A 40,537-nucleotide genomic window follows, 5' to 3' on the forward strand; every position below is an offset into this window, starting at 1 on the left:
TGATCGCCTACAACCTGATCCGCATCCCCAAACTGGCTGCAGCCTAGCCAACAGACCTCAAACTCCCCAATACGCCATCCCAACAACCGAACCCCAACAGAAAAAACGCCTCATTCTTTACGTTTTTCAGCGGACTGTTAGAGCGTTTTCGAGCGAAAGCCTGTCCCGCACTTGATGCGGGATGGTCACCGGTTCGCGTGAAGAGAACGCGTCAAAACAAGAATCTAGAGCCCCGTTTCGATTCCATCGAAACGGAAAAGGCTCCAGGCAGGCTGAGCGGCGATCCGGTTTTCGCGCTTGTGGATGTTAAGCCGTTATAAACATCGAATGGCAGGCGGTCGCCTGGCCTCGCCTGGCCGGTAATAGCCTCTTAAGCAAAGCTGCCTAGTCTGCCGACCCGACGCACGCTCGGCCCTCCTTGAAAGCTTAGGTCACGAGCAATCTCGTGATGTTTCACGGGGCCGACGCGGGAGCGCACCGTTTCTCCAACGCTCCCGGTCCGTTTCATGATCAATTCCGCCCACAATCCCAATCGCAGCCTGGTTCGCATCTTCTGCCTGTCGCTGAGCGGGCTTTTGTCGGTCTATACCGCGATTGCGGTCTACGGCATGTTCCAACTGGAGACGGTGACGGCGATGCAATTGGCCACCGGCCTGTTGCGGATCGCGCTCGGGCTCGCCGCGGTGGCCGTCCTGTTCCGCTGGGGATGGCTCGACGAGCCGCTCGACAGCCAGATCAGGTTGATGGCTGCAAGCTTCGAAATCGACTACGCGAATATGAGTACGCAAAAGAAGATCAGATTGATCGTTCTGGTGACGATGCTCAGCCTGCTGTTGGAACTGGTGATGATCCGCTGGCTGGCCTCGGTCTTCCCGGTCTATTCGTTCTACAAGAATTTCACCATGCTGGCCTGCTTCCTTGGCCTCGGCGCAGGCTACGCGGTCGCGGAAAAGCAGCCCTGCGCGCCGGCGCTGGTGCTGCCGATGCTGGCGCTGTTCGTCGGCGTCATCACGCTGCTGCGCTACGACACCGGCACCACCTATCTGATTTTCTCGATCGGCTGGCTCTCGACCTTCGACATGCCGGTCTATTTCCTGCTCGGCGCAAGTTTTATTATCTGCGCCTGCATCTGCTACCCGGTCGGCCAGCTCTGCGGCAAGCTGCTGCATTCCTCCAACTCGCTGAATGCCTACAGCCTCAACCTCACCGGCAGCATTTTGGGCGTGATCGCGCTGTTCGTGATGAGCCTGTACTGGACGCCGCCGGTGATCTGGTTCGCGGCGACCGGCGGCATCCTCTTGCTGTTCGTGCTGTCGCGCGACGAATTCCTGAGCGTCGGGATCGCGAGCTTCTGCGTGCTGCTGGCGATCCTGGCCTGGCCGGTGCAGCCGGAGACCCAGCGGATCTATTCGCCGTACCAGTTGCTGGAGCGCACCGCCAAGGCCGACGGATTGATGCAGATCCTCTCGGGCGGCAGCTACTACCAGAAGGTCTATAATTTCGCCGACAACAGGCGGGCCGTAGAAGACGACGCCGACCGCTTCGTCCGCGCCTATTACGAATTCCCGTACAACTTCAAGAAAGCGCCGGAGCGGGTGGCCATCGTCGGCGCCGGCAGCGGCAATGACGTGGCGACCGCGCTGCGGATGGGTGCAGCGCACGTCGACGCCATTGAGATCGATCCGGCGATCGCTTTCCTTGGCAAGAAATATCATCCCGAGCGGCCCTATGACGATCCGCGCGTCAACCTGGAAATCAACGACGCGCGCAACTTCTTCCGCACCGCCAATCAGCAATACGATCTGATCGTCTATGGCGTCTTGGACTCGCACACCGCGCTCAGCCATGCCTCCAATTTGCGGGTGGATTCCTACGTCTATACCCGCGAGGGCATTGCGGAAGCCTACCGGCTGCTAAAGCCGGGCGGGGTGATGTCGATCTCGTTCACGCTGGTCAACGACGCGCTGGGATTCAAGCTGTCAAAAATCCTCAGCGAGCTGCCGGGCGCGGCCAAGCCGCTCGCCGTGCGGGTGCGCTATGACTACATCCGCACCACCGCCTTCATCGCCAGGAAGGGCGGCGCGGTGACGATGCCGGACAAGAACGCCTTCGCCTCGATGGGATTTACCGACGTCTCCGATTATTTCTCGCAACCCTATCCGGAATCCGCCGTGCCGACCGACGACTGGCCGTTCTTCTACATGGTCGAGCGCTCTTTCCCCGTCACCTACATGATCGCGCTCGGCATGGTGCTGCTGCTCAGCTATTATTTCGTGCGCAAGACCATCGGCTTCACCGACCCGATCGACCGCAGCTACGTGCCGTTCTTCTTTCTGGGGTCGGGCTTCATGCTGGTGGAGACCAAGGCCATCACCGAGCTTGGGCTACATCTCGGCGGCACTTGGTTCGTGATCGCGGCCGCGATCCTCTTGGTGCTGATCATGGCGTTCCTCGCCAATCTGATCGTAACCCGGACGGCGCGAAACTGGGCCGGGCCGGCCTATGTCGGATTGGCCGTGAGCCTTTTGGTCGGCTACATGATCGCGACCAGCCACGGTGAGTGGACGTTCGGGCCGCCCTGGATGCAGCTCGTGCTGAGCTGTCTGGTGCTGACGATCCCGCTGTTCTTTGCCGGCATCATCTTCTCCAGCCTGATCGGCGAGGCCAGGATCAACATCTCGACCGCGTTCGCCTACAATCTGATGGGCGCGCTGTTCGGGGGCGTGATGGAATACAATTCGATGTATTTCGGGTTCGCCTTCCTCTATCTGCTCGCGCTCGGCTTCTACGCGTTGGCCTGGGCATTCTCGTGGAAGCCCGGTCTGGCGCTGCAGCCGGCGGAGTGAGTGCCGCCGTCGCGCATCGAGGCCCTAGCTGTTCGTACCGAGCAGGTGATCCAGGTCGACATCGACCTGGCCGGGTGCGCGGACGTTGCGCACCTCGAAGCTGTCGGGTGCAAATCGATATTCCACCAATCCGACCTGTTTGATCCCGATCACCTCCTGCCGCTTGTCCGAGATGACAAAGCCGGCCGACGGCGCCCAGACGTGCCGGACATGGCCGTAGGTAAAATCCCTGCGCTGGTGGACGTGGCCGCTGGCGATGACCCGCAAATCGACGCCGCCGAGCATCTCGAGCAGGCGGCTGCGCGCCGGCATCGGGACGTAGCGGATCGCGGTTGCCGCCAGTTCGGGATCGTCGGGCGCGTTGAGAAAAAGCGGCTTGTGAATGAACAGCGCCACCGGCTTGCCGCCGGCCGCGGCAAGCGCTGAGGCCAGCCAATCGAACTGCTCGGGCTCGCTCGCAAGTCCGCTGTTCATGATGAGGGAATTGAGCCCGATAAAGCACCAGCCTGCGGCCTCGAAGCGCCAGTAATCGTCGCCAAAGGCGATGCGAAAATTCTGCCGGGCCGCTTCGGTCGCGGGATGCGGCGGGACGGGTCCGACGGCGGTCGGGTTGTCGCCGATGTCGTGATTGCCGGGCAGAAAGCGGCAGGCCACGGGGAGGCCGGCGTGCAAGTCCCGCGCAAATTCGAGATCGTCGCCATTGGTCGGCGCGTCGAAGGCGAGGTCGCCGGAGTTGACGACGAGATCGGGTCGGCTGGTGTCGATGTACTCGCTGACCCGGTGAAAATTGTCGGTCAGCGCCTGATGGCGGCGGGCGAGGTGGGTATCGGAAATTTGCGTCAGGCGAAATTCGGGCATGCGATGTTCCTTCCGGCCCGAGGATAGCCCGGCCGGAAGTCGGAATCATGAAATTCGGCTGGCCGCCTACAGCACCCGATAGCGGATCGCGAACGCGTCGTTCTGCTCGGCGCGGGTCTCTTCGCCCTTGCTGGGGGAGGCGACGCGGTCGGCCAGGTGCCAGGGGCCGAACGCGTCGGAATGGGAGGGGTTGGCTGCGAGCCGCAGCTTGAACTCGCAGCTACCCTGGCCCGGCAAATTCAGGATCACGACGCGGTCGCTGGTGCGATAGTCCAGCGGCACCGAACCCCTGATGATGCCGAGGCCGCTGCCATCGGCGGGAAGTTCGCCCTGCACCTGGGCGAGCGTCTGGTTGCGGTCGGTGTGCAGCTCGATCTGGGTGTCGGCGATCGCGGTCATCGCGGCTTTCGGCAGCCGGATTTCGAATTCCACCGCGGGTTTCGTGGCGTTGATGCCGAGATAGGCGAGCGCGGCATGCCGCATGTCGTAGGCGACGAACGCCAGCAGCCCGAGCGCCAGCGCGGTGGCGAGGCCATGCCTGAGGACATCGCGCGCGCTGCGATAGCGGCTGCGGAAATAAACCGACAGCACGATGGCGACCGCCAGCGCCGCGGCGACGCCTGAGAGGGCCGACATCACCATGCCGAGCGCGCCGTCCGGGCCGTCGTCGGCGAACAGGCCGGTGATGTCGCCGACCATTTTCAACAGCGACGTCACGGAATCGCCGGGGATTTCGACCACCTGGGCCACGCCGTGCATGATCGGGGAGGTGATGTTCATCGCGGCATCTCTAACGGTCGCGTGGCGGGCTGTCTGGAATGAAATTGCTGCAATTATCACCGATTGGTCACGCCGGCGGCGATTGTGGTTCAAAGTGCCGGCGCCTTGTTGTCAGGGGGCGGCATGGCCGCTATAGCCGGCTTTCCAGCGTTCAACCGCCTCGCGGAGGATTTGCGATGTCACTTCAAATGGTTTTGCTGCCGGTCTTTGTCCTGATCGGGCTCACCTTTGCGCTGCTGCTGGGGATGGTGGGCACGCGCCGGCAGGCGCTGGTCGCAGGCGGCACCAGGATCCCCGACATTGCGCTGGGGCAGCCGAACTGGCCGGCGCGGGCCACCCAAATTGCCAATTGCTATGCCAACCAGTTCGAGCTGCCGCTGTTGTTCTACATCCTGATCGCGATCGCGCTGCCGATCCGTCACGCCGATCTGTTCATCGTGCTGATGTCCTGGGTGTTCGTGGTCACGCGCTTCGCCCATGCCGGGATTTTCGTCAGCTCGAACGACCTCGGGCAGCGCTCGATGGCGTGGCTCGCCGGTGTCCTGGTGCTGTTCGCGATGTGGATCTACTTCGCGTTGAAGATTCTCCTGTTGATCTAAGCTATTCCATAACCGAAAGTTTTCATGACCCCCGCCGCGCGGCTCTCCGCCGCCATCGAACTGATCGGCACCATCGACAGCGAGCGCATTCCGGCTGCGAAAGCGCTGAAGGAATGGGGCACGGCGCATCGCTATGCCGGTTCCGGCGACCGCGCCGCGATCTCCGGTCTCGTCTGGGACGTGCTGCGCCGGCGCGCCTCCAGCGCCTGGTTGATGGAGGAGGATACCCCGCGTGGGCGGCTGCTCGGGATGCTGAAGCTCGAGCGCGGCATGGACGTCGAGACCATCGCCGCGCTGTGCGACGGCGGCCGTTTCGCGCCCGAGCCATTGACCGAGCGCGAGCGCGCAGCGCTCACCACGCGGACGCTCGACGATGCGCCGGCGCCGATCGCCGGCGACTATCCCGAATGGCTCGACGGCTACCTGGCGCAGATGTTCGGCGAGGATCGTGTCGCGGAGGCGGTAGCGATGGCGAGCCGGGCGCCGCTCGATTTGCGCGTCAACACCCTGAAGGCCAAGCGCGAGAAGATCCTCTCGTCGCTCGCCCATCTCGGCGCAAGACCTGCGCCGTGGTCGCCGATGGGCTTGCGCATCGAGCTTTCCGCCGACGCGCGCAATCCCGGCATCCATGCCGAGGAAGCTTTCATCAAGGGCGCGGTTGAAGTGCAGGATGAAGGTTCGCAAGTAGCGGCCTTGTTATCGGCGGCAAAACCCGGCGAGCAGGTGATCGACCTCTGCGCCGGCGCCGGCGGCAAGACCCTGGCGCTGGCGGCGATGATGCAGGGCAAGGGCAGGCTGATCGCCACCGACCACGACAAGCGCCAGCTCGCGCCGATCCATGAACGGCTGTCGCGCGCCGGCATCCACAATGCCGATGTGCGGTCGCCCAAGGGCGATGCCGATCCGCTTGCCGATATCCGCAGCACCGCTGATCTGGTGCTGATCGACGCGCCCTGCACGGGAACCGGCACCTGGCGCCGCAACCCCGACGCCAAATGGCGCATGCGCCCCGGTGCGCTGGAGGTGCGGCTGAAGGATCAGGCGACGGTGCTCGATCGTGCCGCGGCGCTGGTCAAACCGGGCGGCCGGATCGCCTACATCACCTGCTCGGTGCTGCCGCCGGAAAACGGCGAGCAGGTCCGCGCCTTTATCGGCCGCCATCCGGAATTCGCGGTGGTGCCGTCGGAGCAGACCGTGACGGTGCTGTGGGACAAGGCGGAGGAATTCTTGGCCGCGACGCTGCAATCGCCGGAAGGGCTGCTGATGACCCCGCGCCGCACCGGCACGGACGGGTTTTTCGTGTCGGTGCTGAAGCGACAGTAGGGTGGGCAAAGGCGCTCTTCGCGCCGTGCCCACCATCCCCGGCGCCGGTCTGAGAATGGTGGGCATGCTCCGCTTTGCCCACCCTACGGACTGGGTCGTCATTGCGAGGAGCCCTCTTGTCCGCCGAAGGCCGCCTTCGGGCGAAGGCGGATGCGACGAAGCAATCCATTTTTTGGCACAAAAAGGCGTGGATTGCTTCGCTACGCTCGCAATGACGGGTGTTGGACGGCCCTCCCGGGGTTGCAGCCCCGCCCCCCGTCGCGTATCTGCTTGCCATGACAGCCCCACAGCCCGCCCGCGAGTCGGCCGCCCCCGTGGCGCCGGCGCATGACAAGATTCTGATCGTCGATTTCGGCAGCCAGGTGACGCAGCTGATCGCGCGGAGGGTGCGGGAAGAGGGCGTCTATTCCGAAATCGTGCCGTTCCAGAAGGCGGAAGCCGCCTTTCTGGCCATGAAGCCAAAGGCCGTGATCCTCTCCGGCGGCCCGGAATCCGTGCACGAGGAAGGCTCGCCGCGCGCGCCGCAGGCGATCTTCGATTCCGGCGTGCCCGTGCTCGGCATCTGCTACGGCCAGATGGTGATGGCGGAACAACTTGGCGGCCATGTCGAAGGCGGCCATCACCGCGAATACGGCCGTGCCGACGTCGAGGTCACCGGCGCGAGCAAGCTGTTCGATTCCGCCTGGGACATGGGCGAAAAACATCCGGTCTGGATGAGCCATGGCGACCGCATCACCCGGATGCCGCCGGGCTTTGCCGTGGCCGGCACCAGCACGAATGCGCCCTTTGCCGTGATCCAGGACGAGAAGCGGAAGTATTACGGCCTGATGTTCCATCCCGAGGTGGTGCACACGCCCGACGGCGCCAAGCTGATCCGCAATTTCGTCCGCAAGGTCGCAGGGCTTGCCGGCGACTGGACCATGCGCGCCTTCCGCGAGGAGGCGATCGAGAAGATTCGCGCCCAGGTCGGCCGGGCCAGGGTGATCTGCGGCCTCTCCGGCGGCGTCGATTCGGCCGTCGCCGCCGTGCTGATCCACGAGGCGATTGGCGACCAGCTCACCTGCGTGTTCGTCGACCATGGCCTGTTGCGGCTCAACGAGGCCGAGACCGTGGTCGAGCTGTTCCGGCATCACTACAACATTCCGCTGGTTCACGTTGATGCCTCCAAGATTTTCCTCGGCGAACTCGCAGGGGTCACCGACCCCGAACACAAGCGCAAGACCATCGGCCGGCTCTTCATCGACGTGTTCGATGCGGAAGCCAAGAAGATCGGCGGCGCCGAATTTCTGGCGCAAGGCACACTCTATCCCGACGTGATCGAGAGCGTCTCCTTCACCGGCGGCCCCTCGGTGACAATCAAATCGCACCACAATGTCGGCGGCCTGCCGGCGCGCATGAACATGAAGCTGGTCGAACCCTTGCGCGAACTGTTCAAGGACGAGGTGCGCGTGTTGGGGCGCGAACTCGGCCTGCCCGAAATCTTCGTCGGCCGCCACCCGTTCCCCGGCCCCGGTCTCGCCATCCGCTGCCCCGGCGAGATCACGCGAGAAAAACTCGACATCCTGCGCAATGCGGACGCCGTCTACATCGACCAGATTCGAAAGGCCGGCCTCTACGACCAGATCTGGCAGGCTTTTGCGGTGCTGCTGCCGGTGAAAACCGTCGGCGTGATGGGCGACGGCCGCACCTACGAATACGTCGTCGGCCTGCGCGCCGTGACCTCGACCGACGGCATGACCGCGGACTTCTATCCCTTCGAGATGAAATTTCTGGGCGAGACCGCGACGCGGATCATCAATGAGGTGAAGGGCGTCAACCGGGTGGTGTATGACGTGACGAGCAAGCCGCCGGGGACGATCGAGTGGGAGTAGGGGGCGTGGATGGTCTAGGATACTGTAGAGGGCAGCTGTGAAGAGGCATGTCCGATAGGAAAAAAGAGACGCCGAAGGCGACGTCGGGCGGCAGCGCAACGACCGGCGGAATCAACTTTCAGGCTGTAGTCACCGCAATTGCGGCCGTGCATCTCGCGCGCGGTATCGCCCTCAACTGGTTGCCCGGACTTATGCTGGACGTCCCGGTATCGCTCCTGGCGGAGACCGGAGGTTCGGGCGACGACATTCGTCTAGTCTTAAAAGGCGGCCAGTTTGTCGAAGCGCAAGTGAAGCGCGGCCTTGCGGCCGGTGCGCGCCTTTGGGAGCCTATGGAATCGATGGCCAAGGCCATCGTGAACGGGGATATCGCTTACGGTATTCTGGTCGTATCCCCTGATAGCAGCAATACCGTACGCACGCATCTCGCGCATGACCTGACGCGGATCGGCGACGGTCGGGACGACGACCTCAAGGATCTGGCGGTCGAATTCAAGGCCCGATTGAAGCCGCTCGGCCTCAACGCGCAGCAGGTCTGTTCGCGGCTGCGGGTCGTCGTCTGCCGATGCGACGACGGGGACGACGCCGACGTGAAGGCGGCTTGTGCCGAACTCACCCATCTAGTCGAGAAACAATCCGAGGTGCGCCCGGCTTGGAACGAACTCTATCGAGATGCTGAGCGACTGATGCGCTTGCGCGGTCAGCGCGAAGCCTCTGCCGTGCTGAATGTCCTTGCTGGTGCCAATATCGCGCTGAGGAAAGGCAGCCAGTCTCCCTCGGCCCTGATTGCGCAGCTCTCCGAATGGGTGCTCGCTGTGAACGAGCGCTACAGTGTGTTCGGTATCGACCAGCCCTTCCCGATAGACGAGGGGTGGATACCGATCAATATCGTCAAGCGCGGCACTGATGAGAAGGTGCCCAAAGCGCTCGCGGAGGCGATCCAATTCTATCACGATTGGGATAAGCGAACGCCGAGCCCGACGGGCGAGGGGATGGCGCCCGAAGCGCTCGGGCGGTTCTATCGCAAAGGCGTCGTCGTTGCCGGCCCTGGCATGGGCAAAAGCACGCTCATGAGGAAGCTTGCGCGAATCTACGCTAGCGAGAATCGGCCTGTTCTTAAGGTGCGCCTGCCATTGATTGCGGCACGTATGAAGCATGGAGCTGGATTCGAGGAAGCGCTCTTTACCCATGGCCTCGATGGCTCCGACCTGAACACGCAATCCCTTATTGATGCCGCGATCTCGAACTGGGTTCTGCTTTGCGACGGCCTCGACGAGTGTGGCCACTCCCAGGAAGAACTTGCGCAAAGTTTGGTCGCTTTCGCGTCGGGTCATCCACAATGTTCCATCGTCGTAGCTACCCGGCCTATCGGCTACACCACAGCGCTCCTGCACGACTGGCGCCACTACGAACTTCTGCCGCTCGCTGTGGATAGGGAGCGCGAGCATATGGGTATCATGCTTAAGAGCATCTACCCGGACGACGAGCGGAAGTGTGAGGCGATCCTTAGTTTCGCGCTTGAGGAAATCCACGCCAGCGAATCTGGCAAGGCCGTCGCACGAAGCCCGCTCCTTCTCGGGCTGGTCCTTTATCTGGCGATGCGGAACGTGTGCTTCGGCAAGAGTAAGGAGCAACTCTACGAGAAGATATTCGATATCATCGACAATATCCCGAATAGCCGAGACAAATCGCAACCACCGTCCAAGGCTGTACTACTTCGTTTCCTGGAGATACTTGCATGGGATAGCGTGCAGCACCCCATCAGTGGCATCGAACAGACGCTCGATCGCTGCGCCAAAATCCTCGCGAGCGAACTTAATCAGCCGCTGCTCAGTGCCAAGGGAACGGCGCAAGATTGCTCGGAATATTGGCAGAGGGTCGGCCTGCTCGAACGCGTCAGTCATGCGGGCGACGAGACGCTAACCTTCATCCATAAGACGTTCGGCGAGTACGCAGCGGCCCGCTTCCTTGCGCGCGCGGATAAGACCCTCCAGGCTGAAGTCATCCCGAAGTTCCTCGGAACGGATGCGGTGGATGAGATATTGAGCTTTGCCGGCGCTCTCGGCGCGGCCGATGTTCTGTGCCGGGAGTTGTTAGATAAAAAGGCCGGCGAGTTGCAGCACGCGATGAACGTCGGGAGAGCCTTGACGCTTATCGCTGAGGCCAATCCAGCCCCCGTGCAGCCTCTACGCCGCGAAATCTACGCCGCTGCTATCGCGTGTGCACTGTCTGAGCATGAGCTGGTGGCCTATGCGGTGGCGTCGCCATTACGAGAATGCGCGAAGCGCTTCCCCGATGAAGTGGCCCCGCCGGTAGAAGAGCTGCTCGTTTGCCCGCAGCCATGGGCGCTGCTGACGGCCTGGGCGGTGAAATTGGCCGCCGGACCGGTCTATTATGCTCTGCCGGAGCTAGAGGTCGCGTTCGCCACGGTACCGCCGGCGAATAAACCGCGGTTGAGCAGCTCGTTGGGCGGTGGGATGATCTTGGGGGCGACACGCGATGCCGATCTACTTGAAAGCTTCGTGCTTGACGCGATGAGCGTGCTTTTAGCGCAAGGGGACGCGGAGCGGATCGATGCTCTCATCCGATCCACATTCGAACTTAAAGTATTGCAGGGATGGCAACTGGTCACCCGGGCGCAACGGCTGCTTACGAAGTTCGGCAGGGACTACTCCGTGCTCGATCTATCGGAGGCCGTATCGAAGCTAGCCACCACCGGACTTAACCCTGAAGGTTATAAGGCAGCGAGCGACCATGCGTTCACGAAAATGATCGAACCTCTGACTGAGGCGCTCGACCAGGTACCCCCGCGCAAGGCCGGTCGGTTGGTCTGGCTAAGCGCCTTCTTCGAGCTGACCGATATCTGGGAAATGGGTGCTAGCGACATCTGGGGCTGGAGGAATGACAAATATGGAGAAGAGGCTGAAACGGTCGTCAGGTATGTCGGACAGTTGGTGGATATCGATAGGAGCCGTCTCGCCGCTGAGGCTCTGGAGGCCATCACCTATGTCTCCGAGACCGCTGAGAACCAACTGCACGGCTTCTTCGAGCGTGTCGCGCACGTCGATACGCCGCCCATCGATTGGAGCAGGGCACGGGGGCGGGGTTTCGACCTTACCGTTCTTGAGAAAGCTCTCTATCACCAAAGCGACTGGTTGATGCAGCTCGCGGCACGATTGCTGGACGGCGCCGCGACGTCGACCGAATTGGAGCCCATCGTCGAGCGTGTTCTCGCTATTGGGCGCCATACGGCACTTTGGGCGGCTGCATCGCTGGCGGCAACATTGGCCGACGAAGTCTGCGAGAGATTATTGCGGGCAGCATTGAAGCAGGAGAGCCGCAACGGCTTCGAATATCTGTTCGATCAGCTATCGAAGATGAATCCGAGGGTTGACGAAGACCTGCTGAGCATTGTTCGCAGTGGCCTGAACGCCAAGCATCCACTGACGGCGAAGGCTGCGGCCAAACTCGCGGTATTGATCGCGCAACCTGCAATGGAAGAGCTCAGTGACATGCTGCGGCGCGCTTACGCGCATTGGCGGGTCCATGAGGAGCCCTATCCTCGCGAGGGCGGCGTAGTTCCTCACAGCCCCCGCGACGAGATCGTCAAGGCTCTGCTGAAGTCATCGGTCCTTACCGATGACGAACTGTTCCAGATGGCGGCCGACCCTCGTTGGGACGTGCAAGGCGTCGTCAAGGCAGAGATACTGGAGCGGCTCAAGACGAACGACAGCTTCCGTAAGGACGTTCTCGCGCGCACCGTCGATGATTCGATCCCGAATCGTCTCCTCATCGAGGCGCTCCGGGAAAAGCAGCCTTTTCCGGCGGAAGATGTCCAAACGATACTGGCGATGACAGGCGCAGCCTCGCCCAAAGCCCGGTACGCGTCCCTTGGCGTCCTGGATAGCGCGTATCTTGGGGCGGATGTCATTTCGGAGCATCTCGCCAAGCTCGCGCAGGACAGCCATGCTGAAATCCGCGAGCGCGCGGCGTCCATTCGGCGAGGAAAGCCAACCTGATCCAGTCGGAGCAAGCGTAGCCCGGGTGAGCGCAGCGATACCCGGGACTTGACTATGAAATGATGACCGCGGGTATCGCTGCTCACCCGGGCTACTAGCTAAATTGAAAGTGCGAAGCCGCGCAGCGACCGCCACTAATTGATGCAGCGTCACTATCCAGCCGGGCCTTCGCCGCGATGATTGATGTCGGTTCTGGCGAAGTCATCCCCCTTGAACAGCAGCGGCTCCCCGCGGATCAGCGCCAGCGCATAGGCAAAGCAATCGCCGTAATTCAACGCAGCGGGATGGCGCCCCTTGCCATATCGGCGCCAGGCGCGCCGCGCGGCGTCCGTCTGTTCGGCATCGACAGCGACGACCTCCGCTCCAACCTTGAGCAGCCAAAGATCGAACTCACGTCCGCCCGCGTCCCCCAGTCGTGTTTCGATCACGATGGTGGCTTCGAGCACGGTCGCCGTCGAGACCAGCCGGATCGGATCATCGGCAATCCGTTCCTCGAACTCCGCCGCATCCGCCTCGTTCAGTGCGATCGCCACGATGGCGGATGTGTCGATCACCATCAGCGTGGCAACCCATGCTCGTCATAGCCGAGAATTTCTTCGGACGTCCGCTCGTCCAGCACCGGCAAAGCGCTCCAGCGCCGGCGGATATCCGCGAGATCCTCCAGCAGCGCGGCTTTGCGGGAATGACCACGAAGGCGGCGCAGCCGCTCCTCGAGGGCGCGTTTGGTCGCCGTCGTGATGTTCTCTCCGGTGAGTTGCGCGAGATTCCGTGCCAATTGCTCGGTTTCAGGGTCCTTGATGCTCAATGCCATTGGTGAGGCTCCTTGGTTCCTTGGAAGGTATCTTCTACCTGGCGAGTCTTCAAGAACCATAGCGCGTAGGGCGGGTTGTAGACGACTTATCCGCCGTAGCTCAAAGAGCGAAGGCGGAAGCCGTAACCCGCCTTTTTTAATCGACGGCGAACGGAGGATTACGCCGGAGCCTGTCAGCGGCCCGCGCCTCTGCCTCACACCCAATCCTCGACCCTCACCTCCGGCATCCGGCTGAACTCGCGCAGATTGTTGATGACGACGATCAGTCCGCCGCTGCGGGCATGGCCGGCGACCTGCATGTCGTGTGGGCCGCAGGGCGTGCCCGCGCGCTCGAGTTCTGCGCGAAGCTGGCCGTAATGCGCGGCCGCCCTGGCGTCGAACGGCAAGACGTCGAGGCGCGCAACGCGGCGGAAGGATGCTGATAAGTCAGCTTCTTCCGATGGGGACAGATCCCCTTCATCAAGCCAAGCATGCATTACCTGCGTCGCTTTAGTTCGGCGACCTTGAACTTGCGGCCGGCGGACAGGCTAGTGCAATACCACCAGGCTCTATTTCGATCCCAGCCCGTGAACATTTTGGTCCCGATGCACCCCGTATAATTCGAGTGGGTGAGGGTGTCTGTGCACGTTGCCGAGAAGGTTGAAGAATACCCCGCCGACTCGCTACATCCAATCCAAGGCTCCTTGCCGGTTGGCATGCTCGTTTGGCAACCACCGTTGCAATTGCTGGAGATACTCTCAAGCTTGGCAAGCTTCTCCAATGTTGAACTTGGCCCCGCTATGATTGCTTCTGCTGGCGAAGCCGATGATGTTTGAGCGGTTCGCGTGTGAGCGGTCGACGATGCCGGCCGAGATGCCACCCGTGCCGGCCTATGTGGCCTTACCACCTGCTTCGGCGCTTCGACCGTGACGGTGGGAAGCGTCGTCGACGAGCCTCCGGTCTGCGACATGGCCGTGCCGCCGGGAGCGCACAGCAACACGATTGACAGGATAGCGACAGCTGAGGGCGCGATGAGGCTTGATGACACTCTCATGACGCGTTCTCCCAATCCGGACATAAATGCCGTCCCGGTGCGGACACCCGCGTATCTAAGCCAATACATCAGCCATATGCAAGACGCGGGGAATAAGCGCGTAGGGTGGGTTGCAGGCGAAGCCGTAACCCGCTTCTTCAACGTCAGCGATGGCGGATTACGCCGGAGCTGTCATCGGGCCGCGCTTTGCGCGGACCCGTTGGGTTCGAATCCGCTTGGGGACTTGCCGTAATGTCGTTTTCGGGGTATAACCTGGTACAGGTTATATCCTGCTTCAAGACGCTTTCTTTGGGTGACCTGCCATGAATTTCAACCTCTATCTCGACGACAAAACCGGCAAGGAATTGGATAAAACTGCCAGAAAGCTGGGGGAGACGCGCAGCGGATTGATCCGCAAGGCGCTGCGCGAATGGCTGGACAAGAAAAACCTTGGCAGCCCGGGCTGGCCGACGTCGATCCTGGAATGGCAGGGCGTTCCCGACATGCCGTCGTTTGAGTCCTATCGCGGTGAATTGCTGCCGCCACGTGAAGATGCATTTTCGTGAAGTATCTTCTCGATACCAACGTACTGAGCGATTTCGCGCGCGGCGAGCAGAGCGTGATGGCGCGGCTCCGTCAGGAAGCGCCCCCGCAGGTGGCGGTTTCGGTGGTCACGGAGATGGAAGTCGAGTATGGGCTGGCGCGCAATCCCAAGCTTGCCCCGCGTGTGCGGGAAGCCATGCGGATGCTTCTGAACACGATCTCGGTCTTGCCATTCGAACGCGAAGATGCCCGTGTGGCGGCGCAATTGCGCGCGAGTCTGAACACTCAGGGGACGCCCATCGGCGCCTATGATGTGTTGCTCGCAGCCTGTGCCTTGCGGCGAGGGCTCAAGATCGTAACCCACAATGCGCGCGAATTTGCGCGCGTCGGAGGACTCGGACTCGAGGATTGGCACAGCCGGTAAACGCGATTCCCTCAGGTCCAATGGCCGGGTATTGGCCGCGCATTTTGGGCTGGAGGATTGCCATGGCCAACACAGCTTGGAAATCAACGCACGGTCGCGCCGGTGCGCAACGCCTCGCTGGGCTTCAATCCGCCCCACGAGCTTAATCATCGGGATTTGCTTCACGGCATTATCTCCGATCCTGCGCCGTCAATGCGTTCCAGGCCGCAAGAGAGTCCATGTAGTCTCGCCAGTGCGCGATTTTCCGGTCTTCGATTCTGATGATCGAGCAGAACCGGTTGTTGTATTCCGCACCTGTCGCGAGGATCCTCCCGTGGACCTCGTATTCGAGGACGACGGAACGACCGTCGTCTGTCTTGTGGGTGATCAGCTTGTCGGCGGACTGGATCGCGATGTTGCCGACATAGCCCCTGAATTGGGCCATCAGGCCGGCCCGACCCTGGATCACGCGCGGCCAACCGGGAAAATCGTAGAGCACCTCGTAGCTGACGTCGTCGGTGACGATGTCGAAGAAGTGTTCGCCATCGACAAGGTCGCCCAGCGCCCCTCGAACCAGGCTGAAGTAGGGGGCGGCGCCCTCGTAGGCAGCGTATTTCGGATTCGGCATTCTGGACTCTCCGGCCCGTTTCGCGGCACATGAACTGATGCGGCTGGCCCGTCGGGCAAACCGCCGCCCCGACGGGCAAATCACCCCTGACAGCAACGTGCCTGCCGGCGGCTTGTCAAGCCCCGCCCGCAAAAATATTCTGTTTGTCAGAATATTCGGAATATCCTATATTCGCATCCGTCCCGCCCCACCGAAAGGGGCGTATCATGATCGTCGCGAAATGCGGGGCGGGATGTGGTGGACGCTGGAGGCGCCAAAGACGAGGGCGTTTTTCAGCGGACGGCAAAACCGTGTGGTCCTGTCACCCCGACGCTGGTGTCAAGTCTGCGTGAAGGCGCGCAGGCGACGGTGGCCAACAAGCCCGGAGCACCGGGGAGAGCGCGGTATAAGCCGTAAACCATTGCGTGGGGAATGCCGGGTGATTCCGGTGTGACCTGCTAACACGTGTGCATTCTACCCACTACGTCAGCACACGTGGCTATTGGGCGCATCGAGCGCCCGGCATTCCCTGCTCCCTCGGGTTTCCGGAGGGGCAAAAGTCAGGCATGCCTCGGGCGCACGACGCCGCGAGAACGCCGACGCATGTTTGGATTGGAATTTGCCCCACACCGATGTCTGGCATAACAATGCCGTTCCAAAAAAACGTCAACAGGGAGGGAGCAATTTCATGCGCGCGATCGTGATCGCAATGACAACGGCCATGATGACGGCGACGCCGGCTGCGGCCGACTATCTCGTCAAGGAGGTCGGCAGCTTCCATATCGGCGGGCATACGGAGACGCTAAGCGGACTTGCTTCGAAGGAAATCGTGTTCTCGCCGGGCGCGCCGGCGATCAAGGTCGATCCGAACGGCGAGTTCGAGGTCGAGCAGATGTATGTCCAGTTCGTGAAACTGGCGCAACCGAAGTCGAAACTGCCGCTGCTGCTGTGGCATGGCGGCGGCCTGTCGGGCGTCACCTGGGAGACCAAGCCCGACGGCAAGCCGGGCTGGCAGCAATTCTTCCTCAATGCAGGGTATGACGTGTACGTCTCGGATGCGGTCGAACGCGGCCGTGCGTCCTGGGCGCGCTATCCGGAGATCTTCAAGAGCGAGCCGTTCTTCCGGCCGAAGAAGGAAGCCTGGGAGTTGTTCCGGATCGGGCCTGCTTACGAGGTCGGCGGCAAACGCGAGGCGTTCGAAGGCGAGCAATTCCCGGTCGAGGCGTTCGACCAGTTCGCCAAGCAGGGTATCCCGCGCTGGGCCACCAACGACGCCGCCACGCAAAAAGCCTATGACGCGCTGGTGCAGAAAGTCTGCCCGTGCATCATCGTGGTGCATAGCCAGGGCGGTAATTTCGGCTTCACGGCCGCGCTCAATGCGCCCGACAAGGTGAAGGCGCTGATCGCGCTCGAGCCGTCGGGTGCGCCGGATCCCGCCAAAGCCGACGCCGCCAGATTGAAGGGCGTGCCGCATCTGATCGTGTGGGGCGATTTCCTCGATAAGGTTCCGGTGTGGTCGAAGCTCGTGGTCAATCCGACCAAATGGAGCCAGGCGATCGCGGCCGCGGGCGGCAAGATCGATACGTTCGATCTGCCCAAGATGGGGATCAAGGGCAACACCCACATGATGATGATGGACCGCAACTCGGACGACATCGCCAAACTGGTCAACGACTGGATTGAAAAGCAGGGGTTGGCGAATTGAGCGCGTAGCAGATCGCATCAGGAAACGGCGCGCGCGATGAAATTGCGCACCACCGGCGACGTCTCTCCCCGCCGGTAGACAAGCGCAAGGCGGGTCGTCGGCGACTGGCCGGCAATTGGCCGGTAGGCGATGCCCGTTACGCGGACTTGCATCATCGATGCCGGAACGATCGATACGCCGAGTTCAGCGGCCACGAAATTCACGATCGTGGAAAAGTGTGGCGCGAGCTGGCTGATGACCGGCTCGAAGCCGGCCTTTCGACAGGCGCCGACAACCGTGTCGTAGACCGTCGGAGCGATTTCCCGCGGGACCAGCAGAAACGTATCGTCCTTTAACATTGCCAGATCGATTTTTTTGAGAGCGGCAGCAGGGTGACGCTGGGGAAGGGCGACCACCATCGGTTCCTCCAGGAGCAGCCGCAGCTGCAGCTCTTCGGTACCGGGCGTGCCTGGCCGCAGGAACACGGCATCGAGCCTTCCCTCCTGCAAGCCGATAACGAGCTGCGTCGTATTGGCCTCCTCAAGCGTGAGATGGATTTCGGGGTAGGCGCGGCGAAAGGCGCGGATGGTGGACGGTGCCACGACGTTGAACGTCGCCGATGGGGTGAAGCCGACACGCAGCGATCCCGTCTCGCCGCGCGCCGCGCGTCGCGCCGCCATGGTCGCTCTCGCGGCCATCGACGGCATCTCCTTCACCCCGGCCAGGAACGCCTTGCCGGCCTCGGTTAGCTCCGCGCCGTGGGCCAGGCGACGGAACAACGTCGCACCAACCTCGCCTTCCAGATCCTTGATCTGCTGGCTGAGCGGCGGCTGGCCGATGCCGACCTTGGCCGCGGCCCGCGTGAAATGCCGCTCCTCGGCGACAGCCAGGAAATATCGGATGTGACGCAGCTCCATGGTCCATCTCCAAAACAGATCAGATGAGCCTGCAGCATATATTGGACCAATGAGATGCGCACCCCTAGGTTTTGGGGCAAGGACAATCCGTCCGAGGCAAGGTCGAGCAACAGGTTGCTCGCATATATGCAGGAGGCGCTTATGATTACCGAAGACTACGTCCAAGGGGTTTTCAAGGGTCTTGAGCAAGGCGACGGCGCGAGCTTTTTCAAGCATGTCAACGACAAGGTCGACTGGATCGTCGAAGGCACGCATCCGCTGGCCGGCCACTACAAGTCGAAGTCTGATTTCCTGGCCGGGACCTTCGCGAAGCTCGGCAAGGTTCTGCCCAACGGGGCTCAACTCGTCGTCGAGCATCTGCTCGTGAAGGATGACCAGGCGGTCGTGGAGCTTCACTCCCTGGCGACGGCGAAGAACGGAATGAGGTTCGACAACAGATACTGCTGGGTGGTCCACTTCGCCGACGGCGTCATCGACAGAGTGAGGGCATATCTCGACTCGGCGATGGTCGCGCGTCTCTTCGAGGAAAACCCGATCTAGCGATCGGCGCAGGGCGCGTGCGCCGCGCGACTATGGATAAACGGACGTGGTCCGTCGTTCGCGTCCATCTTTCCGCGGTTGACGAAGATGACCAATGAGGCGGCGTAACTGAACGCTCCAACGATAAAGAGGATTGCATCATGACCCAGATTGAAGTTGTTAAGCCGGAGCCGGTCATTTCGGGCCCCAGCCAGGCCGACGGCATCGCACGTTTTGCCTTGCGCGCGAAGTACGACGACCTGACTGCCGAGCGGCGCGAGCGACTCAAGGTGAGCATCCTCGACGCAGTGGCCTGCGCCATCAACGCGCTCGGCGCGCCACCGATCGAGGCGTGCCGCGAGCTAGCTGATGAACTCGGTGGTCCAGGGGGCCGTTGCACGCTGGTCGGCGGTGGCCGCGCCAACCCCGTCTATGCGGCGTTCTACAATACGGCGCTGATCCGATACGTCGACTTCATGGACAGCTATCTCGCCCGCGGCGGGCTGTGCCACCCCTCGGACAATACAGCGGCGATCCTCGCCGCCGGCGAGTACGCCGATCTATCGGGCAAGGACTTCCTGACCGCATTGGCGGTGGCCTATCAAGTCGAAGCGCAACTCACCGCATCGGTGCCGTTCATGGTCCACGGGTTCGACCTCACCACGCAACTTTCGTATTCGCTCGCAGCCGGTCTGTCCAAAGCGCTCGGCCTCGACGAGCAAAACACGGCGGCGGCCATCGGGATCTGTGGCGACTTCATTCCACTGCTGGTCGCGCGAACGACGCCGATCTCGCAATGGAAGGGTCTCTCGTCTTCCCAGCTGGCACTGGGATGTTTCCATGGAGTCTTGTTGGCGTCGCGTGGCGTGACGGGCCCGAGATACGTCGTCGAAGGAACGCATGGCCTGGCTCAGGCACTCGGGGAGCAGATCCGAATCGATTGGGACCGCGTGAAGCTCGACGCCTTCGACCGGCTCGCCCTGAAGAGCTACAACACTGCGGTCCCTGGCCAGGCGTCGATCCATTGCATGCTCGAGTTGCGTAAGGCCCACGCCATCGATCCGGCGCAGGTCGAGAGCATCGAGAATGACGCCTTCCAAGACGCCTATGATTTCATGGGCGGCGGAAGATTCGGTCCGAAGACCGACGTTCACACCAAGGAGGAGGGGGACCACAGCCTCCCGTACCTTCTGGCCGTCGCGCTGCTCGACGGGAACGTCCAGCCGGCGCAACTCGCACCCGAGCGCATCGCGAAACCGGACGTCCAGGAGCTGCTCCGAAAGGTCAAAGTCAGACCGGACGAGAGTTTCACCACTCGCTACCCGGGCGAGACGCCGAGCAGGGTCACCGTCCGGCTCATGAATGGCCAGTCGTACACCCATGAGGTGAACGACTATCCTGGGTTCGCGACGCGGCCGTTCACGTGGGACGAAATCATGGCGAAGCTCGATAATCTGGCGGCAGACCGCGCTGACGAAGCACTGCGCAAGGAAATCGCGGCTGCGGTACGCTCGCTGGAGAGCATTCGCGTGAAGGAACTGATGGGCCTGCTCGCCCGTGTCGACGGACGCCCGCGTCAAGCGTCAAGTTGACGCCGCGCTGCACGACTTCCGCCAGATATGCCTCAACCCCGCAGCCCCTTCTCAAACCTCTTGATCAGCCGCTGCCGCCTCAGCCGCGACAGCCGCATGATCCAGAACATCCCGTTCAGCTGATCGATCTCGTGCTGGTGGCACACGGCGCGCAGGCCGTCCGATTCCTCGGTCTGCGGGTTGCCGTCGAGGTCGCAATAGCCGATCCGGACGCGGGCGTGACGCTGGACGTCGTCATTGACGCCGGGCATCGAGACGCTGCCTTCCTGATGCATGATCATCTCGGGTGACGCCCATGTGATCTCCGGATTGACAAAGGTCCGCGCGCCATTGACGGGATCGAGGTCGAGCACCACGACCCGGAGCGAGATGCCGATATGCGGCGCGGTGATCCCGATTCCGGGCGCGGCGTGCATCGTGTCGAGCAGGTCTTGCGCCAGGTCGCGCAGCGCGCCGTCGAACACGGTGACGGGCTGCGCCGGGAGCGCAAGCCGCGGGTCGGGATAGCGGATGATGGTGCGGATGGGCATGATCTCAGTCGCCCTACGGGCTCTCAACCGTTCGACCGGGCATGCAAACCGCGAGCGCTGCGATCATCGCGACGCGTACCGCGACGTTGAGGCCAACGACGGCGCCGGCTCCTTCGGTCACCGCGGCAGTGCCCGCCACCGCCGATCCGGCATGGAAGACGATGAGGACGCCGACCGCTATTCTCTGCACTTCCGTGCTTGGCGAGCGCATGGCGAGCGCCGCCAGTGCCGCAATCGCCAACTCCGCGGCCGCGAGCAGCCAGGGTATCAGATTTTGTGATGGATCGATCGCAATGCCCGCCAGCGATGGAATCGCACCGGGCGCCACCGCCAATACGATCGCCGCGGCGGCAGCGGCTACCGCGTTGATCACATAAAGCGCAACAAGCGCGCGTCGCGCGACATCAGCTGAAAGCACGCTCATGGTCGGCGATCTCCGAAGCCGTTCTGCGAGTCGAGATTTAGAAGATAGCTCGTAGATGGGGGCTGGGAGTGCCGTCGTTCCTGCGACTCACTGCCATTTCCGTGCGCGAGGCGATGGACCCTCAGGGCTGCTGCTCGTTCCAGGCGGTACCACGCACCTCGGCGCCACAAAACGTGCCGACGGCTTTGGCGATGCCCTCATAATTGTCGCCCACGCCCAATAATGGCGGCAGGGTGAACGCCTGGTCGTCCATCAGCGACGTCACCGTGAACGAGGCCTCGAATGAGGGTATCTCGAGTTTGAATTCCAGGAAGAACGTCCCGCCGGAATTGGGGGCGGGCCATGTACGCCCCACGGGCGTGAGGGTGCAGTTGCCGTCGAAATAGGTCGTTCCGTCGGGAAACTGAATCGTCGCTCCGCTCTTCACCGGAGTATTCAGCTGAGGCGGCGCGTTGGGGAACGTAACGGAGTTCGAGATATGAACGCCATTGTCCAGCTGGAGGTCTTGCAGGAACCATTTCACGGGGTGGCCGGATGTTCCGAACAGGCCATATTCGTGGTCCATCCAGGTCAAGCCCTCGACGGGAATGACTTCGCTGCCGATAGTGATTTCGCCGGAAGTATGTATCCGCGTCAGGGAATAATAATAGTTGTTGGTCTTCACGCCCCCTGGGTTAGGGGGCGTCGGGGCCACCCCCGAGCCCCACACGATGAAGGCGGGTCCCTGCTGGGACATCCTGAGGTCGAAGGCAATGAGTGCACCGGTGACCGTATCCTGCATCGCGGCCTTCACGGCCATGTCCTTGGTCGGATCGCTTTGCGGCGCGTTCATCGTAATCCAGTCGGGCCCCAGATTGGGTCCACCGAGTTTCACGTACCAATTTTTCGACGGATCGGCTTCCGCCCAGCCGTCACCCCCGGCTGAAGCGCCGTCTTTTGATAGTGGATCTTCTTGTGAACGTCCGTCAGCATGACCTGACTGAATGCAACCGCGGTAAAATTGGCCGCATTGATTTCGAAACCGAACACCCGGTCACGCGCCACACCACCACTCGGTCGGAGCGCCAACGTGGCGGTATTGGTCGGCGGGCAGTCGGATCACCGAATCTGCTGGTGGAACTGGCTTGAGCTTGGATACCGACATAATGTCCTCCGAGACGCTGAATCAAGTCATGACGCTTTTCGAATGAGATTGCCAGCGTTAGTTGCCACCTCTGCGGGAGTCCAAGAACGCGCCGGGAGATCGACTACTGAGGGCGGAGACGGGCGATAATTCGCGAATTGCCCGTCAGGCAAACGACGGCCCGACCCACCGCCCTCCGGGTCTGCCGAACTGACCAGGGCGGCCGAACCAAGAATCGCGCCACACTTGTCACTCCCACCTTTCGACGTCTTTCGGCAAAGCTGCCGCATGACCAACAGCGGGCGATCGGTAGGGCACGCTGTCGCGCTCCACCCCGTTAAAGACGGGAGATTGCCCCGAGTCAGGAGGTTGCGATGAAACAAGGACAACACGCCATGAAAACCCCGCCGATCGTATCGCCGCAGCAATGGGAAGCCGCGCGCGAAAAACTTCTCGTCAAGGAAAAGGCCGTGATGCGCGCCCGCGATGCGCTCTCCGCCGAGCGGCGGCGGATGCCGTGGATGGCGGTAGAGAAGACCTATGCGTTCGACGGGCCCGCCGGCAAGGCGAGCCTGCTCGATTTGTTCGCGGGCCGCCGTCAGCTGATCGTCTACCGCGCCTTCTTCGAGCCGGGCGTGCACGGCTGGCCTGAGCATGCCTGCATCGGCTGTTCGCTCGGAGCCGACCAGGTCTCCCATCTCGCGCACCTGAACGCGCGCGACACGACGCTGGTCTATGCCTCGCGCGCGCCGCAGGCCGACATCGCGCGCCTGAAGGCGCAGATGGGCTGGGAAATCCCGTGGGTCACCATCACCGACAGTTTTGATGCCGACTTCGGCGTGGATGAATGGCACGGCCACAACGCGTTCATCCGCGACGGCAGCAAAGTGTTCCGCACCTACCTCATCAATAGCCGCGGTGACGAGGCGATGGGCACCGTCTGGAGCTACCTCGACATGACCGCGCTCGGCCGGCAGGAGGCGTGGGAGGATTCGCCGGAAGGCTATCCCCAGAGCCGGCCCTACAAATGGTGGAACTGGCACGAGCTTTACGTCCCCGATGCCGCGCCCGATCCGAAATGGATCGAGGTGTCGGACGCCGGCGAGGCCGCCTTCAAGCGCAACGCAGAGAACCCAAGGCCCCTGTAGCAAGGGAGAGAACGATGACGGAAATCATGAGCGATAAATTGGCGGCGCCCAAGCTTGTCGATCGGGCGACGTTTCAAGCCGAACTCGACGCCTTGCGCGTCAGCGAAAAAGCCCACATGAAACAAAGCGACGCCATTGCCGCCGCCCGCCGGCGGCTGCCCATGGTCGAGGTCGATGCTACGACACGGCTGATCGGCGAGGGCGGGGCGGTGACGCTGCTGGACGCGTTCGAGGGCCGCCGGATGCTGATCGCCTATTACTTCATGTGGCACGCCGGCCAGCCAGCGCCGGAGCAATGCGAGGGCTGCACTTTCTATACGTCGCAGGTCCGCGAGCTCTCCTTCATTCATTCCCGCGATGTCTGCCAGGGCCCGTATGAAGAGGGCGCGCGCTACCGCGACTTCATGGGCTGGGAGATGCCCTGGTATTCGGCCCCGCGTGAATCGCTCGAGACCCTGCTGGTCGGGCGCCGGGTCGGCATGATGCACATCGTTTGCTACCTGCGGCGGGGATCAAAAGTCTTCGAGACCTACTGGACGACGCGGCGCGGCGTCGAGGCGATGGACAACAGCTACCGGCTGCTCGACCTGACCGTCTATGGCCGGCAGGAGAGGTGGGAGGATTCGCCACCCGGCTGGCCGCGACGGCCGAAAGGCGAGCACAGTTACCGCATCGATGGACGACCGATCCCCCAGTGGCCCCGCCTGGGGGCCGGGTATTCGGACGATTTGGGTACCGGCAAGCGCTGAGATGATGGCGGTCGATTTCTCGACCTTCGTTTGTGAGCGGACGCTGCCCTTCTTGCCGCCTCGTTCAATCGTAGAACGGGTTGACGATGCGGAGTCGACCGTCGATCACCATCCCGTGCTGCATGTCCTCCGACCAAAGCGTATCGCAACCGGCTTGAAGCGCTGATGCTGCGATCATCGAATCATAGATCGAGAGTTGGTAGCGCTCGGCGAGGGCCAGTCCCGTCTCGTGTGTTTCGACCGACACCGGATGGACGTTCAACAGACCGCGCAGCAACGAAAGAAACGCGTGCGTGTCCTGCCATGACATCCCAATCTTGCGGCGCGCGACATTGGCCAGCTCGTTGAGGTTCTGCACGCTGATGCCACCGCCGCCAGCGATCATCGCTTCCGCGCGGTCGGCTTTCGCTGGATCGCCCGAGGCAAGGTAGACGAGAACATTGGTATCGAAAAAACTACCGGGCATTCGCCTCGTCCCGTTCGAACTTGAAATCGGCGGGAAGACGTCCGCGGAAAGCACGCAGCCGCTTCAACAGCTCGGAGCGGCCGGGTTTGCGCGCGACGGCGAATTGTCGTTCGCCAGCGATCTGGATTTCGATCTCGTCGCCTTCCTTGAGCTTGAGGGCCGCGACCACCGCGGCGGGAAGACGGATGGCGAGACTGTTGCCCCATCTGGCGACCTGCATGGCGCACCTCCGATAGATATACAATTTTTATAATGTATATCCAACGACTCGAAAAACGCAAATGAGGCGCCTGTGTCTTCCGTCTTGACTCGTATATCTGGTTGGTTATATGTCTGTCCTATAACCAATGAGTTATCGATCAAAATGTCGAGCGGCCACGATATCCTCCTCAGAACGCTAGCTGATCCGACGCGCCGGGCTCTGTTCGAACGGCTGTGCCGCGACGGAGAGCAGACGGTCGGCGCGCTGACGGCGCAGTCCGGGGTCTCGCAACCGGCCGTCTCGAAGCATCTGGGAGTGCTACGGCGGGCCGGGCTGGTGCGCGACCGCCACGAGGGCCGACAGACGCATTATAGCGCGCAAGCAGGCGCGCTGGCTCCGCTGATCGACTGGACCAGCCGGATGAGCGGCTTTTGGCAGGGCCGGTTCGATCACCTCGAAGATCTCCTCAAAAGGATGGACCAATGAGCGAACCCGCGACCGAAACGCTTTCCGTCATCGTCGAACGCGAGATGCCCCATCCGCCGGAAAAGATCTGGCGCGCGCTCACCCAACCGCACCTGATCGAGGAGTGGCTGATGAAGAACGATTTCGAGCCCGCGGTGGACCATCGCTTCACGCTTCGCGGCGATTGGGGCTCCGTCGACTGTCAGGTGCTGGCCATCGAACCGAACAAGACGCTGTCCTACACGTGGGGAGCGATGGGACTCGAGAGTGTCGTTACCTGGACTCTCACGCCGACAGGCACGGGCACGCATCTGCGCATGGAGCAGGCGGGCTTCCGGCCGGATCAGCAGCAGGCCTACCAGGGCGCCAAGTTCGGCTGGCAGAGATTCTTCGGTAGCCTCGAACGCGTGGTCGGAAATCTATCATGAGCGCCGTCCTCGTCTCGCGCTACCAGCCCGTGCTCGTCGCGCTGCACTGGCTGCTCGCTCTCATGATCATTGGGCTACTGTGCCTCGGCTTCTTCGTGCTTGCCAACATGCCGAACGACGATCCCGGGAAGCTTGAGATCCTGGTGTGGCACATGGCGGGCGGCATGTTCGTGCTGGTATTGACGATCCTGCGTCTCATCATTCGCCTGGCGAGCGCCCGTCCGGCGGCAGTGACACGTTCGCTGCTGCTCGACCGGCTGGCCTTGATCGCGCATTATGGCCTCTACGTGATCGTGTTCCTGATGATCGCGACCGGCTGGTACACCGGGTGGCTCATCAGCGGCGTGTTCGCGCACAAGGGTGAAGTGCTGCCCAACAGTTTCGCGGTGTTCCCGAGCTTCCAGGCCCATGCGGTTCTTGCAACGCTGCTGGCCAGCCTGATCGCTGTCCACATCGCGGCCGCGCTCTACCATCAGTTCGTGCTGAAAGACGGCATTTTCCGCCGCATCTGGTTCGGTCAGCGCATGGTCGTTGCTGCAGAAAAATGAGTCATGAGAAAAATGCAATGCATGCATCGGAAAAAGTCGACCGGCTGATCGCAGGACTCACGGACTGGCGCGGCAAGACCTTCGCCGGCATTCGCAAGTGCATCCTGGAGACCGATCCCGAGATCATCGAGGAATGGAAGTGGATGGGAAGCCCGCTGTGGTCTCTTGGTGGCATGATCGCGGTCGCCAATGCCCACAAGGGCAAGGTGAAGCTCACCTTCGCCTACGGGGCTGAACTGTCGGATCCCGACAAGCTCTTCAACGCCGGCCTCGAAGGCAATGCCAGGCGAGCGATCGATTTTTTCGAGGGCGACAAGATCAATGCGCGCGCCCTGAAAAATCTCGTCCGTGCCGCGATTGATCGCAACCAGGCCAAATCGAAGAAGAAAGCGCCTGCGGCTAAGCGAGCGAAAGCAGACAAAAGCAAGAAAGCATGACGCCCGCGGGTGACCTACACACCCGCCGCGGCGGCTCGCTTCGGCCGGCGCACGGCGCGCACCTTGCCGCTGTGGGCGCCGCCGCCGCAGAAGAAGCGATCGCCGCCATCGGATTCCAATCCGGACACGCCTTCGCCGGGCGGCATATCGAGCCGCTCCAGGACTTCGCCGGTTTGCGGATCGATCCGCCTCACGTCGCTCTCGTCACCTTCCCAGGTGCCGTGCCAGAGTTCGCCGTCGACCCAGGTGACACCGGTGACGAAGCGCTTGGTCTCGATGGTGCGAAGGATGGCCCCGGTGCCGGGATCGATCTGATGAATCTTGCGGTCCCGGTACTGTCCCACCCACAGCGTCCCCTCGGCCCAGGTGAGCCCGGAATCACGGCCGCCGCCGGGCGCGGGGATCGTGGCGAGCACGCGGCCGCTCGCCGGATCGACCTTCTGGATGCGATCCTCGGCGATCTGAAACAGATGCTGGCCGTCGAAGGCCGTTCCGGCATGCGCGGCGACGTCGATCGACCGCAGCGTCTTGCCGCTCGCCGGATCGAAAGCGATCAATTTATCTCCGGCGGCAAACCAGACCCGCTGGCCATCATAGGTGACCCCGCCCACGTTCTCGACATCCTCGAAAGGTCCATACTCCCGGATGATTTCGGCCGCTGATCGTTTCATGCACCGCTCCTGATCGCTTGGGACAGGCTTCCACCCTAGCCATCCGGCAGCGGGGCAGGGAGTAACAAGGTTGTCGTGAATCCGCCGATTGGCGGGGTCATCCAGCGCCGCGCGCGGGCGCGCCCGAACGACTGCACCTTGCCGGTTGCCGAGAGTTCGTCGAGCGCGCGTTGCACGGTGCGCTGGCTGGCGCCGAGTGCGAGCGCCAGCGCCGAACTCGACCAGGACTCGCCATCGGCCAGGAAGGCGAGCACCGCCGCATGCTCCTCCTCGACAGGGCGCGCCAGCACCACGACCTCGCTTGCGCCGCGCGGCACCAGCGCAAACCCGCCGCCCGTCGCACTCACATCGGCCAGCTTCCGAAGCGCCCGGCGCAGCCGCCCGATCTCGACGCGCAGCCGCGCGCGATGGGATTCATCGGCTTCCTTGCCGCGGAAGGCCAGCGCGACCAGCGTCGTCCTCGACACGTCTTCGGGCCAGGCTTCGGCGAGCGCGCGGGCGAGCGCGAACAACACCGGACGCGTCGCGAGCGAGACCACGGTGTTCCCGCGCCGCACGACATGGCGGCAGGCGTCGACGATGAAGGTTTTCGAGGCCAGCAATTGTTCGACTTCCTCGAGCAGGAGCGGCCGCTCCTCGCCGCGCGCCAACAACCGCGCCGCCGGCGTGTTGAGGATGATGGCAGCGCTCTCGACCTCCGCGGTCAGCGCCGGGATGCCGGCGTGGCGCGCGGCTTGCGCGGCGGACGTGAGTGCTGCGCGCGCCGTTTTGGTCCGCAGCCGTCGCATCGCGATGCCGGCGACGACGAGTTGGTGGGCGGCGCGCAGCGCAGGCGGGAACGGTGCGGGGTCAAATTCCCCGAGCTTGCTCTCGGCTTCCCCGAGGCGCCCGATCAGGAGCAGGCGGCGGACTTCGAGATAGCGCGCATGCGCGGCGTTCAGGCGGTCGCCATGGGCTTCCAGCGTCGCCCGCGCGGCGTCGAGGGATTTGGCGGGCCAGGTGAGGTCGCGGGAGACCAGCGCGATCTCGGCTTCCGCAACCACGCACCGCGCCCGCGCCACCGCCTCGCGCGGGCCGAAGGCGCGCGCGGCGCTCTTCAATAGCGCTTTCGCGCGAACGAGGTCGCCCAGCTGCGCCATCGCGATGCCGCGCAGCGCGAGCGCCGGCGCGTCCTCGCGCAGGGCCACGCGTTTCAGCGCGCCGAGGGGGTCACCGGCTGCGAGCGCACGTGCAGCCGCCGTGATCAGCGAGTCCATTGAAATCCCGACACACTTGTCACTCTCACCATCGCAAGCCCGGTCCTATTCTATCATACGACGACAAACCAGTGCGTCGGAGCGAGAAAGCCATGGTTGACTGGACGATCCTATCCCCAACGTATCTCACCGCCGTGGTCGAGTGGGCTGGCGCCGTGGTGACGGTGCTTGCGATGGGCCATTCGACCAACGACACCCACGGGAGCGACGAACGATGACGCGACACCTCACCGGAACGCATGAGCAATGGCTGGCCCAGGGCCTATCGCTCGCGGCCGCGCCGATCTTTGCTACGATGGCGCTGCTGACGCATGTGTCTGGCGGCGCGCCGGACATGATCTGCTCGGCCGCGGGCGCGTCGCCGTTGAGCGGAATGGTCCCGATGTACCTGCTGATGAGCGCCTTCCATCTGGCGCCCTGGCTGAAGCTGATCCGCGGCCGACGAGGCTAGCTGGTGGAGGCCTGGATAGCCTAGATGCGAACGCCCGATTGGTACGGCGCGTCCACGGGCTCGCCCTCGTCGATCGTGAAGCGAACGCGCCCGGCATCGAGCCGCACGCTCAAGCTGCGATATTTCACGAGATAATGGATGCCGACGATGGCCGCGGCAAAACCGGACGCAGCCGCAAGGCTGAGCGCCCAGCGCGCGCCGAAGCGGTCGGCGACAAGGCCAACGATCGGCGCGCCGATCGGGGTGCAGCCGAGCGCGATCGCAAGCCTGATCGCCATCACCCGTCCGCGCATGGCGGGCGCGGTCGAGAGTTGCATCAGGCTGTTGGTCGAATTGGTCAGCGTGAGGGCCGACACGCCGATCACGACCAGCGCCATGCCGAACAACGCGGCGTTGGGCGCGAGCGCCGCCAGCGTACAGCCGAGCCCGAACAGGGCGGCGCCGATCAACAGCAGCGTGAAGTGGGGTTTCTCCCGGTTGGCGGCCAATAGCGCGCCCGCCACGGTGCCGATCGCCATGATCGAGGTCAGGAATCCGTATTGGCTGGCGCCGCCATGAAAGACGGTCACCGACATGGTCGAGATGAAGATCTGGAAGTTGAGTCCGAAGGTCGCGATCAGGAACAGCATCAGGAGAATGGCCCGCAGATCAGGCCGCCGCCAGACATAGCGGAAACCGTCGACGAAGCTGCCGCGCGTGCGGACCGCCCGGTGCTGCGGATGAAGCTGATCGATGCGAAGCAGCATCAATGAACACAGCACCGCGACAAAGGAAAGTCCGTTGATCAGAAACACCCAGCCGGAGCCGACGGAGGCGATCAGCGTGCCGGCAATCGCCGGGCCGATCATCCGCGCCGCGTTGAAGGAGGTGGAATTGAGCGCCACCGCATTCGCCAGGTCGTTCTCGCCGACCAGTTCGGCGACGAACGTATGGCGCGCCGGCGAGTCGAAGGCGGTGACGCAGCCCAGCAGGAACGCGAACACATAGACATGCCACAGCTCGACCAAGCCGGTGATGGTGAGGATGCCGAGCCCGAAGGCGAGCGCGCCCATTCCCGCCTGCGTCGCGAGCAGCAGCTTGCGCCGATCGAGATGGTCGGCGGCGAAACCGGTCAGCGGCAATAGCAGCAGATGCGGGCCGAACTGCAGCGCCATCACGACGCCCATCGCGGTCGCATTGTTGTGGGTCAGTTGGGTCAGCACCAGCCAGCCTTGGGCGATGCGCTGCATCCATGTTCCGACGTTGGAGACCAGCGCGCCGCAGGCCCACACCCGGTAATTGAATCCCCTCAGCGAACGGAACATGCCTTCAACGTGCCTCCCAAAAAATCGATTCGTGTGCCCGCATCACGACTCCGCCAGTTGCTTGATCAGCGCGGCGGCGGCGAGCAGCGTCTGCCGGTCGGCCGGGTCCAGCCGGTCCATCGCGGCCAGCAGCCATTCGCGCCTTGCGAGGCTGCGCTTCCGCCGCGCGTCGATACCCGCAGCCGTCAGCGCAAACAGCACCTGCCGGCCGTCGGTCGGATGCGGGCGGCGCTGCACCAGCCCGGCCTGCTCGAGATCGGCGAGCGTGGTACCCATCGATTGAGGTTTGACGAATTCGGAGCGGGCAAGGTCGGCCGTCGTCATCGCGCCCGCTCGTTCGAGCCGGGCCAGTACCGTGTTCTGCGACCACGACAGTTCGCCTGGGTTCACTTCGATGCGCAGCCGCCGCGCTAATTGCCCGATCGCCAGCGAAAGCTCGGCGGCGGCGGTTTCCAGCAGCAGGTGCGAATCGGACGGGACATCCATGATCCGCACCATAGCGATTGCCAGTGTAACTTGCAAGTCAAACTGGCAAGTTTATCTGTTTATATATTCCTTATACAAACCAATGCCTTCGTCGTCTCCTTACCGTGATCGAGCTTGAGGGGCAGGGCTTTGAGGATATATGACTACAGTAGACATATTCGTAGGAGGCCACTATGCGCGAGATTCAGCTCCGCGATGCAAAGGCGAGCCTGTCCGCGGTCATGGATGAGGCGATGCGTGGAAAGCCGGCGGTCATCACCCGTCACGGCAAGCGGCAAGCCGTTGTCGTGGGCTACGAAGAGTGGCAGCGGCTATCGACCGTTCCGAGCTTCGGCCGTCTCTTGATGATGGCGCCGTTGTCGGCTGACGATCTGCCGGAGCGGGACGGCACGGGTTTGCGGACGCCCGATCTCTGATCCGCCTGTGTATCTCGTCGATACCAATGTCATTTCAGCGGCGGTTCCATCACGACTCGCGCCGCCGCTTCTCATCGATTGGATGGATTTGCAGTCGGCCTCGTTGTTCCTATCGGCCGTAACGCTTGCGGAAATCGAAGGTGGAATCGCAAAGTTGCGGCGCAAAGGCGCTGCGCGCAAGAGTGCCGATTTGACGGAATGGTGGGAAACGGTGCTCCACCTCTATGGTGATCGTGTTCTTGCCTTCGACGCGTCAACCGCGCGGATCGCAGGTGCCATGGCCGATCGGGCGCGCGGCCAGGGCCACTCTCCGGGACTTGCCGATATCATCATCGCCGCCACGGCGAGGCATCACGGACTGACGATCCTGTCACGCAACCCTGGGCATCTCGAGCCTTTGGGCGTTGCCGCCCTTGATCCCTTCGCGGAATTGCCGCCTACTCCGTCCAAACCATAGCAGGAACTCTTCATGACACGCGTGCGCTGTATCACCGAAATGGGCATGGGCGTCGACGTGCATGGCAAGGACGCCACGAAAGCGGCGAAGCGCGCGGTGTCGGATGCCATCCGCCACTCCAGCCTCAGCTTCGTGCGCATGCTGGGCAAGACGGCGCACGACATGCTGGTCGATGTCACCATCGCCGTGCCGAACCCCGAGGCCGTCGACACCGCGGCGGTCGCGAAGGAACTGCCTTACGGAACCGTGACGGTGACCGCGGTCAAGGGCGGGCTCGAGGTGCCGGCCGAGCGCGGCAACGATTCCATCCTCATCGCCAATGCGGCTGTGGTCGTCAGTCTGGATGACGGCACCCCGGGCTAGACACTTGAGCGTCCATCATCCAAGTTGTCGGGGCTATTCGCGTTCGGCGATGACATCGATATTCGGCGACCACGGAGCTTTGCTGCCATGAACCCATTCACGAGATCGCTGCTCGGCTGCGTCGCGCTATGCGCGGCGGCGAGCCTTTCGCCGGTTCACGCCGAGCTCGACGTCGCCAAGCTCAAGGCCGGAATCGAAAAATCGGTCGAGGCCGACTATCCGAAGCTCGATGCGCTCTACAAGGATATCCACGCCCATCCGGAAATCGCCTTCCAGGAGGTGAAGACCGCGAGCAGGCTCGCCGCCGAAATGCGCAGCCTCGGCTTCGACGTCACCGAGCAGGTCGGCAAGACCGGGCTGGTCGCCATCTACAAGAACGGCGACGGCCCGACCATCATGGTGCGCACCGAACTCGACGCGCTGCCGATGGAGGAGAAAACCGGTCTTCCCTATGCGAGCCACGACAAGACCATCTGGAATGGGCGGGAAACGTACGTCGCCCACAGCTGCGGCCACGACATTCACATGGCGAGTTGGGTCGGAACGGCGAAAACGCTGGTCGGCCTGAAGGACCAGTGGCAGGGCACGCTGATGTTCATCGCCCAGCCGGCGGAAGAGACGGTGTCGGGCGCCAAGGCGATGCTGGCGGACGGCCTGTTCACGCGCTTCAAGAAACCCGACTTCGGCTTTGCGCTGCATGACGGCGCCTTCGCCTATGGCAGCATCAACTATCGCGTCGGCATTGGCTCCTCCAATTCCGATGGCCTGTTCATCAAATTCCACGGCCGCGGCGGCCACGGCGCGGTGCCGCAAACGACCATCGATCCCGTGATGATGGCGGCACGCTTCATCGTCGACGTGCAGAGCGTCATCAGCCGCGAAAAGGGCCCGACCGAATTCGGCGTGGTGAGCATCGGCGCGATCCATGCCGGCACCGCCGAGAACATCATTCCCGATGATGCGATCCTGCTCGGCACCATCAGGACCTTCAAGCCGGAAGTGCGTGCGAAGATGCTGGCGGGGATCGAGCGCACGGCGAAGGCCGTGGCTGCGATGTCGGACGCGCCCGCGCCCGAGATCAGGATCACCGAGGGCGCCAAGGCCGTGATGAACGACGAGGCCGTGGTGGAGACCGCGGCGAAGGTGATGAAGGTGGCCTTTGGCGACAGGTTCAGGCCGTCGCCGCCGGGCACGCCGAGCGAGGATTTTTCCGAGTTCGTCAACGCCGGCGTGCCCAGCATGTTTTTCAACATCGGGGTCTATGAGCCGCAGCGCGTCGCCGCCGCACGCGACGGGACCGGGCCGCAATTGCCGTCGAACCATTCGCCGCTGTTCGCGCCGGTGCCGAAGCCGACCATCGAAACCGGCGTCGAGGCCATGACGCTCGCCGTGCTCAGCGCGTTCGACGAGCATGCGCGGGGCAAATGAGCGCGCGACGATGCCTGCTCAGGGTTCATCGATGCATCCGCTCGATCATCCAATCTGGACGGCGCTGACCTCCCGGCAACAGGGATTGGCAGAAGGCGGCGCGCTGGCGCGGCGCTATCCGCCTGACATCGGGCCATTCGCGGCCGTGGCGGACACCTCGCCGCAAAGCTTTGCCGCGCTGGGCGCGCTGATGTCACGGTCCGAGCAGGCGGTGCTGTTCACGCCCGATCCCGTGAGCCCGCCGGAGGAATTCAAAATTCGCTTTGCCGCGACCGGCGAACAGATGATCGGCACACCCGCCGCAACCGCGGGCAGGGCGGCCGACATCGTCAAGCTGGGCACGGGCGACGTTCCGGCGATGCTGGAATTGACAAAACTCACCAACCCCGGTCCCTTCACGGCGCGCACCCATGAATTGGGAACGTTTTTGGGCATCAAGGTCGATGGACGGCTGGTCGCAATGGCGGGGGAGCGGATGAAACCCGCCGACTATACCGAGATCACCGCGGTCTGCGTGCATCCCGATCATCGCGGCCGCGGCTACGCGCAGATCCTGCTCGCCGCGGTGGCGCGCCAGATTTTGGCGCGCGGCGAGATTCCGTTCCTGCACGTATTTTCCAATAATGACGGCGCGATCGCGCTGTACCGGCGGCAGGGCATGGAAATCCGCCGCCGCCTGCATGTGACGGTGTTGGGGAGGACTGACTAATGCGTTCGATCACGATCTACGGCATCAAGAACTGCGACACCATGAAGAAGGCGCGCGCCTGGCTCGACGGCCACGGCGTCGCCTACGGCTTTCACGATTACAAGACCGAAGGCATCGCGAAAGACAAGCTGAAGGACTGGAGCGAGAAACTCGGCTGGGAAACGCTGCTCAACCGCGCCGGCACCACGTTCCGCAAATTGCCCGACGCCGACAAGGAGGGCCTGAACGAACGCAAGGCACTGGCGCTGATGCTGGCGCAGCCCTCGATGATCAAGCGTCCGGTGCTCGATCTCGGCGGCAAGCTTGTGGTCGGCTTCAAGCCGGAAATCTATGCGAAGGAAGTGCCGGCGCGCGGCCGACAAGCTTAGCTGAATTCGATCACGTCGCCGGCGGCAATCCGGCCCGGTGCGCGGTGGAAGAGATCGCGATCGATGACGGCGCGAAGTTTCGGCGTCGGCAAGGCGTCATTTCCCCGCATCAGATTCTTGATTTCAAATCCGCCGTCTTCGCAAATGGTCTTCAGCGATGCGATCACATGGGTGACGCCGACGCCGTCCGAGAACGGCAACAGCAGCCGCTCGTAGGCGACGATTCGTCCATAGATGTCGTCGATGTTGGCGATGGTGTAGATCGGCAAGCTGCAATCGATGCATTTATAATAGACCGGCATCACGACGGGCGCGAGACGGGCGCCGATATATTCGTCGAGATGGCGGCCCTTGCCGGTATGGCCATAGGCCGATGCCATCCGCGTGCCGTCGCTCTCGATCGTCAGCCGTGGCGGCTGCGCGGCGCTGTCGACGGTGTAGAAGACGAGGTCGGGCAGTTCGTCGGCAAGCCGTGTCGGCTGGTACTCCTCGACGCGCGGCATCGACTGCTCGCGGGCGTAGAGCCGCAGCCAGGTGTTCAGGAGATCCCGCTGCTTGATCGATTTGACGACCGACGGGTTGGCGCTTTCGAATTCCAAGGCTGCGATCCGCTTTCAATGCCAAACACCGGATCATCGGTTTGGGAGAGAAATTTTCCATGAAACCCGAAAAATGCATTCAAACAACGTTAATGCCGGCTTTCCGCGCCGGCCTCGACAGCGGCCGACAACGTTGGCCGATCGCCAAATCCCACCGCCTGAGCAATTGGACTTGAGGCGCGCATCCCGGAACGCGGCGCGCGCCGCCGGCTGCCCAGCTTTGCACCTTGCGCAAACCCCGCCCTTGACGGCATATTCCGGCCGGAGGCGGCCGGTCCGGGACGGGATTTTCGAGGGAATCCTTAAGTACCAACCGGAGAGGTAGAATTGGCCACGCGCGAGGGAATTCGCGGCGACGGCTGACGGGGGAAATTTGATTGGCCGATGAGTTCATTCTCGAGACCCGCGGATTGACCAAGGAATTCGCGGGATTCTTTGCCGTTCGCGACGTCGACCTTCGGGTCCGCCGTGGCAGCATCCATGCCTTGATCGGTCCGAACGGGGCTGGCAAGACCACCTGCTTCAACCTCCTGACCAAGTTCCTGAAGCCGTCGGCCGGCCAGATTCTCTACAAGGGCGCCGATATCACGGCGATGGCGCCGGCCGACGTGGCTCGCCTCGGTCTTGCCCGTTCGTTCCAGATTTCGGCGGTGTTTCCGCATCTGACTGCGCTGGAAAATGTCAGGGTCGCGCTGCAGCGCCAGCACGGGCACTCCTTCGACTTCTGGCGTTCCAAAACGGTGCTCGACCGCTTCAATGGCCGGGCGCTGGAATTGCTGGACGATGTCGGCCTAAGCGAGTTCGCCAAAACACCGGCAGTCGAGATGCCCTACGGCCGCAAGCGCGCGCTCGAGATCGCGACCACGCTGGCGCTCGATCCGGAGATGATGTTGCTCGACGAGCCGATGGCCGGCATGGGACACGAGGACATCGACAAGATCTCCGCCCTGATCAAGCGCATCTCGGCGAAATACACGATCCTGATGGTCGAACACAATCTGAGCGTGGTGGCCAACCTGTCCGACATCATCACCGTGCTGACGCGCGGTCACGTGCTGGCGGAAGGCAATTATGCCGAGCTCAGCAAGGACGAGCGTGTCAAGGAAGCCTATCTGGGGGCAGGGCATGCCTGAGCTGAAAATGGCTGACGCCGCCAGGCCCGTGGCTGATTCACCCGCGGCCGCGCCGGTGCTCGCGGTTTCCGACCTGCAGGCCTGGTACGGCGAATCCCATATCCTTCACGGTGTCAATTTCAATGTGAATGCCGGCGAGGTGGTGACGCTGCTCGGGCGCAACGGCGCCGGCAAGACCACCACGCTGAAATCGGTGATGGGAATCATCGGCAAGCGTACCGGCTCGGTCACCTTCAACGGCCAGCAGATCATCCGTGCCTCCTCGGACCGGATCGCCCGCATGGGGGTTGCCTTCTGCCCCGAGGAGCGCGGGATTTTTGCCAGCCTCGACGTCCGCGAAAACCTGCTGTTGCCGCCGATCGTCCGCTCCGGCGGGCTGTCGCTCGACCAGATCTTCGACCTGTTTCCGAACCTGAAGGAGCGGCTCAACAGCCAGGGCACCAAATTGTCCGGCGGCGAGCAGCAGATGCTGGCGATCGCCCGCATCCTGCGCACCGGGGCGCGGTTCCTGATGCTGGACGAGCCGACCGAGGGGCTGGCACCCGTCATCATCCAGCAGATCGGCCACACCATCGCCCGCCTCAAGAAGGAGGGTTTTACCATCCTTCTGGTCGAACAGAATTTTCGCTTCGCATCCACCGTGGCGGACCGCTATTACATCGTCGAACATGGCAAGGTGATCGACGGTTTTGCGAATGCCGATCTGCAAGCGAATATGGACAAGCTGCACACCTATCTGGGCGTCTGAAGGACAACCAGCCAACAAGAGGCCAACATGAAAAACAGAAATCGAATCCTCGCATCGCTATTGATCGGCACCGCGCTCAGCCTCGCCTCGGTCGGTTTGGCGGCCGCCCAGGACAAGACCGTCAAGATCGGCGCGCTGTCGGATCAATCCGGCCTCTACGCCGATTTGGGCGGGCCGGGCTCGACCCTTGCCGCGCAAATGGCGATCGAGGATTCCGGCCTCACCGCCAAGGGCTGGAAGATCGACCTGATCTCCGGCGATCACCAGAACAAGCCGGACATCGGCACTGCGATCGCGCGGCAATGGTTCGACGTCGACAAGGTCGACGTCATCGTCGACGTGCCGAACTCGGGCGTGGCGCTCGCCGTCAACAACGTCATCAAGGAAAAGAACGGCGTCTACATCAATTCGGGGGCGGCGACTTCCGACCTCACCAACGCGCAGTGTTCGCCCAACACCGTGCACTGGACCTACGACACTTACATGCTCGCCCACACCACCGGGCAGGCGCTGGTCAAGGCCGGCGGCGACACCTGGTTCTTCCTCACCGCCGACTACGCCTTCGGCGCCGCGCTGGAGCGCGATACTACCGCGGTCATTCTCGCCAATGGCGGCAAGGTCGTCGGCGGCGTCAAGCATCCCCTCAATACGTCGGACTTCTCCTCGTTCCTGCTGCAGGCGCAGTCGTCGAAGGCCAAGATCATCGGGCTTGCCAATGCCGGCGGCGACACTACCAACGCCATCAAGCAGGCGGCCGAATTCGGCATCGTCAAAAGCGGGCAGAAGCTCGCGGCGCTGCTGTTGTTCCTCACCGACGTCAAGGCGATCGGGCTCGAGACCGCGCAAGGCCTGAACTTCACCGAAACCTTCTATTGGGACATGAACGACCAGACCCGCGAATTTTCCAAGAAATTCGCCGCGCGGATGAAGAACGGCGCGCCGCCGACCATGGTGCAGGCCGGCGTCTATGCCGGGCTGATCCACTATTTCAAGGCGCTGGAAGCGCTCGGCGGCAATCCGCATGACGGCATCAAGGTCGTGGACAAGATGAAGTCGATGCCGACGGACGATCCGCTGTTCGGCAAGGGCGAGATCCAGCCCAACGGCCGCACCCTCCATTCGGCCTATCTGTTCGAGGTCAAGAAGCCCTCGGAATCCAAGGCGCCCTGGGACTTCTACAAGCTGATCGGCACGGTTCCCGGCGACCAGGCGTTCACGCCGCTGTCGGAAAGCAAGTGCGCGCTGTTGAAGAAATAGCCGCAATCGGCTGGCCGGCCCTGCGCCGGCCGGCCGGCTTCGGTGTTAAACAGGATTTGGGTCCTCGAAAGATCGATCGATGCAGGCTCTTTACGCGCAGCTACTGGTGGGACTGATCAACGGCTCGTTTTACGCGCTGCTCAGCCTTGGGCTCGCCGTGATCTTCGGCATGCTCAACATCATCAATTTCGCCCATGGCGCGCTCTACATGATGGGCGCCTTCGTCGCCTATTTCCTGCTCAACGTCATGGGCATCGGCTACTGGCCGGCGCTGATCATCGCGCCGATCGCGGTCGGCATTTTCGGCATGATCCTGGAACGCACCATGCTGCAATGGCTGGCCGGCCTCGATCATCTCTACGGGCTGCTCCTGACCTTCGGGCTGGCGCTGATCATCCAGGGCGTGTTCCAGAATTACTTCGGCTCCTCCGGTTTGCCCTATTCGATCCCCGACGAACTCAAGGGCGGCATGAATCTCGGCTTCATGTACCTGCCGATCTATCGCGGCTGGGTTGTGATCTTCTCGCTGATCGTCTGCCTCGGGACCTGGTACCTGATCGAGCGCACCCGGCTCGGCGCCTATCTGCGCGCCGCGACTGAAAATCCGACCCTGGTGCGCGCCTTCGGTGTCAACGTGCCACGCATGATCACGCTGACCTACGGGCTCGGCGTCGGGCTTGCCGCGCTCGCCGGCGTGCTGTCGGCGCCGATCAACCAGGTGCGGCCGCTGATGGGCGAGAACGTCATCATCGTGGTGTTCGCGGTGGTGGTGATCGGCGGCATGGGGTCGATCATGGGATCGATCATCACCGGCTTTGCGCTCGGGGTGATCGAGGGCCTGACCAAATATTTCTACCCCGAGGCCTCCAACACCGTGGTGTTCGTGCTGATGGTGCTGGTGCTCTTGGTGAAGCCAACGGGACTGACGGGACGGGCGGCCTGACATGACGGCGATGACTGACGATTCAATTCCGGTGACCCCACGCGCCATCCACGACGAGATGATCGCGTTCGGCATCATGACCGCGGCGCTCCTGATCGTACCGCTGACCGGCATCTACCCGTTCTTCGTCATGCAGGCGCTGTGCTTTGCGCTGCTCGCCTGCGCCTTCAACCTCCTGATCGGCTATGGCGGGCTATTGTCGTTCGGCCACGCCATGTTCCTGGGGACCGCGGGTTACGTTTCGGGCCACGCCTTGAAAGTATGGGGGCTGCCGCCCGAGCTTGGCATTCTCGCCGGTACCGGCGCCGCCGCCGGGCTTGCCGTCATCACCGGGCTCGTCGCCATCCGCCGTCAGGGCATCTATTTCGCGATGATCACGCTGGCGCTGTCCCAGCTCCTGTATTTCATCTATCTGCAGGTGCCCTTCACCCATGGCGAGGACGGTATCCAGGGCATTCCGCAGGGCCATCTGTTCGGGATCTTCAATCTCGCCAATCCGACGATCCTTTATTACGTCGTCCTCGCCGGCTTCCTGTTCGGTTTTCTGCTGATCTTTCGCACCATCAACTCGCCGTTCGGCGAGGTGCTGAAAGCCATTCGTGAGAATGAGCCGCGCGCGATATCGCTCGGTTACAAGACCGATCAGTACAAGCTGCTCGCCTATATCCTGTCGGGAACGCTGGCCGGATTTGCCGGCTCGCTGAAGGTATTCGTCGCGCAGAACGCTTCGTTGTCCGATGTCGAAGTGGCGATGTCCGGGCTCATCGTGCTGATGACGCTGGTGGGGGGGCTCGGTACGGTATTCGGCCCGGTGGTCGGAGCCTTCATCATCGTCGCGACACAGCAATATCTGGCCGGGTTCGGCCAGTGGGTGACGGTGATCCAGGGCACGATCTTCGTCGTCTGCGTGCTGACGTTCCGCCGCGGCATCATCGGCGAGATCGCGCACCACTTGAAGCGATCGCTCTAAGCCCAAACGCTTGCTCTGGGTCCGAAGCTCGACAAAGCGGTGGATGACCCGGTTTGGGCGCCTCCACTTGTGGGCTT

48 protein-coding genes are annotated in these 40,537 nt (G+C 62.7%); 30 read left to right on the top strand and 18 right to left on the bottom strand.

Annotated features, from left to right (window positions below; all coding sequences use genetic code 11):
- Positions 1–506 precede the first annotated feature (506 nt).
- The gene (locus tag VK804_RS30280) at positions 507–2,846 is read left to right on the top strand and encodes a hypothetical protein (RefSeq protein ID WP_325751959.1); all 2,340 of its coding nucleotides are present in this window, start codon (positions 507–509) and stop codon (positions 2,844–2,846) included.
- A 24-nt stretch (positions 2,847–2,870) separates the two neighbouring features.
- Here the strand turns inward: VK804_RS30280 and VK804_RS30285 are convergent, their stop codons facing one another.
- Both VK804_RS30285 and VK804_RS30290 read right to left on the bottom strand, forming a co-directional pair.
- Positions 2,871–3,704 carry a metallophosphoesterase family protein gene (locus VK804_RS30285; protein ID WP_325751960.1) on the bottom strand — a complete coding sequence of 278 codons (834 nt, stop codon included), beginning with the start codon at positions 3,702–3,704 and terminating at the stop codon, positions 2,871–2,873.
- Positions 3,705–3,770: 66 nt separating this feature from the next.
- Positions 3,771–4,484, bottom strand: coding sequence for an acriflavin resistance protein (locus VK804_RS30290; protein ID WP_325751961.1), 714 nt, complete (start codon positions 4,482–4,484; stop codon positions 3,771–3,773).
- A 176-nt stretch (positions 4,485–4,660) separates the two neighbouring features.
- On the opposite strand from VK804_RS30290, the gene VK804_RS30295 reads away from it, so the two are divergent.
- The 4 genes from VK804_RS30295 to VK804_RS30310 all read left to right on the top strand — a co-directional run bounded on the left by VK804_RS30295 (position 4,661) and on the right by VK804_RS30310 (position 12,293).
- Positions 4,661–5,083: an MAPEG family protein gene (locus VK804_RS30295; RefSeq protein WP_325751962.1), complete on the top strand. Its 423-nt coding sequence runs from the start codon at positions 4,661–4,663 to the stop codon at positions 5,081–5,083.
- A gap of 24 nt (positions 5,084–5,107) precedes the next feature.
- Positions 5,108–6,406, top strand: coding sequence for an RsmB/NOP family class I SAM-dependent RNA methyltransferase (locus VK804_RS30300; protein WP_325751963.1), 1,299 nt, complete (start codon positions 5,108–5,110; stop codon positions 6,404–6,406).
- Positions 6,407–6,681: 275 nt separating this feature from the next.
- On the top strand, positions 6,682–8,277 hold the full coding sequence (gene guaA, locus VK804_RS30305; protein ID WP_325751964.1) for a glutamine-hydrolyzing GMP synthase: 1,596 nt from the start codon (positions 6,682–6,684) through the stop codon (positions 8,275–8,277).
- A gap of 47 nt (positions 8,278–8,324) precedes the next feature.
- Positions 8,325–12,293 (top strand): NACHT domain-containing protein, encoded by a 3,969-nt coding sequence (locus VK804_RS30310; RefSeq protein ID WP_325751965.1) that lies wholly within the window; start codon positions 8,325–8,327, stop codon positions 12,291–12,293.
- 152 nt (positions 12,294–12,445) lie between these two features.
- Here the strand turns inward: VK804_RS30310 and VK804_RS30315 are convergent, their stop codons facing one another.
- From VK804_RS30315 to VK804_RS30325, 3 genes are all read right to left on the bottom strand, one after another.
- Complete coding sequence (locus VK804_RS30315) at positions 12,446–12,850, bottom strand: type II toxin-antitoxin system VapC family toxin (protein ID WP_325751966.1); 405 nt, start codon at positions 12,848–12,850, stop codon at positions 12,446–12,448.
- Positions 12,850–13,104, bottom strand: a complete 255-nt coding sequence (locus tag VK804_RS30320; RefSeq protein ID WP_325751967.1) for a type II toxin-antitoxin system VapB family antitoxin — start codon at positions 13,102–13,104, stop codon at positions 12,850–12,852. Before VK804_RS30320 ends, VK804_RS30315 begins: the two co-directional genes overlap by 1 nt.
- A gap of 194 nt (positions 13,105–13,298) precedes the next feature.
- Positions 13,299–13,580 (bottom strand): PIN domain-containing protein, encoded by a 282-nt coding sequence (locus tag VK804_RS30325; RefSeq protein WP_325751968.1) that lies wholly within the window; start codon positions 13,578–13,580, stop codon positions 13,299–13,301.
- Between the two features lie 144 nt (positions 13,581–13,724).
- Between VK804_RS30325 and VK804_RS30330 the strand changes: the two genes are divergently transcribed.
- From VK804_RS30330 to VK804_RS30340, 3 genes are all read left to right on the top strand, one after another.
- Positions 13,725–13,919: a hypothetical protein gene (locus VK804_RS30330; RefSeq protein WP_325751969.1), complete on the top strand. Its 195-nt coding sequence runs from the start codon at positions 13,725–13,727 to the stop codon at positions 13,917–13,919.
- A 520-nt stretch (positions 13,920–14,439) separates the two neighbouring features.
- Positions 14,440–14,682: a ribbon-helix-helix domain-containing protein gene (locus VK804_RS30335; RefSeq protein ID WP_325751970.1), complete on the top strand. Its 243-nt coding sequence runs from the start codon at positions 14,440–14,442 to the stop codon at positions 14,680–14,682.
- Complete coding sequence (locus VK804_RS30340; RefSeq protein WP_325751971.1) at positions 14,679–15,083, top strand: type II toxin-antitoxin system VapC family toxin; 405 nt, start codon at positions 14,679–14,681, stop codon at positions 15,081–15,083. The genes VK804_RS30335 and VK804_RS30340 overlap by 4 nt, the downstream gene beginning before the upstream one ends.
- 169 nt (positions 15,084–15,252) lie before the next feature.
- Here VK804_RS30340 and VK804_RS30345 read toward each other — a convergent pair whose 3' ends face one another.
- Positions 15,253–15,690, bottom strand: a complete 438-nt coding sequence (locus VK804_RS30345; protein WP_325751972.1) for a nuclear transport factor 2 family protein — start codon at positions 15,688–15,690, stop codon at positions 15,253–15,255.
- Positions 15,691–16,357: 667 nt separating this feature from the next.
- Here VK804_RS30345 and VK804_RS30350 point away from each other — a divergent pair.
- On the top strand, positions 16,358–17,374 hold the full coding sequence (locus VK804_RS30350; RefSeq protein WP_325751973.1) for an esterase: 1,017 nt from the start codon (positions 16,358–16,360) through the stop codon (positions 17,372–17,374).
- 17 nt (positions 17,375–17,391) lie between these two features.
- Here VK804_RS30350 and VK804_RS30355 read toward each other — a convergent pair whose 3' ends face one another.
- Entirely contained in the window at positions 17,392–18,270 is an 879-nt protein-coding gene (locus VK804_RS30355; protein ID WP_325751974.1) for a LysR family transcriptional regulator, read from the bottom strand.
- Positions 18,271–18,411: 141 nt separating this feature from the next.
- Here VK804_RS30355 and VK804_RS30360 point away from each other — a divergent pair, with 141 nt between their 5' ends.
- Both VK804_RS30360 and VK804_RS30365 read left to right on the top strand, forming a co-directional pair.
- Complete coding sequence (locus VK804_RS30360; RefSeq protein WP_325751975.1) at positions 18,412–18,810, top strand: nuclear transport factor 2 family protein; 399 nt, start codon at positions 18,412–18,414, stop codon at positions 18,808–18,810.
- Positions 18,811–18,950: 140 nt separating this feature from the next.
- Complete coding sequence (locus VK804_RS30365; RefSeq protein ID WP_325751976.1) at positions 18,951–20,381, top strand: MmgE/PrpD family protein; 1,431 nt, start codon at positions 18,951–18,953, stop codon at positions 20,379–20,381.
- Between the two features lie 32 nt (positions 20,382–20,413).
- Here VK804_RS30365 and VK804_RS30370 read toward each other — a convergent pair whose 3' ends face one another.
- From VK804_RS30370 to VK804_RS30385, 4 genes are all read right to left on the bottom strand, one after another.
- Positions 20,414–20,911, bottom strand: a complete 498-nt coding sequence (locus tag VK804_RS30370) for a peptide deformylase (RefSeq protein ID WP_325751977.1) — start codon at positions 20,909–20,911, stop codon at positions 20,414–20,416.
- A gap of 13 nt (positions 20,912–20,924) precedes the next feature.
- Entirely contained in the window at positions 20,925–21,335 is a 411-nt protein-coding gene (locus tag VK804_RS30375; RefSeq protein WP_325751978.1) for a hypothetical protein, read from the bottom strand.
- 121 nt (positions 21,336–21,456) lie between these two features.
- Positions 21,457–22,167, bottom strand: a complete 711-nt coding sequence (locus VK804_RS30380) for a lipocalin-like domain-containing protein (RefSeq protein ID WP_325751979.1) — start codon at positions 22,165–22,167, stop codon at positions 21,457–21,459.
- A gap of 38 nt (positions 22,168–22,205) precedes the next feature.
- Entirely contained in the window at positions 22,206–22,379 is a 174-nt protein-coding gene (locus VK804_RS30385; protein WP_325751980.1) for a hypothetical protein, read from the bottom strand.
- A 453-nt stretch (positions 22,380–22,832) separates the two neighbouring features.
- Here VK804_RS30385 and VK804_RS30390 point away from each other — a divergent pair, with 453 nt between their 5' ends.
- Both VK804_RS30390 and VK804_RS30395 read left to right on the top strand, forming a co-directional pair.
- A complete protein-coding gene (locus VK804_RS30390; protein WP_325751981.1) occupies positions 22,833–23,606 on the top strand; it encodes a DUF899 domain-containing protein in 774 nt (257 codons plus the stop codon).
- A 14-nt stretch (positions 23,607–23,620) separates the two neighbouring features.
- Positions 23,621–24,355, top strand: a complete 735-nt coding sequence (locus VK804_RS30395; protein WP_325751982.1) for a DUF899 family protein — start codon at positions 23,621–23,623, stop codon at positions 24,353–24,355.
- 64 nt (positions 24,356–24,419) lie between these two features.
- On the opposite strand, the gene VK804_RS30400 is transcribed toward VK804_RS30395, so the two are convergent.
- Both VK804_RS30400 and VK804_RS30405 read right to left on the bottom strand, forming a co-directional pair.
- Positions 24,420–24,821 (bottom strand): PIN domain-containing protein, encoded by a 402-nt coding sequence (locus tag VK804_RS30400; protein ID WP_325751983.1) that lies wholly within the window; start codon positions 24,819–24,821, stop codon positions 24,420–24,422.
- Complete coding sequence (locus VK804_RS30405) at positions 24,811–25,041, bottom strand: AbrB/MazE/SpoVT family DNA-binding domain-containing protein (RefSeq protein ID WP_325751984.1); 231 nt, start codon at positions 25,039–25,041, stop codon at positions 24,811–24,813. Before VK804_RS30405 ends, VK804_RS30400 begins: the two co-directional genes overlap by 11 nt.
- Before the next feature lie 144 nt (positions 25,042–25,185).
- Between VK804_RS30405 and VK804_RS30410 the strand changes: the two genes are divergently transcribed.
- From VK804_RS30410 to VK804_RS30425, 4 genes are read left to right on the top strand one after another with little or no spacing between them, the layout of a single operon-like run.
- Entirely contained in the window at positions 25,186–25,509 is a 324-nt protein-coding gene (locus tag VK804_RS30410) for a metalloregulator ArsR/SmtB family transcription factor (protein ID WP_325751985.1), read from the top strand.
- The gene (locus VK804_RS30415; protein ID WP_325751986.1) at positions 25,506–25,916 is read left to right on the top strand and encodes an SRPBCC domain-containing protein; all 411 of its coding nucleotides are present in this window, start codon (positions 25,506–25,508) and stop codon (positions 25,914–25,916) included. Before VK804_RS30410 ends, VK804_RS30415 begins: the two co-directional genes overlap by 4 nt.
- A complete protein-coding gene (locus VK804_RS30420) occupies positions 25,913–26,464 on the top strand; it encodes a cytochrome b (RefSeq protein ID WP_325751987.1) in 552 nt (183 codons plus the stop codon). Before VK804_RS30415 ends, VK804_RS30420 begins: the two co-directional genes overlap by 4 nt.
- Before the next feature lie 17 nt (positions 26,465–26,481).
- Entirely contained in the window at positions 26,482–26,901 is a 420-nt protein-coding gene (locus VK804_RS30425) for a DUF1801 domain-containing protein (RefSeq protein WP_325751988.1), read from the top strand.
- 14 nt (positions 26,902–26,915) lie between these two features.
- Here VK804_RS30425 and VK804_RS30430 read toward each other — a convergent pair whose 3' ends face one another.
- Together VK804_RS30430 and VK804_RS30435 are read right to left on the bottom strand one after the other, a co-directional pair.
- Complete coding sequence (locus tag VK804_RS30430; RefSeq protein WP_325751989.1) at positions 26,916–27,572, bottom strand: glutamine cyclotransferase; 657 nt, start codon at positions 27,570–27,572, stop codon at positions 26,916–26,918.
- A gap of 35 nt (positions 27,573–27,607) precedes the next feature.
- Entirely contained in the window at positions 27,608–28,828 is a 1,221-nt protein-coding gene (locus VK804_RS30435) for a helix-turn-helix domain-containing protein (protein WP_325751990.1), read from the bottom strand.
- A 92-nt stretch (positions 28,829–28,920) separates the two neighbouring features.
- On the opposite strand from VK804_RS30435, the gene VK804_RS30440 reads away from it, so the two are divergent.
- Positions 28,921–29,046: a hypothetical protein gene (locus VK804_RS30440; RefSeq protein ID WP_325751991.1), complete on the top strand. Its 126-nt coding sequence runs from the start codon at positions 28,921–28,923 to the stop codon at positions 29,044–29,046.
- Positions 29,043–29,279 (top strand): hypothetical protein, encoded by a 237-nt coding sequence (locus VK804_RS30445; protein ID WP_325751992.1) that lies wholly within the window; start codon positions 29,043–29,045, stop codon positions 29,277–29,279. Before VK804_RS30440 ends, VK804_RS30445 begins: the two co-directional genes overlap by 4 nt.
- A 20-nt stretch (positions 29,280–29,299) precedes the next feature.
- Here VK804_RS30445 and VK804_RS30450 read toward each other — a convergent pair whose 3' ends face one another.
- The gene (locus VK804_RS30450; protein ID WP_325751993.1) at positions 29,300–30,583 is read right to left on the bottom strand and encodes an MFS transporter; all 1,284 of its coding nucleotides are present in this window, start codon (positions 30,581–30,583) and stop codon (positions 29,300–29,302) included.
- A gap of 42 nt (positions 30,584–30,625) precedes the next feature.
- The gene (locus VK804_RS30455) at positions 30,626–31,081 is read right to left on the bottom strand and encodes a MarR family winged helix-turn-helix transcriptional regulator (protein ID WP_325751994.1); all 456 of its coding nucleotides are present in this window, start codon (positions 31,079–31,081) and stop codon (positions 30,626–30,628) included.
- Positions 31,082–31,242: 161 nt separating this feature from the next.
- Between VK804_RS30455 and VK804_RS30460 the strand changes: the two genes are divergently transcribed.
- The 6 genes from VK804_RS30460 to VK804_RS30485 all read left to right on the top strand — a co-directional run bounded on the left by VK804_RS30460 (position 31,243) and on the right by VK804_RS30485 (position 34,810).
- Positions 31,243–31,485, top strand: coding sequence for a type II toxin-antitoxin system Phd/YefM family antitoxin (locus VK804_RS30460; protein WP_325751995.1), 243 nt, complete (start codon positions 31,243–31,245; stop codon positions 31,483–31,485).
- Between the two features lie 7 nt (positions 31,486–31,492).
- Positions 31,493–31,942, top strand: a complete 450-nt coding sequence (locus tag VK804_RS30465; protein WP_325751996.1) for a type II toxin-antitoxin system VapC family toxin — start codon at positions 31,493–31,495, stop codon at positions 31,940–31,942.
- 12 nt (positions 31,943–31,954) lie between these two features.
- Entirely contained in the window at positions 31,955–32,305 is a 351-nt protein-coding gene (locus VK804_RS30470) for a Lin0512 family protein (protein ID WP_325751997.1), read from the top strand.
- A gap of 87 nt (positions 32,306–32,392) precedes the next feature.
- A complete protein-coding gene (locus VK804_RS30475; protein ID WP_325751998.1) occupies positions 32,393–33,733 on the top strand; it encodes an amidohydrolase in 1,341 nt (446 codons plus the stop codon).
- A 31-nt stretch (positions 33,734–33,764) separates the two neighbouring features.
- Positions 33,765–34,442, top strand: a complete 678-nt coding sequence (locus tag VK804_RS30480) for a GNAT family N-acetyltransferase (RefSeq protein WP_325751999.1) — start codon at positions 33,765–33,767, stop codon at positions 34,440–34,442.
- Entirely contained in the window at positions 34,442–34,810 is a 369-nt protein-coding gene (locus VK804_RS30485; RefSeq protein WP_325752000.1) for an ArsC family reductase, read from the top strand. Before VK804_RS30480 ends, VK804_RS30485 begins: the two co-directional genes overlap by 1 nt.
- Here the strand turns inward: VK804_RS30485 and VK804_RS30490 are convergent.
- On the bottom strand, positions 34,807–35,409 hold the full coding sequence (locus tag VK804_RS30490) for a hypothetical protein (RefSeq protein ID WP_325752001.1): 603 nt from the start codon (positions 35,407–35,409) through the stop codon (positions 34,807–34,809). The two genes, VK804_RS30485 and VK804_RS30490, sit on opposite strands and share 4 nt — an antisense overlap.
- 377 nt (positions 35,410–35,786) lie before the next feature.
- Here VK804_RS30490 and VK804_RS30495 point away from each other — a divergent pair, with 377 nt between their 5' ends.
- The 5 genes from VK804_RS30495 (at position 35,787) to VK804_RS30515 (ending at position 40,460) form a co-directional block, all read left to right on the top strand.
- Positions 35,787–36,542: an ABC transporter ATP-binding protein gene (locus tag VK804_RS30495; protein WP_325752002.1), complete on the top strand. Its 756-nt coding sequence runs from the start codon at positions 35,787–35,789 to the stop codon at positions 36,540–36,542.
- Positions 36,535–37,290 carry an ABC transporter ATP-binding protein gene (locus VK804_RS30500; RefSeq protein WP_414642868.1) on the top strand — a complete coding sequence of 252 codons (756 nt, stop codon included), beginning with the start codon at positions 36,535–36,537 and terminating at the stop codon, positions 37,288–37,290. The genes VK804_RS30495 and VK804_RS30500 overlap by 8 nt, the downstream gene beginning before the upstream one ends.
- 27 nt (positions 37,291–37,317) lie before the next feature.
- Positions 37,318–38,547 (top strand): ABC transporter substrate-binding protein, encoded by a 1,230-nt coding sequence (locus VK804_RS30505; RefSeq protein WP_325752003.1) that lies wholly within the window; start codon positions 37,318–37,320, stop codon positions 38,545–38,547.
- A gap of 79 nt (positions 38,548–38,626) precedes the next feature.
- Positions 38,627–39,490, top strand: a complete 864-nt coding sequence (locus VK804_RS30510) for a branched-chain amino acid ABC transporter permease (protein WP_325752004.1) — start codon at positions 38,627–38,629, stop codon at positions 39,488–39,490.
- Position 39,491: 1 nt separating this feature from the next.
- A complete protein-coding gene (locus VK804_RS30515) occupies positions 39,492–40,460 on the top strand; it encodes a branched-chain amino acid ABC transporter permease (RefSeq protein WP_325752005.1) in 969 nt (322 codons plus the stop codon).
- Positions 40,461–40,537 lie beyond the last annotated feature (77 nt).

Origin of the sequence: Bradyrhizobium sp. (assembly GCF_035484855.1) — a bacterium.
Lineage (GTDB): Bacteria > Pseudomonadota > Alphaproteobacteria > Rhizobiales > Xanthobacteraceae > Bradyrhizobium.

What these genes read in the sequence shown, in the direction of transcription:
- VK804_RS30400 (WP_325751983.1), bottom strand. Translation starts at nt 24,821, where the DNA reads ATGCCCGGTAGTTTTTTCGATACCAATGTTCTCGTCTACCTTGCCTCG.
- VK804_RS30300 (WP_325751963.1), top strand. Translation starts at nt 5,108, where the DNA reads ATGACCCCCGCCGCGCGGCTCTCCGCCGCCATCGAACTGATCGGCACC.
- VK804_RS30505 (WP_325752003.1), top strand. Translation starts at nt 37,318, where the DNA reads ATGAAAAACAGAAATCGAATCCTCGCATCGCTATTGATCGGCACCGCG.
- VK804_RS30410 (WP_325751985.1), top strand. Translation starts at nt 25,186, where the DNA reads ATGTCGAGCGGCCACGATATCCTCCTCAGAACGCTAGCTGATCCGACG.
- VK804_RS30460 (WP_325751995.1), top strand. Translation starts at nt 31,243, where the DNA reads ATGCGCGAGATTCAGCTCCGCGATGCAAAGGCGAGCCTGTCCGCGGTC.
- VK804_RS30510 (WP_325752004.1), top strand. Translation starts at nt 38,627, where the DNA reads ATGCAGGCTCTTTACGCGCAGCTACTGGTGGGACTGATCAACGGCTCG.
- VK804_RS30315 (WP_325751966.1), bottom strand. Translation starts at nt 12,850, where the DNA reads ATGGTGATCGACACATCCGCCATCGTGGCGATCGCACTGAACGAGGCG.
- VK804_RS30335 (WP_325751970.1), top strand. Translation starts at nt 14,440, where the DNA reads ATGAATTTCAACCTCTATCTCGACGACAAAACCGGCAAGGAATTGGAT.
- VK804_RS30290 (WP_325751961.1), bottom strand. Translation starts at nt 4,484, where the DNA reads ATGAACATCACCTCCCCGATCATGCACGGCGTGGCCCAGGTGGTCGAA.
- VK804_RS30350 (WP_325751973.1), top strand. Translation starts at nt 16,358, where the DNA reads ATGCGCGCGATCGTGATCGCAATGACAACGGCCATGATGACGGCGACG.
- VK804_RS30485 (WP_325752000.1), top strand. Translation starts at nt 34,442, where the DNA reads ATGCGTTCGATCACGATCTACGGCATCAAGAACTGCGACACCATGAAG.
- VK804_RS30370 (WP_325751977.1), bottom strand. Translation starts at nt 20,911, where the DNA reads ATGCCCATCCGCACCATCATCCGCTATCCCGACCCGCGGCTTGCGCTC.
- VK804_RS30425 (WP_325751988.1), top strand. Translation starts at nt 26,482, where the DNA reads ATGCATGCATCGGAAAAAGTCGACCGGCTGATCGCAGGACTCACGGAC.
- VK804_RS30440 (WP_325751991.1), top strand. Translation starts at nt 28,921, where the DNA reads ATGGTTGACTGGACGATCCTATCCCCAACGTATCTCACCGCCGTGGTC.
- VK804_RS30355 (WP_325751974.1), bottom strand. Translation starts at nt 18,270, where the DNA reads ATGGAGCTGCGTCACATCCGATATTTCCTGGCTGTCGCCGAGGAGCGG.
- VK804_RS30395 (WP_325751982.1), top strand. Translation starts at nt 23,621, where the DNA reads ATGACGGAAATCATGAGCGATAAATTGGCGGCGCCCAAGCTTGTCGAT.
- VK804_RS30310 (WP_325751965.1), top strand. Translation starts at nt 8,325, where the DNA reads ATGTCCGATAGGAAAAAAGAGACGCCGAAGGCGACGTCGGGCGGCAGC.
- VK804_RS30320 (WP_325751967.1), bottom strand. Translation starts at nt 13,104, where the DNA reads ATGGCATTGAGCATCAAGGACCCTGAAACCGAGCAATTGGCACGGAAT.
- VK804_RS30480 (WP_325751999.1), top strand. Translation starts at nt 33,765, where the DNA reads ATGCATCCGCTCGATCATCCAATCTGGACGGCGCTGACCTCCCGGCAA.
- VK804_RS30515 (WP_325752005.1), top strand. Translation starts at nt 39,492, where the DNA reads ATGACGGCGATGACTGACGATTCAATTCCGGTGACCCCACGCGCCATC.
- VK804_RS30475 (WP_325751998.1), top strand. Translation starts at nt 32,393, where the DNA reads ATGAACCCATTCACGAGATCGCTGCTCGGCTGCGTCGCGCTATGCGCG.
- VK804_RS30365 (WP_325751976.1), top strand. Translation starts at nt 18,951, where the DNA reads ATGACCCAGATTGAAGTTGTTAAGCCGGAGCCGGTCATTTCGGGCCCC.
- VK804_RS30500 (WP_414642868.1), top strand. Translation starts at nt 36,535, where the DNA reads ATGCCTGAGCTGAAAATGGCTGACGCCGCCAGGCCCGTGGCTGATTCA.
- VK804_RS30285 (WP_325751960.1), bottom strand. Translation starts at nt 3,704, where the DNA reads ATGCCCGAATTTCGCCTGACGCAAATTTCCGATACCCACCTCGCCCGC.
- VK804_RS30295 (WP_325751962.1), top strand. Translation starts at nt 4,661, where the DNA reads ATGTCACTTCAAATGGTTTTGCTGCCGGTCTTTGTCCTGATCGGGCTC.
- VK804_RS30420 (WP_325751987.1), top strand. Translation starts at nt 25,913, where the DNA reads ATGAGCGCCGTCCTCGTCTCGCGCTACCAGCCCGTGCTCGTCGCGCTG.
- VK804_RS30280 (WP_325751959.1), top strand. Translation starts at nt 507, where the DNA reads ATGATCAATTCCGCCCACAATCCCAATCGCAGCCTGGTTCGCATCTTC.
- guaA (WP_325751964.1), top strand. Translation starts at nt 6,682, where the DNA reads ATGACAGCCCCACAGCCCGCCCGCGAGTCGGCCGCCCCCGTGGCGCCG.
- VK804_RS30390 (WP_325751981.1), top strand. Translation starts at nt 22,833, where the DNA reads ATGAAACAAGGACAACACGCCATGAAAACCCCGCCGATCGTATCGCCG.
- VK804_RS30415 (WP_325751986.1), top strand. Translation starts at nt 25,506, where the DNA reads ATGAGCGAACCCGCGACCGAAACGCTTTCCGTCATCGTCGAACGCGAG.
- VK804_RS30445 (WP_325751992.1), top strand. Translation starts at nt 29,043, where the DNA reads ATGACGCGACACCTCACCGGAACGCATGAGCAATGGCTGGCCCAGGGC.
- VK804_RS30375 (WP_325751978.1), bottom strand. Translation starts at nt 21,335, where the DNA reads ATGAGCGTGCTTTCAGCTGATGTCGCGCGACGCGCGCTTGTTGCGCTT.
- VK804_RS30450 (WP_325751993.1), bottom strand. Translation starts at nt 30,583, where the DNA reads ATGTTCCGTTCGCTGAGGGGATTCAATTACCGGGTGTGGGCCTGCGGC.
- VK804_RS30360 (WP_325751975.1), top strand. Translation starts at nt 18,412, where the DNA reads ATGATTACCGAAGACTACGTCCAAGGGGTTTTCAAGGGTCTTGAGCAA.
- VK804_RS30405 (WP_325751984.1), bottom strand. Translation starts at nt 25,041, where the DNA reads ATGCAGGTCGCCAGATGGGGCAACAGTCTCGCCATCCGTCTTCCCGCC.
- VK804_RS30430 (WP_325751989.1), bottom strand. Translation starts at nt 27,572, where the DNA reads ATGAAACGATCAGCGGCCGAAATCATCCGGGAGTATGGACCTTTCGAG.
- VK804_RS30470 (WP_325751997.1), top strand. Translation starts at nt 31,955, where the DNA reads ATGACACGCGTGCGCTGTATCACCGAAATGGGCATGGGCGTCGACGTG.
- VK804_RS30380 (WP_325751979.1), bottom strand. Translation starts at nt 22,167, where the DNA reads ATGAACGCGCCGCAAAGCGATCCGACCAAGGACATGGCCGTGAAGGCC.
- VK804_RS30435 (WP_325751990.1), bottom strand. Translation starts at nt 28,828, where the DNA reads ATGGACTCGCTGATCACGGCGGCTGCACGTGCGCTCGCAGCCGGTGAC.
- VK804_RS30455 (WP_325751994.1), bottom strand. Translation starts at nt 31,081, where the DNA reads ATGGTGCGGATCATGGATGTCCCGTCCGATTCGCACCTGCTGCTGGAA.
- VK804_RS30345 (WP_325751972.1), bottom strand. Translation starts at nt 15,690, where the DNA reads ATGCCGAATCCGAAATACGCTGCCTACGAGGGCGCCGCCCCCTACTTC.
- VK804_RS30325 (WP_325751968.1), bottom strand. Translation starts at nt 13,580, where the DNA reads ATGCATGCTTGGCTTGATGAAGGGGATCTGTCCCCATCGGAAGAAGCT.